Origin of the sequence: Herbidospora daliensis (genome assembly GCF_001570585.1) — a bacterium.
GTDB lineage: Bacteria > Actinomycetota > Actinomycetes > Streptosporangiales > Streptosporangiaceae > Herbidospora > Herbidospora daliensis.
The window spans coordinates 113,975-170,446 of record NZ_BBXF01000007.1; the positions used below are offsets into that span (position 1 = coordinate 113,975).

A 56,472-nucleotide genomic window follows, 5' to 3' on the forward strand; every position below is an offset into this window, starting at 1 on the left:
CCGGGCAAGTCGGCCAAGGCCGTGAAAGCGGTGAAGAAGGCTAAACCGGTCAAACTCAACCGGTACCAGCAGAAGGTCGCCGACCGGCTCCGCAAGGAGACCCGCGTCCACCAGGTCCGCAAGAGCCTGCAGCCCGCCTCGCTGCTGCTCAATGAAACCTTCACCGGCGCGACCATCGCCGACTCCGGTTTCGTGCCGCTCGGCACGGTCTGCCTCACCGGCGCGACCGTCACCCCGCCCCCCGGCGTCTCCGCCACCGGGCCGTGCAACCAGGCGACGCAGCAGACCCCGCCGGTGCCCACACCCGGCGTGATCCCCGGTTACCTGCAGCTGACCGACAACGCCAACTACCGGGTCGGCGGCATCGTCTACAACCGGGCGCTGTCCAACAACAACGGCCTCGTCGTCGAGTTCGACCAGTTCCAGTACGGCGGCAACGGCGCCGACGGCATCGGCTTCTTCCTCGTCGACGGCGAGACCGAGCTGATGGACGACGGCGCCGACGGCGGATCGCTCGGATACGCCCAGCGCAACCTGACCCCCGGCGTCGACGGCGGTTACCTCGGCGTCGGCTTCGACGCCTACGGCAACTTCGCCAACGACGGCGAGAACCGCGGCAATGAGTGCCCGGCGGACCAGAGGTCGCCGATCGCGACCACGATCCAGGTCACCGACACCGTCACCGTGCGCGGTCCCGGCCAGGGCCTGATCGACTACTGCTGGATCGCCACCACGATGGCGCCCGACCCCAGCAAGCCGTCCGGCTTCGTCACCACCCTGCCCGGCAGCCTCCGCGACCCCGGCGCGAGCCCCGGCCCCGCGCTGCGCAGGGTCCGCATCACCCTCAGCTCCACCGAGCTGCTGCACGTCGACATCGACTTCAACGACGGCGCCGGCTACCAGCGGGTGCTGGAGAAGCAGCTCGCCGACGACGCCCCGAAGACGGTCAAGTTCGGCTTCAGCGCCTCCACCGGCGGCCTGATCGACACCCACCTGATCCGCAACCTGGTCGTCGGCTCGGTGACGCCGCTCCAGCTCCTGGACCTGGCGACGACCGTCCAGCAGCAGGACCAGCGGCCGCCGTCGGACCCGCACGTCGTGGGTGACGTCGTCCACTACGACTTCCTGGTGACCAACACCGGACCGAGCCCGCTCACCGGCGTCTCGGTGTCCGACCCGACCGCGACGAACATCGTCTGCCCGACCACCACGCTGGGCCCGGCGGGCACCGCGACGGCGTCGATGACCTGTACGGGTCAGCACACGATCACCACCGCGGACGCGACCGGTCACGACACCTTCACCACGACGGCGACCGCCAACGCGACCTCGATCGGCGGGCCGATCAGCTCGAACCCGTCGTCGGCCACGGTCCCGATCAGGCAGCTCACGCCGATGCTGGACATCGCCGAGACCGTCACGCCCGACCCGGCGAAGGTCGGCCAGAAGGTGACCTACACCATCACGGCCACCAACAACGGCGGCGTCGACCTGAACCCGGCCACGCTGAGCGACGACCTGTCGAAGGTGCTGGACAAGGCGACGTACAACAACGACCTGACCGCGACGGTCGGCACCGCCTCGATCAACGGCACCACGCTGAACTGGTCGGGCAACCTGCCGGTCCACGCGCAGACGAAGATCACCTTCTCGGTGACGACGCACCTCGACTCGGGCGGCCAGACGCTGACCGACGTCATCACCTCGACGACCGCCGGGGCCGACTGCGTCGTGACCCCGACGGATTTCTCGATCCAGCGCCGCGCCCACCGGGCCGCCCCGCTGCCCTGCGGGCAGTCGGTGCCGATCACGCCCGACCCGCAGTCGCTGACGCTGACCACCACGGTCACCAACCCGCGCCCGCCGACCAACCCGTTCAAGGCGGGTGACACCGTGGACTTCAGCTTCACCGTCACCCACGGCGGCATCGGCACGGTCACCGGCGTCAAGATCAACGACCCGGACGTCACCAACGTCGTCTGCCCGAGCACCACGCTCGGCCCTGAGGGCACCCCGTCGGCGACGATGACCTGCACCGGTTCGCACGTCATCCAGCCGAACGAGACGCTGACCGGCACCTTCACCACGAAGGCGACGGCCACCGGCACCTACAACGGCGCCACGGAGACCTCGAACCAGACGACGACCTCGGTTCCGGTCGCCGTCGAGACGCCGCACATGACGATCGCCGAGACCGTCTCGGCCAAGACGATCGACGTCGGCGGCACGGTCACCTACACGATCACGGTGACCAACACCGGCAAGCTGGCCATCGCGCCGGCGAGCATCGCCGACAACCTGGCGAACGTGTTCGACAACGCCACGTACAACAACGACCTCACCGCCACGCACGGCACGGCCGCGATCAACGGCAACACGCTGAACTGGTCGACGTCGAACCTGGCGCCGGGCGAGTCGGAGCAGATCAAGTTCTCGGTGACGGCCGACCAGAGCGCGGGCGGCACCAACCTGACCGACTCGATCACCTCGCCGGTCTCCGGCGCGACCTGCGCCACCGGCCCGAGCACCACGCTTCCGTGCACCAGCACGGTCGCGGTCGCCGCCGCGCCGCAGAAGCTGATCCTGACGGCCGCGGTCTCGAACCCGCGTCTGCCGGACAACCCGTTCAAGGTCGGCGACACGGTCAACTACACCTTCACGGTGACCCACCAGGGCATCGGGTCGGTGACCGGCGTCGCGATCTTCGACCAGAACGTCAGCCCGATCACCTGCCCGCGCACCACGCTCGGCCCGCAGGGCACCGCGACGGCCACGATGACCTGCACCGCCTCGCACGTCATCACCGCCGAGGACGCCAGGGACGGCACCTTCACCACCCTCGCCCAGGCGCAGGGCGTCGACGGCGGCTCGCCGATCGCGTCGAACCAGACCGAGACCTCGGTCCCGACCGTCGTCGTCCGGCCGATCATGAACATCGCCGAGTCGGTCAGCACGACGTCGACGCACCCGGGCGCCGTGGTGACGTACACGATCCACGTGACCAACGCGGGTCTGCTCGACATCCCGGGCGCGCAGCTCGTCGACAACCTGTCGAACGTCTTCAACCACGCCAACTACAACAACGACCTCGCGGTCTCCTCCGGCGTGGCCGGCATCTCCAACGGCAACCTGACCTGGGTCGACTCGCTCGTCCCCGGTGAGACCGAGACCATCACCTTCTCGGTGACGGTCCGCCAGGACGCCGGCGGCGACACCATGCAGGACCACGTCAGCTCGGCCACGCCGGGCGCGACCTGCACCACACCGTGCGGCCCGGTCGTCACGATCAACGCCGACCCGCAGGAGCTGCAGCTCACCACCACGGTGCTGAACCCGCGGACGCCCGACAACCCGTTCCAGGTCGGCGACACCGTCCAGTACCAGTTCACGCTGACCCACCAGGGCCTCGGCAACGTCACCGGGATCGTCATCGACGACCCCGACCTGTCGGACATCGTCTGCCCGAGCACCACGCTCGGCCCGCAGGGCACCCCGTCGGCGACGATGGTGTGCACCGCCTCGCACGTCATCACCGGCGAGGAGTCGAAGACCGGCACGTTCACCACCAACGTCCGGGCCTCCGGCACCGACGAGGAAGGCCCGCTGCTCTCGAACGAGACGCAGGCCACCGTCCCGGTCAGGATCCTGCTGCCCAAGGTGTCGGTCGCGCAGACCGCCACCCCGAACCCGGTCCGCGCCGGCCAGATCGTCACCATCACGGAGACCATCACCAACCTCTCCGGGTACGCGCTCTCGCCGCTGCAGATCCACACCGCCCTGGCCGACGTGCTGAACAACGGCACGCTCGTCCCGGGTTCGGTCACCGCCTCGACCGGCACCGCCTCGATCACCGGCGCCACCCTCAACTGGGAGGGCTCGCTCGCGAACAACGCGAACGTCGTCATCACCTTCCGGATCAGGGCGAACAGCAACGCCGGCGGCCGCAACCTGGTCGACGAGATCACCACCACCGTCGCCGACACGATCTGCCTGCCCGGCTCGAGCGCCGCGCCGTGCACCGTGACCGTCGGCGTCAGCCGCGCCTTCCCGCCGCGCCCGCCGCACCACCACTGCAAGTGGGGCTGGGACTGGAAGAAGAAGCACTGCCACTGGCCCCGGCCGCACAAGCCGGTGAAGCCGCTGCCGATCGAGCCGGTCGGCCACGAGGGCGAAGAGGAGCTCGACGAGGACGACGACGACCTCGACGAGGGCCGCAAGCACCACAAGGGCCGCCACCACCACAAGTGGCACGGCAAGCACCATCACCACAAGTGGCACCACAGGCACCACCACAAGTGGCACCACGGCCATCACCACCACGGCAAGTGGCACCACCGCCACCACCACCGCGGCTGGGCCCAATGGGGCTGGAAGAACCACCACAAGCCCCACAAGTTCGTGAAGTACGCCAAGAAGGTCAAGGTCAAGGCCGCCAAGAAGAGCTGGGCCTGCCGCACCATGACCGCCGAGGCGACGTGCGCCCCGATGGGCGACAGCACCAGCCAGTACGTCCCGGGCATGGGCACCCTCGCGGTCGCCCGCCTCGCCCTCTGACCGAATAGCGAAGGTCGCCCGCGTCCTCGGCCGAGGACGCGGGCGATCCGCCGTCAGTCCGTGAAGGCCGCCGTGTTCTCGGCGACCCATTCGGCGAACGTGCGGGCCGGGTGGCCCGTGACCTCCTGCACCGTCGGCAGGACCGTGCGGCCCTGGATCGGGGGGTCGGTGCGGACCTGGAGCATGAAGGCGACGTCCTCCGCGCCGAAGCCCCACGACGTCCACAGCGCCACCATCTGGTCGGTCGTCAGCTCCTCGAAGCGGATCTCGCGGTCGAGGACCTTCGACAGGACCGCCACCTTCTCGGGGGCGGTCAGCGCCTCCGGGCCGGTGAGCCAGTACTCCCTGCCCTGGTGGCCGTCCTCCGTCAGGGCGCGGGCGGCGACGTCGGCGATGTCCGACTCGTGGATCATCGAGCTCGGCATGGTGGCGAAGCCGTCGCGGACGACGCCTTCCGCCTTGATCGAGTCGGCCCATTCCAGCACGTTCGACATGAATTCGACCGGGGCCAGGCAGGTCGGGCGCAGGCCCGCGGCGCGGAGGGCCTCCTCCAGCGGGTCGGTGGTGAGGGAGCCCTGGAGCAGGGTCACCCGGGTCAGGCCGCGGGCCGCCTCGGCGATGGCGGCCGGGTCGCCGGCGAAGGTGATGAGGTGGGCCGCCGTCACGCCGTCGAACAGGCCCGACGGGTCCGCCAGATCGCCCTTCACGACCTCTATCCCTTCGGGGAGGGCGGCCCTCCCGGGGTCGCGGGTGAGGGCCACGACCTCGTGGCCCTCCGCGAGGAGCCGGTTCACCAGGGGGCGGCCGACGTTGCCGGTGGCGCCCGTCACCAGGATGCGTGTCATGCCGCCGACCCTAGGAACCCTTGCGGTCAGTTCGTGACCTCAGATCGACTCGGCCCGGCCCTTGCGCCAGTAGCCCATGAACGCCACCGCCTTGCGGTCGAGCCCGCGTTCGCCGACCAGGTGCCGCCGCAGCGTCTTGACCACCGCGGCCTCCCCGGCCAGCCACACCGAGCAGGCCGCCGGGGGCGTCTCGGGGATCTCCCACAGGATGTCCTCGTCGACGTCCACGTCCTCGACCTGCGCGGGGGCGGCCGGCGGGATGAGCCGCGCCGCCGCGGCCCTGACCTCGTCGACCAGCAGCGCGCCGTGCGCCAGGCCGTTCCTGGGGAGCCAGGTGACCCGCATTCCGGGGGGCGCGGTCTCCTTCTGTACGTCCGCCGTCTCCGGCACCTCCAGCAGCGCCTCGCCGGTGGCGTTCGGGGGGAGCTGCTCCAGGATGCGGGTGATGGCCGGGACCGCCGTCTCGTCGCCCGCCAGCAGCAGGTTGCCGCCCTCGGCGGGCAGCTTGAACTCCAGCCCGCCGTAAGGGCCGCCGTGCCGGGAGTCGGGCCCCCACAGGGCGCAGCGGTCGTCCTCCTGGACGTCGGCGGCCCACCGCGCGGCCGGGCCGAGGTGGCCGTCGTCGGCGTGCAGCACGACGTCGACGTCGACCTCCGCGACCGAGGGGCGCACGGCGCGGACGGTGTAGGTCCTGATCGGGTTCTTCTGGTCGTTGGGCAGCGCGCAGTAGCGGGCGTACCAGTCGGGGCCGTCGGGGAACAGCAGCGTGCCGTATCCGGGGATCGGGACGACCAGCTTGATGCGCTGGTCGTAGCCGGGGTCGGCGAAGTGTTCCAGGTCGTCGCCGGTGAAGGTGACGCGCAGGAACGCCGGGCTCAGCCGCTCGACACGGCGCACCCGCACCTGGAAGACGTGCCACGGGTCGTGCATGTCAGGACTCCTGTCCCGCTCGTGACCGCCACAGCAGCCAGACGAAATACGGTGTGCCGAGCATGGCGGTGACCAGTCCGGCGGGGATCTGGGCGGGGGCGATGACCGTCCGGCCCAGGGTGTCGGCGAGGCTGACCAGCAGCGCGCCCAGCAGGGCGGCGACCGGCAGCACCCGGGTGTGCCTGCCGCCCACGAGCGCGCGGGCGGCGTGCGGGGCGACGAGCCCGACGAAGCCGACCACGCCGATCGCCGAGACGGCGGTCGCGGTCAGCAGCACCGCGCCCGCCAGGGCGGTGAGGCGGGCCGGTTCGACCGGCACCCCCAGGATGCGCGGGGTGTGCTCGTCGAGCGAGAGCAGGTCGAGCTCCCGGCGCTGCGCGACCACGAGCGGCACCACGATCGCCAGCGCGACCGCCACCGGCAGCAGCTGGAGCGGGACCCGGCCGTACGTCGACCCGGAGAGCCAGGTCAGCGCCATGGCGGTGTTCCACGGGTCGGTCTCCACGATGATCAGCACGGTCAGCGCCGTGCCGGCCGAGGCGACCGCGAAGCCCATCAGCACCAGCCGGTCGGAGCTCAGCCCGCCCTTCCACGCCAGGCCGTAGACCAGCGCGAACGACACCAGCGCGCCCAGCCCGGCGGCCCCGGTGACGGCCCAGAGCCCGGCCGCCGGGGCGAACGAGATGACCGAGATCGCGCCGACCCCCGCGCCCGAGGTGATGCCGAGCACGCTCGGCTCGGCCAGCGGGTTGCGGCAGACGGCCTGGATGATCGTGCCGGCCACCGCGAGCGCGGCCCCGGCGAGCACCGCCGCCAGCACCCGGGGATACCGCTGGTCGAGCACGAACGTGATGCCCATGCTGGTGCGGCCCTGGAACCACAACGCCACGTCGCCGGTCCGCAGGAAGGTGTCGCCGAGGAGCATGCCCAGCACGACGGCCCCGGCGAGCAGGACCGTGCCGCCGACCACGAAGGTGGTGAAGACGGCGCGGGACCGATGGGCGGCGGCCCGGATGCCGGGCGGGCGGCGGGCCGGCCCGCCGTCGCGGTGCCGCCGGGCCAGGTAGACCATGACCGCCGCGCCGACCAGCGCCGTCACGACGCCGGGCGGCACGTCGACCCCCGACTGGCCGCCGAACAGTGCCCGCAGCGACACGTCGGCGGCCAGCACCACCAGCACTCCGGCCAGGCCGGAGAGCGGGACCAGGGCCCGGTGGGCCAGCAGGCCGGGCAACCACCGCCCGGCCAGCCGGACGACCACCGGCGCGCACAACCCGACGAACCCGACCGGACCGGCGATCACCACGGCCGCCGTGGCCAGCAGCACGGCGAGCAGGGTGACCCCGAACCGCAGCCGGCGCACGTTGACGCCGAGCACGGTCGCGCCCTCGTCGCCGAGGCCGAGCACGTCGAGCCGGGGCCCGAGCACGATCCCGGCGGCCAGCGCGACGAGGATGACCGGCCCGACCTGCGTCACGACCGACAGGTCCTTCTGCGTCAGCGCGCCGGAACCCCAGGCGTACAGGCCGGTCGTCTCCTGCTGGAACAGGATCATCATCAGGTTCGTCAGGGCCGTGAAGGCCAGCGCCGCCGCCGACCCGGCCAGGATCAGCCGGGTGGTGCCGCTGCGCCCGCCCGCCGACACGGCCATGACGAGCCCGGCCGCCGCGAGGCCGCCGAGGAAGGCCAGCCCGCCCGACGGCAGGGTCGGCAGGTTGACGCCCAGCGCCGCGGCGGCCACCACGGCGAGGTAGGCGCCGGAGGAGACCGCCAGGGTGTCGGGCGAGGCCAGCGGGTTGCGCGAGATCGACTGCAGCAGCGCCCCGGACGCGCCGAGCGCCAGCCCGACCGCGACCGCGGCCAGCAGGCGCGGCAACCGGGAGGCCAGCAGCACCCGCATGGCCTCGTCGCCGGTGTCGAGCAGGTCGAACAGGCCGACCGACGAGGTGCCCTGGGTGAGGTGCACCGCCGCGACCACGACGATCGCGGCGACGGCGATCAGCACGACCCCCGCGACGCCCAGACGCCGGGGCCCGCGCGTGGGGGCCGCGACTTCCGGTGTCGCCGTCCGTTGATCGGGGCTCAAGCCGTGTAGGCCTTCACGAGCGCGTCGGCGTACTGGCTCACGGAGAGCGGGCCGCCGAACGTCCAGATGCCGTTGGGGAGCTTGGTGACCTGGCCGCTCTTCACGAAGGGCAGGGAGGTCCAGATCGCGTTGTTCTTGAGGTCGTCGGCGAAGACGTCGAGGCCGTCGCTGGCGTTGTAGAAGAAGCGGATCTTCTCGTCCTTGAGCGGGCTCAGGCCCTCGACGTCGGTGGTGCCCAGGCCCCAGTCGGGGTCGACCTCGCCGGTCCAGGCGTTGCGCAGGCCGATGGCCTCGGCGGTCTCGGCGACCAGCGCGCCCTTGCCGAACATGCGGATCGACACGCTGCCGCCCTCCGACCAGCCGTCGGCCATCGCGAACGCGCTGCCGGCGTGCCCGGCGGCCTCGATGGCCGACTTCGCGGTCGCGAACTTGGCGTCCATGTCGGCGAGCAGCTTGTCGGCCTCGGCCTGCTTGCCGACGGCGGTCGCGATCATCTTCAGGTCGGCGCGCATGCGGCCGAGGTTGTCGGTGGCCGAGGAGCCCTTGGGCACCAGCACCGGGACGAACTTCTCCAGCTGCGCGACCAGCGGGCTGTTGGCCGCGGCCTCCATCACGATCAGGTCGGGCTGCAGGGCCACGATCGAGTCGACGCTCGGCTCGCCCCGGGTGCCGACGTCCTTGACCGACGGGTCGAGCGGCGCGGCGGTGACCCAGGTGGCGTATCCCTTGACGTCGGCCGCGCCGACCGGCATCACGCCGAGGCCGACGAGCATCTCGATCTCGCCCCACTCCAGGCCGACCACCCGGGTGGCGGGCTTGGCCAGCTTGACCTCGCGGCCGAGGCCGTCGGTGACGGTGATCGCCTGGGCCTGGGCCTGAGTCTCGGCGGCGGCGGGGGCGGGGGCTGCGGCGGGCTCGGTCGTCCCGCACGCGCCCAATCCCAGGACGGCGGCGATGAGGAGCGCGGTGCGCAGGGGCTTCATTGAACGTCTTCCTTAACTGGTGCTTCTCGAATGACGGCCGACCGGACGGGTCCGGATCGTCGCGCCGTCGTGGGTCACTTCGACCCGGATGCCGTAGGCCTCGGTCAGCAGGGCCTCGGTGAGGACCTCGGCGGGGGAGCCGACGGCCTTGATGCGGCCGCCGTGCAGCAGCACGACCTCGTCGGCGAGGGCGGCGGCCTGGTCGAGGTCGTGCAGCACGACCCCGATGGCGACGTCGTGGTGGTCGGCCAGGTCACGGACCAGGTCGAGCAGTTCGACCTGGTAACGCAGGTCGAGGAAGGTGGTGGGCTCGTCCAGCAGCAGCACGCCGGTCTCCTGCGCCAGGCAGGTGGCCAGCCAGACCCGCTGGAGTTCGCCGCCGGACAGCTCGTCGGCGGGGCGGTCGGCCATCGCGGTCGTCCCGGTCAGGTCCATGGCCCGCGCCACCGCCGCCGCGCCCTCGGCGTCGCCGGCCCGCCAGCGGCCCCGGTGGGGATGGCGGCCGTACGCCACCACGTCCCGCACCAGCACGCCCGAAGGCGTCGGCCGTGACTGGGAGAGCAGGGTGACCTTCCTGGCGAACTCGCGGGGGGCGAGGTCGAAGGCCGAGGTGTCGTCGCCGAGCCGTACAGAACCGGAAACGGGCTCGTGGAGCCGGGCCAGCGCGCGCAGCAGGGTCGACTTGCCGCTGCCGTTGGGGCCGACGAGCGCGGTCACCCGGCCGGGGCGCAGCTCGATCCCGGCGTCGTGGACGACGGGGGCGCCTTGGTAAGCGAGGGACAGGCCGGAGCCGCGCAACGCGAGAGTTTCGGTCACGTGGACTTAGGTTAGGCTAACCTTCGCCAACCTTCAATATCGGGTAAAAAGGACACCCCCGTTAGAACCCCACCCCTGGTGGCAGACTCCGGCCATGGAGCGCCACGAGTCCGACGGATTCCTGATCATCCCGTTCGCCTCCGCCGAGGCGTTCGAAGACTGGCTGGAGAAGAACCACGCCCACGAGCCCGGCCTGTGGCTGAAGTTCGCGAAGAAGGGGCGCGGGATTGCGACGATCACCTTCGAGGAGGCCCTGGAGAGCTCGTCGTGCTACGGCTGGGTCGACTCGAAGATGTACCGCTACGACGACGACTACTACATCCTCCGCTACCAGCCGAGGAAGAAGACCTCCAAGTGGTCGCCGCGCAACAGCGACCTGGCCCAGCGGCTCATCGACGAGGGCCGGATGCGCCCCGCCGGGCAGGCCCAGGTCGACCAGGCCAAGGCCGACGGCCGCTGGTCGGGCACCAAGGTCTGATCGTCAGCGGATCGCGGTGAGCACGCAGTCGCCGCAGATGCCGCCCACCCGGTAGTGCAGGCAGCACGACCGGCGGATCCCCCGCCGGTCGAGCGTGCCGGTCAGCGGGCCCTCGTCCAGGTATTCGCGCTGGAGCGCCTCGGCCCGCGCCGCGTGCCCGGGGCGGGCCCGGGAGAACGCGCCCACCGCGCCCGTCAGCGCCGCGGCCGCGTTGCCGTAGAGGACCTTGGGCGACACCCACGGCAGCGCCGCCACCAGCGGTTCGAGGGCGAACCTCGGCCCCTCGCGCAGCTCGGGCACCCGCACCCCGTCGTCGTCCCAGCGGGCGTCGGCCAGGTCGATCGAGATGCCGTGGGCGGCCCGCAGGGCGACGTACGGAGACCACAATCGCGCCAGCGCCCCCTGGAACAGGATGGACGCCGCCGCCCTGCGGTCGAGGGTGAGCAGCCGTTTGGCCGTGGCGTCGATGACCGCGCCGTCGGCCAGCCGCTCGGCGAGCGGGACCCCGCCGCCGACGCCGAGCGCGAAGAACGCGTTCACCCCGGCCACGTCGGCGACGGCGGCCTCGATGGTCGTCATTCCGCCGATTATCGATCAGATGTAGGCGACCGTGCAGGGAACTCCGTTGAGCGTGATGCCGGTCGGGTTCGTGTAGGTGCCGGTGAACGTCGCCACGAAGCCGATGGCCGCCGAGGTGGTGCCCGGGGCGATCGACGTGGCCCAGATCGGGTTGGCCGCCTGGAGGCTCGGGGGAGTCTGGGTCCACGTGGCCGACCAGCCGGAGCTCATCGTCTCGTTCCCGGCGAAGACGATCTGCAGCAGCCAGGGGGAGAAGGTGGACGTGCCGGTGTTCTCGATGGTGATGGACGAGACGAAGCCGCCGGTCCAGACGGTGGCGTCGTAGGTGACGTCGCAGGAGTACGACATCGCGTGGGCGGGAGCGGAGGTGCCGAGCACGAGTGCGGCGGCGACGGCGAGGGCGGTCAGGATCCTCATGGCCGGATGGTCTGTTGCGGACCGTTCCCGGTCAACGAAACCGCACGTCACCGCAGCTCAGCGCGATGAATCTTTCACGTGCCAGGGCCGGTCGGCCTGGGTCGGCGTGGCCGTGCCGACCACCCGCACGGCGTAGACGTGCTCGCCGACCACGCCGAGGTAGTCGTGGCCGGTCAGGTGGCACCAGGCCGGGAGGTCGATGGGCGCGGCCGGGTCGGTCGCGCGAAGGTGGACGACCGCCCCGGGGTCGAGCGTCTCGACGAGCCGGCGCAGCTCGATCAGGAGCAGCACGCAACGACGGTCGCCGCCGTCGAGCACCACCGGTTCGTTGGCCATGGGACAAGTCTCCCCCAACCAGGTCAAGCGAGGGGGCGGGGGGATCGGGCCGCAGGTCGTCCATGAACGGGACTTTCGGTAGCAAAACGGGGCAAATGCCGTATTGCTAGCGTGGCCCGGGTCCAGTCGATGTCAGGGGGAACGATATGGGCAAGGTCACCGTCGGCCGGGAGAACAGCGACACGATCGACATCCACTTCGAAGACCACGGCTCGGGGCGGCCGGTCGTGCTGATCCACGGTTATCCGCTCAACGGCGCGTCCTGGGAGAAGCAGCTGCGGGTGCTGCTCGACGCCGGTTTCCGGGTCATCACCTACGACCGGCGCGGCTGGGGCAAGTCGAGCCAGCCCACCCAGGGCCACGACTACGACACCTTCGCCCACGACCTCAAGATCCTCCTCGACCACCTCGACCTGCCCGAGGTCGACCTCGTCGGCTTCTCGATGGGCACCGGAGAGGTCACCCGCTACCTGGCCAAATACGGCAACGCCCGGGTCCGCCGCGCGGTCCTGCTGGGCGCGATCCCGCCGTTCCTGCTCAAGACGGCCGACAACCCCGAAGGCGTCGACAGGTCGGTCTTCGACGGCATCAAAGAGGCCGTCGCGCACGACCGCCCCGCCTACTTCCGCAAGTTCCTGGACGACTTCTTCAACGTCGACATGTACGAAGGCACCCGGATCAGCCGGGAGGCCTACCAGAACTGCTTCATCACGGCCTGCCTGGGGAGTCCCTACTCCGCCTACAAGTGCGTCGACACCTGGCTGGAGGACTTCCGCGACGACCTGCCGAAGATCGACGTGCCGGTCCTGCTGGTCCACGGCGACCAGGACCGCATCCTGCCCTACGCCAGCACCGCCGCCCGCCTGCCCGGCCTGATCAAGGACCTGACCTTCGTCACCATCGAGGGCGGCCCCCACAACATCGGCTGGACGCACGCCGAAGAGGTCAACAAGGAGCTCCTCGACTTCCTGGAGCGCTAGCTGCTGGTTTTGGTACGCCTCGGGACGGCTCCGGCGCCGCCCCGAGGCGGGTCTATGCGGGGACTACGCGGCGGCGTGGGGCACCGGCTGGGCGGAGGCCGCCTGAGGGTCGACGACGATGCCCGGCACGCCGATGTCCCTGAGGAGAGCACGCAGAGCCGGTTCGCAGAGCCTGATCCAGGGCTGGTCGCCGCCCAGCACGAGGGCGAGCCGGACCGGAGAGGTGAAGGCCACCGCCGTGCGGGCTCCCTCGGGGGTGCGGAACACCCGGAGAGCGTCGGCGCAGCCGGTCTTCCGGACCGGCACGAATAGCGGCACGTCCATCGTCGTATTCCCTTCCACGTTCACGGAGACGACGTTAGGACGCGGAGAAAGGCCGTGGGGCTTTCCCTACGGCGATCCGACGGGCGCACCGCCGATGCTGACGCTTTTTTGACGCGTAGTCATCGCGTCAACGGGGCGTAGGAATGGCATCAATATGGCCCGTCAGGGCCCCTCTCGCTTGTTGGATATGAGCGAAAGGGGGCGGGAAATGGTTTCTCGGCACACGACGTCATTGGAGTTGCTGATTCCCGGCGCGGCCGTGCTGGCGGTCGGGGCGGTGGTCGCGGTGGCCGTGGCCGTCCCCGACGTGTCGGAACGGGTCGCGGCCATGGCCGGACTGACGGCGGCGATCGGACTGATCGTGCGACGCCCGGCGGCGGCCGCGGCGGCCGGGGTGATCGCGTGGTTCCTGACGACGGGCTTCCTGGTGAACGGCCTCGGCGAGCTGACGTTCACGACGGGCGACTGGTTGCGGCTGGGGTTGCTGACGGGGGCCGGGCTGGTGGGCGCGGCGCTACGGCTCCCGATGCCACTGCGGGCGGGTGGGCGAGTTTCCCCGCGGGCCCCGGCCCGGGTGCCGGAACGGATGCCGGAAGGAATGCCGGCCCGGATGCCGGGGCGAGTGCCTGAACGGATGCCGGAGCAGGCTCGGGAGCCGATGTCGGAGCGGGTGTCAGAACGGGTGCCGGAACGGGTGCCGGAACGGATGGCGGTGGGGGCGCCGGTGCGGGTGCCGGTCTCACCGAATATCGGGCTATAGGCCGATTCGCACACCATAAGACTTTGTTCTGAATTAGCGTCCTCCAGGGCTGACGTCAGAATCCATGCGGGTATTTTCCGGGCCGGACACCTCAATGGTGTTCGGTCCTTTTGGAATGACAACTCGCATGGAAGTGCATATGCATACGCGTGCCAACAAATGGAGTCTGGGGCTGACGGGCGTGCTCGCCGCCGCCCTGGTCACCTTCTCCGGGGCAGCCGCCTCGGCGCAGATCAACCCCATCGACACGCCCATCCAGCCGGCCCCGGCCGCGAAGAACATCCCGGGTGCCGCGGGCGCCGAGAAGTCGGCCAAGAAGCCCGCCGCAGCCGCCGCCAAGAAGGCCGTCGCCCAGTGGGGCGCCCCGGCGACCTCGTCCAAGAAGAAGGACGACCCAGCCCCGGCCGCCCCGATCAAGCCCGCCGCCCCGGCCGCTGCTCCTGCCAAGTCTGCTGCGGCGGCCGCTCAGGCCAAGCCCGCCGCAGCGGTTGCTCAGGCCAAGCCCGCTGCTTCGGCCGCTCCCGTCAAGCCGGCTGCGGCGGTTGCTCAGGCGAAGCCCGTCGCTCCGGCTGCTGCTCCCGCCAAGTCTGCGGCTGCGGTCGCTCAGCCGAAGGCCGCCGTTCCGGCTGCTCCGGCCCCGGCCGCAGCTGCTTCGGCCGAGCTTGCCGTCTCGGCCAAGCCTGCTGCTCCGGTCAAGCCTGCCGCTCAGGCCAAGGCCGCTCCGGTTAAGGCTGCTGCTTCGGCCAAGGTTGGCGCTCGGGCTGAGGTTGCTCCGGCATCCGCTGAGGCTGCGACTGCCGCTGCGGCTATGGACGCCTCTGCCGTTCAGGGCATGCTGGCTGAGCATGCCGCCGCCAAGCAGGCCGAGGCGATGCAGCAGGCCGCTGCCAAGCGCGCCGAGATGATGCGGAAGGCCGCCGCCAAGCGGGCCGAGATGATGCAGAAGCTGGCCGAGAAGCGCGCCGCCGCCGCGCTCAGGGCCGCGCTGGTCGCGAAGGGCGCCGCTCCGATGGCGACCTTCGACACCCCGGCCGAGAGGTCTGCGAAGGCCGCCGCCAAGGCCGCCGCGGCGGCGATGTCGGCCGTTCCGGCGCAGGCCGCGACGCCGCTCGACAAGGCCGCTCCGGTCGCCGCTGCCGAGGCCGCTGCTGCTCCGGCTTCGGTTGCCGTGGAGGGGCAGGTGCGGGCTGAGGCGCTGCTCGCCGGGGCTGCCGGGGCCACGCCCGCGGCGGCCGAGACGGCCAAGGCCGAGGTGCAGCGTGCCGCGACCGCCGGTCACCCGTGTTGCAAGGGGCCGCGTGGTCCGCGTGGCCCGATGGGTCCGGCCGGTCCTCCCGGACCGCCCGGGTTCCCCGGCGTTCCCGGTCCGATGGGGCCGCTGGGCGCGACCGGTCCGGCGGGTCCTGCGGGTGCGCCCGGCCCGGTCGGTCCCGAGGGTCCCGTCGGCCCGGTGGGTCCAGTCGGTCCCAGCGGTCCGGCGGGGCTGAACGGGCTGAACGGTGAGCCGGGTCTGAACGGCGTCTCAGGCTACGAGATCGTCGAGGGGCTGCCCGTCACCTGTGCGCCGTTGTCGGCGTGCAGCGCTCCGGCGGTCTGCCCGCTCGGCAAGCGCGCGGTCGGCGGCGGCTACTCGCTCGCCCCGATCACCCAGCCGGTCACCAGCTCGGTCCCGAACGTGTCGGGTCTGTCGTGGGACGTGAGCCTGTTCAACGGCGGCCTGCTGCCGACGGTGCTGACCCCGAGGGTGGTCTGCGTCACCGCTCTCTAGGACGAGTGAAACGCCGTCCCGCCACGTGGCGGGACGGCGTTTCGCCGTCTAACGGCCGACGTCGCGCCGCATCAGGTCGGCGGTCTCCTCGCGCCGGACGATCAACCGCGCCGTCCCGCCCCGCACGGCGACCACCGGAGGGCGGCACGTCAGGTTGTACGACGACCCCATCGCATGGTGGTAGGCCCCGGTCACCCGCACGACCACCAGGTCGCCGGGCCGGGCGTCCCCGGCGGGCACGTTCTCGGCGATCACGTCGCCGGCCTCGCAGTGCCGCCCCACGATCGTCACCGGCTCCCCGGATCGTCCGGGCACCGAGACCGAGTAGCGCGCCCCGTAGAGGGCCGGGCGGGGGTTGTCGCTCATGCCGCCGTCGACGGCGACGAAGGTCCGGCCGCCCTGCCGCTTGACCGAGATCACCCGGTAGAGGGTGACCCCGGCGGCGGCCACGATGGCCCGGCCGGGTTCGACCGTCAGCCGGGGTTCGGGCAGCCGCAGGTGGCGGCAGCGTTCGGCGATCACCTTCGGCACGGCCGCGCCGAAGTGGCCGAGGTCGAGGCCGTGTTCGTCGTCGAGGTAGGCGACGCCGTGGCCGCCGCCGAGGTCGAGTTCGGGCAGCGTGGTCGCGAACCGTTCCCTGACCATGTCCAGCTGGTCGACCATGATCTTGGCCGCGGTCTCGTACGGCGCGACCGAGGTGATCTGCGAGCCGATGTGGCAGTGCAGCCCGGCCAGCCGCAGTTCGGGCTGGCTCAGCACCCGCGCGACGGCGTCGGGCAGCTCGGCCAGCGGGATGCCGAACTTCTGCCCCTCGGAGCCGGTGCGAATGGCCGCGTGCCCGCCGGCCTCGATGCCGGGCGTGACCCGCAGGTAGACGTCCTGGCGCGAATCGACGGGCACCAGCGCGGCCAGCCGGTGGATCTCGGCCACGTTGTCGATGACGACGCGCCCGACCCCGACGGCCTCGCGCAGCTCGGCGGGGGTCTTGGCGTTGCCGTGGAAGATGATCCGGGACGCCGGGAAGCCGACCGACCGGGCGAGCGTGAGCTCTCCGCCGGAGCAGACGTCCAGGGAGAGCCCTTCTTCGGCCACCCACGACGCCATGGCCTGGGTGAGGAACGCCTTCCCGGCGTAGGCCACCGTCGCCGACGGCAGGGCGGCGAGGTAGTCGCGGCAGCGGGCCCGGACGGCGTCCTCGTCCACGACGTACGCGGGGGTCCCGAATCGACGGGCGATATCAGCCAAATCCATGAACCGACACTAAGCACCCAAAAAGCAATAAATGGGGATCTATATGTCGTCCTCGCGCCATTGCTACGCCGTATTGACGGGGTCGTAACTCCCCACGCTCCACACGTGCCCTTCGGGGTCGCGGATCGTGTATCCCCGCCCGCCGTAGTCCTCCGACCGCAGCTCCCGGATCACCTCCACCCCGGCCGCCTTCGCGATCTCGTACAGGGCGTCGATCTCCAGGTCGTCGACCACGACGTAGGTGCTCGCGGGTCCGGTCACCACGTCGAGCCCCTTGCCGACGGAGCCCAGCATGACCATGCCGGCGCCCCGGCTGAGCTCGGCGTGCACGACCACGCCGTCGTCGGAGCGGTAGACCTCCGGAGAGGTGAAACCCAGCACGGCGGTCAGCCACGCCAGGGCCTTGTCGGCGTCGTGATAGCGGATCGTCGGAATCACTGTCATGGCGTACCTTTGCCCGCAAAGTCGTATGGACCTACCCCGGCCGGGCAAGGGGCGTGCGTATGGCGCTCTTCGACCGCCTCCACGACGCCCTGCGCGCCCACGTCGACGGCGAGGTCCGGTTCGACCGGGGCACCAGGGCGGCCTACTCGACCGACGCCTCGAACTACCGCGAGGTGCCGATCGGGGTGGTCGTACCGAGAACGATCGAGGACGCCGCCCTGACGGTCGAGATCTGCGCCGACCACGACGTGCCCGTGTTGTCGCGCGGCGGCGGCACCAGCCTGGCCGGCCAGTGCTGCAACACGGCCGTGGTCGTCGACTGGTCGACGTACTGCACCCGGTTTCGGCGCGAGGACGACGGCTCCGTCGTCACCGAACCGGGCACGGTGCTCGACGATCTCACCGGCGACGGCCTGATGTTCGGCCCGAAACCGGCCACCCACAACCACTGCACCATCGGCGGCATGATCGGCAACGACGCCTGCGGCGCGACCGCGCAGGCGTACGGGAAGACCTCCGACAACGTGCTCGACCTGGAGGTGCTCACCTACGAGGGGGCCCGCTTCTGGGCCTCCGCCGCGCCCGAGCCCCTGCGCACGGCCGTCGACGCCATCGCCGCCGACCACGCCGAGGCCATCAGGGCCCGGTTCCCGAAGATCCCGCGCCGGGTCTCCGGCTACGGCCTCGACGCCCTGCTGCCGGAGAACGGCCGCGACCTGGCCAGGGCGCTGGTCGGCTCGGAGTCGACCCTGGTCACCGTGCTCCGGGCCCGGCTCAGGATGGTGCCCCGGCCGAGGGCGGGAGCAGCGGCGATCATCGGGTTCCGCGACGTCTTCGAGGCCGCCGACGCCGCCCCGTCGATCGCGCCCTACGACCCGATCGCCCTGGAGGGCATGGACGACCGCCTGATCGGCTACGAACGCGCCCGCCGCCTCAACCTGGCGGCCATCGACCGGCTCCCGAAGGGCGGCGGCTGGCTGGTCGTCCAGTTCGGGGCCGACACCCCGGAGGAGGCCGCCGCGCTGGCCCGCGCCATGGCGGCCGACCTGGGGGTGCGGCCGGTGATCACGAACGACGTCGCCTCGGTGGCCGCCATCCGCGAGGCGGCCGTCGGGGCCACAGCGGGCGACGCCTGGCCGGGCTGGGAGGACTCGGCCGTGCCGCCCGAACGCCTCGGCGAGTACCTGCGCGACCTGCGCCGACTCCAGGAGGACCACGGTTACGGCGCGTCGTCCCTCTACGGCCACTTCGGCCACGGGTGTGTGCACACCCGGATCCCGTTCCGCCGCGACGACTACCGCGCCTTCGTCGAGGAGGCCGCCGACCTGGTCGTCTCCTACGGCGGCTCGTTCTCCGGCGAGCACGGCGACGGCCTGGCCAGGGGCGAGTTGTGGCCGAGGATGTTCGGCGACGAGGTCATGGCGGCGTTCATCCGCTTCAAGCGGCTGTTCGACCCACGGAACCGGATGAACCCGGGCCGCCTGATCGACCCCGACCGGCTCGACGACCACCTGAAGTCCCGTCCGCGCGAGGTGGCGACGGTCTTCAGCTTCCGCGACGGCTTCGCCGCCGAGACGTCGGCGTGCGCCGGGGTCGGGGAGTGCCGCCGCGACACCGGCGGCGTGATGTGCCCGAGCTTCCGCGTCACCCGCGACGAGACCCACTCGACCCGGGGCAGGGCCCGGTTGTTGTCGGAGATGCTCCGGGGCGACGTGATCACCGGCGGCTGGCGGTCGGAGGAGGTCAGGGACGCCCTCGACCTGTGCCTGGCGTGCAAGGGCTGCCGCTCCGACTGCCCCGTCCACGTCGACATGGCCACCTACAAGGCCGAGTTCCTGCACCACCACTACCAGGGCCGGATCCGCCCCTTCTCCCACTACGCCCTCGGCTGGCTCCCGCTCTGGGCGCGCTTCCCGCTGCTGCTGCGCGTCCCGAGGGTGCCCGGCCTGACGACCGAACGCCCCCTGCCGCGCCCGGCCCGGGTCCGCTTCAGCGACACCTTCCGGGCCCCGAAACGCGGCCCGGAGGTGCTGCTGCTCCCCGACACCTTCACCGACAACTTCACCCCCGGCGTCGCGGTCGCCGCGACCCGGGTGCTCTCAAGAGCCGGTTTCTCGGTACGCATCCCGCGCGCCCCCATCTGCTGCGGCCTCACCTGGATCTCCACCGGCCAGCTCGGCGTGGCCAGGCTCGTGCTGCGCAGAACCGCCCGCGTCCTGCGCGACGACCTCGACGCCGGCCTCCCGTTCGTCGGCCTCGAACCCTCCTGTACGGCCGTCCTCCGGTCGGACGCCCCCGAACTGCTCCCCGGCGACCCCGACGTCAGGAGGCTGGCCGACCGGACCAGGACCCTGGCCGAACTGCTCGACGACCACGACGTCGACCCGCCGCACCTCCCCGGCCGGGTGGTCACCCAGCCCCACTGCCACCAGCACGCGATCATGGGCGCCGACGCCGACCTCCGGGTCCTGCGCCGGACCGGCGCCGACGTCACCCAGCTCGACGCGGGCTGCTGCGGCCTGGCCGGGAACTTCGGCTTCGAGCCGGGCCACCACGCCCTGTCGACGGCCGTCGCCGAGCAGGCCCTGTTCCCCGCCCTCCGGGCGGCCGGGGGAGCCCGGGTGCTGGCCGACGGCTTCAGCTGCCGTACCCAGATCGAGCACGGCATGGGGATCCACGCCCTCCACCTGGCGGAGTTCCTGGCGTCTCAACCTTCCGGCCCCGGGCGGAGTCCATAGGGCGATGCACGACGCGGAGGGGTTCCGGAAGTTCGTGGCCGTACGCGGCCGCGCGCTCTCGCGTGCCGCCTATCTGCTCACCGGCGACCACGCCAAGGCCGAGGACCTCATGCAGGAGACCCTGGCCAAGGCGGCAGCCAAGTGGCGGCGGATCTCGGCCGCGGACGACCCCGAGGCCTACCTGAAGACGATGATGATCAACCAGTTACGGACCTGGCACCGCCCCCGCAGCCTGGTCTTCTTCCCGACCTCGCAGCCCCCCGACTCCGGCGCGCCCCCGCCCGACACCGAGCTGAAGATCGTGCTCCGGCACGCCCTGACCACCCTCACGGCCAAACAGCGCATCGTCCTCTACCTGCGCTTCTACGAAGACCTGCCCGAGGCGCAGATCGCCGCCCGGCTCGGCTGCTCGGTCGGCACGGTCAAGCGGCACACGCACGACGCCCTGAAGCGGCTGCGGAAGGCAGGCATCCATGAACCCGCGTGAGGCCTACCTCGACCTGGCCGACGACGCCCGCGACTACGGCGACCCCGACCGCGCCATCGACACCGCCGGCCGCCGCCGCGCCGCCCGCTGGAGCGCGGTGGCCGTCGCGGTCACGGTGATCGCCCTGTTCACGTGGCTGCGTCCGCAGCCGGAGGCGGCGCCCGTCCTCGGCGAGCCGCCGCAGGCCGGCGTGCGGGCCCATTCCCTCTTCTCCGGCTGCCGCACCGGCTGCCCGACGGTGCTGCGGCTGACCGACGGCCGCGACATCGACATCCGGGTCGGCTCGGACACGGTCAACCCGCCCGGAAACTACACCATCTCCCCGGACGGCCGCTGGCTCGGCATCCCCGAGGACGACGGCGGCTACCGCCTGAACGACCTGCTCAGCGGCCCCAACCTGGAGATCCCCGCCGAACTGGGCGGCGTCTACGCCCCCTGGGTGTGGGCGGCCGATTCGAGCCGGATCATCCTCGCCCACCACCGGGACGGCGACGTCTCCCACTACCTCGACGTCGACCTGCGCACCCTGGAGACGAGCCGCCCGGACGTCGCGGCCGACACCGAGATCGTCGGTCTGACCGGCGGCGGCGACCTGATCCTCCAGCCGCCCCAGAAGGTCGCCCGTGAGCTCACCCTGACCGTCGCCGGGCGGCCGGTCGTCTTCCGCGCGCAGAAGGGCCCGTTCGCCGACGAGGACCACGGGTTGTGGATCCAGTCGCGGGGCGACCAGCTCTACCTGCACGAATACGGCGAGAAGCACGTCATCCAGATGGTCGCCCCGAACGGCCGGGCCGACGCCTACCTGTCACTCCCGGAGGGCCGCTACGCGGTGGGCCCGGCCGCGGACGGCTACGTCGTGGTCGAGCCCGGGAACCGGGTGCAGCGCCTCTACGAGATCGGCCGGCAGGAGCGGCTGATCGGCGAATACCCGCCGGAGGCCGCCGTCGTCATCCCGGGCCTGGCCCGGCACTAGGCCAACCGCGCCACCGCTTCGGGGGTGAGCGCGGCCAGGTCGGTCAGCACCAGCGACGCCCCGGCCAGCGCGTCGGCGTCGGGCGGGTAGGCCGCCTGCGGCACCGCGACCACGATGAGCCCGGCCGAGGCGGCCGACCGCAGGCCGTTGCTGGAGTCCTCCACCGCCACGCACCGCTCGGGGGTGACCCCGAGCCGCTCGACGACGGCCAGATAGACGTCGGGGGCGGGCTTGCCGCGCTTCATGGTCTCGGTGGAGATCGCCACCCGGACGTCCACGTCGAGGGCGGCCAGCACGGTGTCGATCAGCACGGCGGGGGAGGAACTGGCCACCCCGATCGGCCACTGGTCGGCGATGGCGCGCATGGTCGCCGCGGCGTGCGGCAGCAGCGGCAGGTGGTCGCGGTAGCGCTCGGCCATACGCTCGATCACCGTCGCGGCGGTCTCGTCGGGGGAGAGCCAGACGCCGAGCTCGCCGGTCAGGTAGTCGGCCCACTCGGGGGTGCTCATGCCCATCAGGCGCTTCTGGGTGTCCGGCATCCAGGTGCCGCCGAACTCGGCGACGACGGCCCGGCGGACCTCTTCCCAGACGGGCTCGGAGTCGACGACGACCCCGTCGAGGTCGAAAACGATGGCTTCGATCATGCGTACAGCCTGACACGAGAAAACGGGGCCGCCCGAAGGGACGGCCCCGTTCCATCACGCTGGTTACGGCAGGGCGTCGATCACGGCGTCGCGCCAGTCGTAGTTCATCCAGTCGTAGTTCGCCCACATGCCGCCGGTGACGTCGGCGATCTCGGTGTCGGCGAGTTCCTGGGCGGTGCTCTCGAAGTTGTTCATCACAACCCCCTCCGTTCGTTCCGTGAACCTTGCGCAATCAAGGTCCCAGCACTCACTTGGCGATCACTTGTGCGTGAGTCAGAGCCCGCTCCAAGTCGGACACGACTACGGCAGCGCCTCGATCACCGCGTCGCGCCAGTCGTAGTTCGCCCAGTCGTAGTTCCACGGCAGACCGCCGGTGACCTCGGCGAGCTCGGTCTCGGTGAGTTCGTTCGCGGTGTTGGTGAAGTCGTCCATGACAACCCCCTTCGTTCGGTGAACCTTGCGACTCAAGAGTCGCAAGGGACGTTTGGTGGGATCTTGGTGCTTCTTGGTGTGTTTTCTTGGTGGGCCACCAGCCGCGCGTAGTGGCCGTCGAGCGCCACCAGCTCGTCGTGGGTGCCCTGCTCGACGACGCGGCCGTCGTCGACGACGGCGATCAGGTCGGCGTCGCGGACGGTGCTGAGCCGGTGGGCGATCACGATGCGGGTCTGGGTCAGGGCGGCCAGGTTGCGTTCGATGGCGGCCTCGGTGACGGTGTCGAGGTGGCTGGTGGCCTCGTCGAACAGCAGCACCTTGGGCCGCCCGAGCACCGCCCTGGCCAGCGCCAGCCGCTGTTTCTGCCCGCCCGACAGGCCCATGCCCTCCGACAGGTTGGTCTCGTAGCCCATGGGCATCGCCATGATCTCGTCGTGGACGCAGGCCGTCTTCGCCGCCCGCACGATCTCCTGCGGCGTGGCCCCCGGCCGGCCCAGCGCGATGTTCTCCCTGATGGTGCCGGTGAACAGGTGGGCCTCCTGGGTGACCACCCCGAAGTGCCGCCGCAGGGAGGAGCGGTGCAGGGCCTCCATCCGCACGCCGTCGTAGCTGACGGCGCCGAACGTGGGTTCGTAGAGGCCGACCATGACGCGGGCGAGGGTGCTCTTGCCCGAGCCGCTGCCGCCCACCAGGGCGATCTTCTGGCCCCGGCCGATGGTCAGCGAGACCTTCCACAGGATCCAGGGGCCGTTGGGGGCGTGCCGGAACGACACGTCGCGCAGCTCGATCTGCCCGCGCAGGTGGCCGACCTGCACCTCTCCGTAGGGCTCGGGGGTGAACTCCAGGATGTCGGCCAGCCGTTCGAGATGGGTGCCCGCCTCCTGGAGGATGCGCACCGTCCCGACCAGCGACAGGATCGGCGTCAGCGCCGCGCCCGCCAGGGCGACCAGGGTCAGCGTCTGGCCGAGGGGACGGCCGTTCAGCACCTCCCAGCCGCCGGTCCACAGCAGCGCCGCCGGGGCGGCCAGCCGCATGCTGTCGAGCACCGAGGTGACCAGGTTCTCCATCCGGCCCTGCCGCGCGTCGGCGTTGAGCTGGTCGAGGAACAGCTGCGACCAGCGGCTCAGCGCGGCGTCCTCGATGGCCCCGGCCTTGAGGATCTCCACCCCCTTGATGGCCTCCATGAGCTGCCCCTGCGTCTGGACCTGCGCCGACAGCGCCGCCAGGTTCAGGTCGGCGCGCCGCCGCCGGGTGAGCAGCAGCAGCACGGCCTGGACGGACGCCAGCGCGAGCAGGCACAGCCCCAGCGGCGCCGACGACAGGAACACGATCGTCACGTAGCCGACGGCGAGCGGCCCGTCGAGGAGTGCCGTGGTGATCGGCCCGGAGATGAGCTGCCGCAACCGGCCCACGCTGGCGCTGCGCTGGGCCAGGTCGCCGGAGCCCCGGGTGGCGAAGTAGCGGTAGGGGAGCCGGAACAGGTGGTTCACCACCTCCGACGTCAGCAGCCGGTCGGCCCGCAACCGCAGCTTGAGCACGGTCGCCGCGCGCAGATAGGTCAGCCCGAGGTGGACGACGCCGCCCGCCGCCAGCGCCAGCCCCAGCGAGACCAGCAGCGCCGAGTCCTTCGTCGGCAGCACCCCGTCGACGAGGATGCCCGAGAAGGTCTGCACCGCCAGCCCGATGACCTGGAGCAGCAGCGACGCCAGCAGGATGCGCGCGATGAGGCCCTTCTGCAGCGCGGTCCGGGCGAGCGGTCCGACCCACGTCCGGCGGGCCCGTTTCCTGCGCTGGAACGTCTCGCCCGGCGCGAAGGTGAGCAGCACCCCCGAGTAGCCCTCGGCGAACTCCTCCCGGGTCAGCCTCCGGCGGCCGGCCGCCGGGTCGACGACGTCCACGTGGCGGGCGGTCTCCCGTTCGACCACCACGAAGTGGTTGCGCCGCCAGTGGGCGACTGCCGGGAGAGGGGCGTCGGCGACGGTCTCGGCCTTGTACGCGGTCGCGGTCAGCCCGTAGCCGCGCGCCGCCTTGACGATCGCCAGCGCCGAGAGGCCGTCGCGGCCGACCCCGCACTGCTCGGACACCTCGCGGACCCCGGTGTGGCGGCCGTGGTGGCTCAGCACCATGGCCAGGCAGGCGGCCCCGCATTCGGCCAGGCCCGACTGGAGCCGGACCGGTACTCTCACGTTCACTTTCGGGAGCGTGGCAGCGCCGACTTGGACCTGACTTGCCCATGATTTGAGGACCCGGCGAAAACCGCCGGGTCCTCAGGAATCGGGTCGATCAGGCGAAGGCGTCGATCGTGGCCTCGCAGAAGGCCTTCAGGTCATCCGGCATACGGCTGGTGACCAGCGTCGACGGTCCTTCGGTGCAGACCACGACCTCCTTGTCCTGCCAGGTCGCCCCGGCGTTGCGGAGATCGGTCTGGAGGCTCGGCCACGAGGTCATCATGCGGCCCCGTACGACGTCGGCCTCGATCAGCGTCCACGGCGCGTGACAGATCGCCGCGACCGGTTTGCCCTGGTCGAAGAACTCGCGCACGAACCTGACCGCCTTCGGATTCATCCGCAGGAAGTCGGGGTTGGCGACCCCGCCGGGCAGCACCAGCCCGTCGAAGTCGGCCGCGTGGGCCTGTCCGACGGTGGCGTCGATCGGGAACTTGTCTCCTCGGTCGAGGTGGTCGAACGCCTGGATCTCCCCTTCCTTCGTGGAGATCAGTTTCGGCGTCCCACCGGCGTCCTTGATCGCCTTCCAGGGTTCGGTGAGCTCCACCTGCTCGACGCCCGCCGGTGCGGCGAGGAAGGCTATGGTCTTGCCTTCGAGCATGTCAGTCTCCCCTCTGAGCGGTGCGGACCCTTCCCCTGCCCAGTCTTTACGCGGCCAACCGGAACGACTGGGCGGCCGTGCCGTTGCAGGCGTACTGGACCAGCTGGACCGAGTTGGCGGTCGAGGCGGCCGGGACGTCCAGGCACTTGCCGCTGTTGCGGTTGACGAAGTGGTAGTAGCCGTCGCCCTCGGCGACCGGGAGCCACTGCTGGTTGTTGCCGCCGCCGTAGGTCCAGGTCTGGATGGGGGCGTTGTCGGCGGTGGAGACGTTGGTCACGTCGAGGGCCTGGGCGGAGTTGCCCTGGCCGGAGATCCGGTAGTAGCCGCCGCTGGTCGGGGTGAACTGGTAACGCTGGGCGGCGGTGCCGTTGCAGGTGTACTGCTGGATCGCGGTGCCGCTGACCGTGCCGGCCGCGCGGGCGTCGACGCACTTGGCGCTGTTCTCGTTCACGACCGTGTACCAGGTCGAGGGGGAGATGGTGTCGGTGGGCGGCGGGGTGGTGCCGCCCTCACCGGCCAGCCAGCGGATGCCCTGGATGAGCCACTGGTTCTGCTGCGCGCTGGCGAAGGTCGAGGAGGTGCGGGTGTTGGTGGAGTAGTTCATGCCGTTGTGGCCGAAGTTCGTGTACAGCATCTTGTAGTTGGTGTTCGTCCACATGATCGGGTAGAACCCGCTGCGCCACTGCTGGTTGGGGTCGGTGCCGACCGGGAAGCTGGAGGTGTCGATCGAGGCCAGGATGTTGATGGCGGGGTTCTGCCGCAGGTCGCGGCTCCACGAGTACCACTCGCTGACCGACGACTGGATCGTGGCGGGCAGCCCGGCGGTCGACGGGTGGTTGCGGTTCTCGATCTTCAGGGTCTCGGCCGTCGGGAACCAGGTGTTGGTGGCGAACGCGCCCGACCCGAGGAAGGTGTTGTAGTACCAGCTCCACGAGTTGGGGTCGGTGGTGAACGCGCTGACGTGGAAGCCCAGCCAGGCCCCGCCGTTGTTCATGTAGTTCTGGAACGCCTGGCGCTGGCTCGCGGGCGGGGCGTCGTCGAGGAACATGACGACCTTGTACTGCGAGATCGTCGAGGAGCTGAGCCGCGACCAGTCGGTCGTCGCCTCCCAGGTGAACCCGTTCTGGGCCGCGGCTCCGGGGAACCACTCCTTGGCGTCCTTGGTGAAGTCGATGTGGGCGGCGTCCCAGGTGCCGTTGTAGAAGGCGAGCACCTTGAACGGCGCGGCCTGCGCGGGCGGGGCGAGGACGGCGATCAGGACGAGGCCGAATAAGGCGGCGAACAGACGTTTCACGGGATACCTGCCCTTGAACGGTGGTTTTTCTTAAGAAAGTTTCCTAACAAATGACCGCGCCTGTCAATGATCTGGAAAATTGCACGTCATGCATCGATGCATAATGTGCAACTTGGCCGGGTAGACCCGACGGCATGACATCCGCAGCACAGACCCCGACGGAACTCCGCCGCCTGCTGCCCGCCGATCTCGTGGAGCGCGCCGGCTGCCCGTTCGACCCGCCCGCCGGGCTCACCGGGCGGCGCGGGCAGGGCCCGGTCCAGCCGCTCCGGCTCGCCAACGGCGCCGACGCGTGGCTGGTCACCGGCCTCGACGAGGCCCGCGCCGTGCTGGCCGACACCCGCTTCAGTTCCGACCGCGTCCGCCACCCCGACGCCACCACCGACGCCGAGCCGCGCCAGGTCGAGACCCGCGACGACGGCATGTTCGTGTTCATGGACCCGCCCGAGCACACCCGCCTGCGCAAGCTGCTGACCGGCCAGTTCACCGTCCGGCGCATGCGCGCCCTGGAAGACCGCATCCGGGAGATCGCGGTCGAGCACATCGAGGCCATGAAGGCCGCCGGCGCCGAGGCCGACCTGGTGCCCGCCTACGCGCTGCCGATCCCGTCGCTGGTGATCTGCGAGCTGCTCGGCGTCGACTACGCCGACCGCGACCGGTTCCAGCGCAACACCGCCGTCGCCCTCGACTCCACCAGCCCGCCCGACGAACGGGCGCGGGCGGGGCTGGGGCTCTACACGTTCATGGGAGAGCTGGTCGCGGCCAAGCGGGCCGCGCCGGGCGACGACCTGATCTCCGGCCTGCTCGACCTGCCCGACAACCAGCTCGTCGACATCGCGCTGGTGCTGCTCGGCGCGGGCCACGAGACCACCGCCAACATGCTCGCGCTGGGCACGTTCGCGCTGCTGGAGAACCCCGGCGAGCTGGCCCGGCTGCGTGCCGACCCGGCACTGCTCGACACCGCGATCGAGGAGCTGCTGCGCTTCCTGTCGATCGTCCAGATGGGGGTCAGCCGCGTCGCGACCGAAGACCTGACGATAGGCGACGTGACCGTCCCCGCCGGCGCCACCGTGATCATCGCCACGCCCGAGGTCAACCGCGACCCCGCCCACTGGGACCATCCCGACCGCCTCGACCTGAGCCGCCCCCGCGTCTCCCACCTGGCCTTCGGCCACGGCGTCCACCAGTGCCTCGGCCAGCAGCTGGCCCGGGTGGAGATGAAGGTGGGCCTGGGCGAGCTGATCACCCGGCTGCCCGAGCTGCGGCTGGCCGTGCCGGCCGATCAGGTGCCGCTGCGTGAGGAGATGCTCGTCTTCGGCGTGCACTCGCTGCCGGTGACCTGGTCATGACCGTGGTCGGCCGGCGGGAACGCAAGAAGCTGGCGACCAGGGCCGCCCTGCGCGACGCGGCCCTGCGGCTGGCCCTGCGCCACGGCGTCGAACACGTGACCGTGGAGCAGATCGCCGCCGAGACCGACATCGCGGTGCGCACCTTCTTCAACTACTTCTCCAGCAAGGAGGAGGCGATGGTCGCGGCCGTGGCCGCCGAGGCCGACGCGCTGATCGCCGAGTTCCGCGCCCGGCCGCCCGGCGAACCGGTGCTGGCGGCGCTGCGCGAGGCGGTCGCCTGCGTGATGGCCGTCAGCGACACCGAGGCGCTGCGGCTGATCGTGCGGGCCCCCTCGCTGCTGCCGCAGCGCCTGGCCGTCTACGCCACCCGCGAGAAGGCGCTGGCCGAGGCCATCGCCGACCGGCTCGGGCGCTCGCCTGACGACCTCTATCCGGCGGTCTGCGCGGCCACGGCGCTGACCGCCATGCGGGTGGTGCTGGAGAGATGGCTCGACCAGCCGGCCGACCACGCCGCCCTGCGCGAACAGACCGAAGAGGTCATCGGCCTGCTGGCCGCCGGCCTGGAGAGGAGACTGCCGTGATCGTCACCGTCGACAGGGAGCGCTGCTGCTCGTCGGGCCAGTGCGCGCTGATCGCCCCCGAGGTCTTCGACCAGGACGAGCACGACGGCACCGTGCTGCTCCTGCGGCCAGAACCGGGGCCCGAGCTGCACGCCGCCGTCGAGGACGCCGCCGACCACTGCCCCTGCTCGGCGATCAGCCTGAGCTGACAGACCGCTCGGCGACGAGCTGGAAGACCCGCTTGAACTCCGCGTACGCCTCCTCGCCGACCGCGCGGGCGTGTTCGGCCTCCATCTCGACGAGGACGGCGTCCGACTTCTCCATGTGGTCGAGGCCCAGCTCGGTGGGCACGACGAGCTTGGCCCGGCGGTCGGCGGGGTCGGGGCGGCGTTCGACGTACCCGAGCGCGACCAGTTCGTCGACCAGGGTGCCGATCACCTGTTTGTGCTGGCCCGACTGGGCGGCCAGGTCGGAGGCCCGGCTGCCCTCGGCGTCGAGGTAGGCCAGCACGGCTCCGTGGCGCGGCCTGACCTGGGCGTGGCCCATCGCCGACAGGCGCGTGAACAGGTCCTTCTGCAGGCTGAACAGCGTGCGTCCGGACAGGATGCCGAGGTCCGGCCGCTCCCGCTTGCGCTCACTCCGTCGCACTGCCGGCCTCCAAATTAGTCACCATTTTTGACTGTCACTATTTCTTACTATATCGTCGGGGACGTCTTCGATCGCATGGAAGAGGGGAACATCGCGATGACCATTCTGATCACCGGCGCCACCGGCACCGTCTCCGGTGAGGTGCTGCGCTCGCTCCAGGGCAGCGACGACCTGCGGGTACTCGTGCGCGACCAGGCCAAGGCGCCGGCGGGGGCCGAGGCCGTGGTCGGCGACCTGCACCACCCCGAGACGCTCGAACCGGCGTTCAAGGGCGTCGACACGGTGTGGCTGCTCACCGCCATGGGGGCCGACGCCACCCACGCCAGCAGCAACGCGTTGTGGGCGGCCCGGCAGGCGGGGGTGCGCCACGTCGTCCGCATGTCGGCCATCGGCGCGGGGCACGACGCCCCGACCCGCAACGGCCGGCTGCACGCCCTGTCCGACCTCGAACTCGCGGCCTCCGGCCTCGGCTGGACGATCGTCCGCCCGGCGTACTTCATGCAGAACATTCTCGGCTCGGTCAACGGCGGCACCTTCTACGGGGCGCCGGGCGAGGGCCGGATCGGCATGATCGACGTGCGCGACATCGCCGACTTCGCCGCCGCCGTGCTCCGCGACCCCACGCCGCACCACGGGCAGACCTACACCCTGACCGGGCCCGAGTCGGTCAGGCTGCGCGACGTGACCGGCACCCTCGAAGAGGTGTCCGGCGGCCCGCTCGACTTCCAGCCGGTCCGCCCCGACGACGCCTACCCCGTGCTGCTGAACGCCGGCATGCGGGAGTGGGACGCGGCCGTCACGACCGAATACCTGAAGGCGTACGACGCGGGCTGGGGCGACTACACCACGCCCACCTTCAGCGCCGTGACCGGGCGGCCGGGCCGGACCTTCGCCGAGTTCGCCCGCGACTACGCCGACCGCCTCGGCGGCTGAGGGCCGCGCGGCGCGACCAGCCCCGACTCGTAGGCGACGATGACCAGCTGGGCGCGGTCGCGGGCGTGCAGTTTGCTCATGGCCCGGTTGACATGGGTCTTGGCGGTCAGCGGGCTGATCGCCATCCGCTCGGCGAGCTGGTCGTTCGTCAGGCCCCTCGCCACCAGGGCGACGGCCTCGCGCTCCCGGTTGGTCAGCTCCGCCAGCGCGGCGGCCGAATGGGGCGGCTGGGTGACGTAGACGTCGATCAGCCTGCGGGTGATCGACGGGGCCAGCAGCGCGTCACCCCGGGCGGCGACGCGCACGGCGTGCAGGAAGTCCTCCGGCACGACGTCCTTGACGAGGAACCCGGCCGCGCCGGCCCGCAACGCGTCGAAGACGTGCTCGTCGAAGCCGTAGTTGGTGAGGATCACGACGTGCACCCCGGCCAGGGCCGGGTCGGCGGCGATGCGCCGGGTCGCCTCGATGCCGTCGACGACCGGCATCTGGACGTCCACCAGGGCGACGTCCGGCACCAGCTCCCTGACCAGCGCGACCCCGGCCAGCCCGTCACCGGCCTCGCCGACGACCTCGATGTCGTCCTCGAGGTCGAGCAGGGCGCGGAACCCGCCGCGCAGCAGCGGCTGGTCGTCGACCAGCACGACCCGGATCACGGCGTCTCGTCCACGGGCAGTTCGGCCTCGACGGTGAAGCCGCCCCCGCCGCGCGGTTCGGCCCGCAGCCGCCCGCCGAGCGCGGTGACCCGCTCGCGCATGCCGAGCAGCCCGACCCCCGGAACCGGCGCGACGCCGGGCGTCGCCCGGCCGTCGTCGTCGACCTGGACGACCAGCGCGCCCGGCCGGTAGCCGATGCGCACCGACGCCGTCGCCGCGGCGGCGTGCCGGGCGACGTTGGTCAGCGACTCCTGGACGATCCGGTAGGCGGTCCGGCCGACCGCCGCCGGCACGTCGGCCCTCGGGCCCTCGATCGTCAGCCGTGCGTCGAGGCCCGTCGTGCGCGCGCGTTCCACCAGGTCCGGTACGTCGTCGAGCCCGCGCGGCGGGGTCTTCGCGTCGTCGCGCAGCGCCTCCAGCGTGGCGCGCAGCTCCCGGGCCGCCTCACGACCGGCGTCGCGGATCGCCAGCAGCGACTCGGGCACCTCCTCGCCGCGTTTGCGGGCGACGTGCACGGCCACCTCGGCCTGCAACTTGATCACCGAGATCTGGTGGGTGAGCGAGTCGTGCAGCTCCCGCGCGATGTGCAGCCGCTCCTGGTCGGCCCGCCGCCGCGCGGTCTCCTCCCGGGTCCGCTCGGCCTCGTCGGCCCGCCGCTCGGCCTGCCGCAGCGCCTCGCCCGCCGCCCCCGCCGCGACCAGCCAGGCCAGCTCCAGAGCGCCTCTGGCCTGGGCGAACGCCTCACCTGTGTCGTGGAGCCCGGAGGCCAGCGCGGCCAGGGGGAGCGCGGCCAGCATCAGCACACTGGCGACCACGGTGACGATCCGGTGCCCGGCCCTGACGGCGGCGTACACGGCGAACAGGAAGGCGACCGCGGGCACGTCGAACCCGGCCGCCTGGTAGGCGACCGCGCACACCCCCGTCACGACCAGCACGGCCACTGGCGCCCGGCGGCGCGCGGCCAGCGCGAGCCCGCCCGCCACCAGCGGCACGTAGCCGACGGCGGCCGACCCCGGCTCCGACAGTCCGGTGACGAGCAGCGCCGTCGCGACGCAGACGGCGATCGCCCCGTCGACGACCGCGGCCCGCCGTGAGTTCATGCGCGCACCCTAACCCGGGGGCCGCCGCCCGCGACTCCTGCCGGCGGAGGATCGGCCGGCTACCGCGGACGCGGTATGCCCTGACCTGCGGCCGGCGGACGACAGCGGCCGGGAGCCGGAGACATCATCTGCCTCATGTCGATTCGATGGGCTCTCGCCCTGACCGCCGCGCCCGTCTACGGCTGGACCAGCCCCCGCGCGTGGGCCTTCGCCGCCGCGCTCGTCGCCCTGGCCGGGGCCGTCTACGGCGGGCTGGCGCTGTTCCGCTTCGTCCGGCGGCGGGCGGTCATCGCCCTGACGGCGGGCGCCCTCGGGCTCGCCGGGGGAGGGTGGGTCGTGGCCGTCGCCGAGGGCGGCCCCGGCAGCGGGTCGGGTCTCGTCGGGGGCCTGGTGGCGCTGGTGCTCGGGCTCGTGGCGCTGGCGCTGGGCGGGATGGCGCTGAAGCGGTCCTGAGTGACAACTTCTCCGCTCATGGGCGCGTCATACCTTTATGGGCATATCGCAGCGTGTCACCGCCACCGCCGTCGCCTTGATCGTCGCCGCCGAACCGGCGGCCGCCCACGCCATGACGGCGGCCGGTGACTGGAAGACCATCCGCACCGACCGCCGCGACTCCTACGACGCGGTGACGGTGACCCCCGGCGGAGCCGTCTGGGTCGCCGGCGCCCGAGACGGCAAGCCGCTGCTGCTCAAAGGCCGCTCCACGTTCAAGCAGGTGACCGGCCCCGGCTTCCGGGTGAAGAGGCTGGCCTCCGCCTCCGACACCCGGGTCTGGGCGTTCGGCACGTCGAAGTACGCCCGCTGGGACGGCAAACGCTGGCAGGTCAAACCGTGGAAGCACGGCCGGGTCGACCGGGCCTACTCCATCGGCGCGAACCTGTGGGTCGTCGAGAACGTCGGCTACCACCCCAAGCCGGTCCGGTCGACGCTGCGCCGCCTGACCGGGTCGACCTGGCGCAAGGTCCCGACGCCGATCGTGGTCAAGGGACTCGACGGCAAGTGGGCGGCGGGCTCGGCCAAGGGCAAGGCGGCGCTGGCCCGCTGGACCGGCACGGCCTGGCGCGCGGTCCCGCTGCCCGCGCTTCCCTCGTCGCATCTGGGCCAGCGGTCGGAGCTGACCGACGTCGCGGTCGACGGCGAGACCGGCAGGGTGATGGCCGTGGGCTGGGCCGCCTGGCCGTGCGGCGCCGCCACCTGCGGCGAGACCCTGCTGCTGACCGGCTACCTCGGCGACTTCGCCTACCAGGCCCGCGCCGACCTGGGCGTGCGGCCGCGCGCCCAGGCCGAACCCGACGGCAGGGGAGGGGCCTGGATCGCCTACTCGGGCAACCGCTACCTGCACATCAAGCCCGAGAGCGTCGAGACGGGTGCCTTCCCGTCGAACCAGCCCGTCCGCGACCTCGCGAACCTGCTGGGCAGCCATTCGGTCTGGGCGGTCGGCGGGACGGCGATCCAGGCGACCGGCCGCTGATCCGTCGTTTCCGTACAAGACGGCCGTGGCGGCGGCTCCTAGCATGGGCGTGGCTCCAGCACCCCGTACTGAGGAGAACAGCACATGCGTGAGTTGGTCTACACCGGGTTCGTCTCCCTCGACGGCGTCGTCGACTCGCCGGGCGGACCCAGCGAGGGCCACCGCAGCGGCGGCTGGGTGGTCAAGGACGTCGAGTTCCTGCCCGAGGCGTTCTCGCTCAAGGGCGACGAACTCGCCGACACGACGGCGCTGCTGTTCGGCCGCCACAGCTACGAGGCGTTCGCCCCGGTCTGGCGCGACTCCGACGACCACGCCGCCTACAAGGACCTGCCCAAGTACGTCGTCTCCTCGACGCTCTCGGAAGACGACCTCGTCGACGGGTGGGGCGAGACGACGATCCTGCGCTCCGCCGACGACGTCGCCGCGCTCAAGAAGACCGAAGGCGGCGGCATCTTCATCCACGGCAGCGCCGACCTCGCCCGCCGCCTCGCCGACGCCGGCCTGATCGACCGCTACAACCTGCTCGTCTTCCCCGTCCTGCTCGGCGCCGGGAAGGGCCTGTTCAGCAGGGCCGACAAGGACAAGCAGGTGCTGCGCCTGCGGGAGTCGCAGGCCTACCCGAACGGCGTCCTCAAGGTGATCTACGACGTCGCCGGCTGATCGAGCTTCAGCGCGATCGCGCCACCCGCGCCCTCGCGCAGCTGCCCCGCCGTCCGCCCGACGTAGCGCCGCAGCGCGCGGGCCAGGTGCGGCTCGTCGAAGTAGTCGAACTCGGCCACGACGTCGGCGACCGGTGTGCCGGCCGCCAGCAGCATCGAGGCCGTGCGCACCCGCTCGATCTGCCGCACCGCCCCCTGCGTGAACCCGGTCGCCGCCCGGAACCGGCGCTCGACCGTGCGCCCCGACACGTCGGGCAGGGCGCCGCGGCGGACCTCGGCGACGAGCGGGTCACGGACCACGGCCCCCGCCCGCACCAGCCGCTCGACCAGCGCCTCGGCGTCGTCGGGCCCGGGGGTCTCCCAGCGCAGCCCGTCGAGCCGGAACGTCCGGTGCGTCGTGTCGGGCAGTTCGAGCCCCCCGCCGACCAGTTCCGCGGTGGGCACGGCCCTGAGCGAGGTGCCCACCGCGAACTCGATGCCGACGAAGGCCGCGCCCTCGGGAACCGGCGCGGTGCCGGTCGTGCTCTCGGGGCCGGTGACGCTCGCGTACGCGACGCCCTCGCGCTCGTGGAACACCAGCCCCCAGCACGCCGTCGCCACCGAGGTCATCTCGGTGACACGCTCGCTCGTGCACGTCCAGACGGAGTCGACCCAGGCAGAGTCGGACGCGCGCGTCTCGAACCGCAGTGTCACGCGAGAAGAATAGGCACATATGTCGACGGGTGCCTGGCCTTCAAGGTCATGACCGGGGCGAGCGAACCCTCGTCGGTGTACGCCCGCATCGAGTCGCCGGTGACCGACACGGTGACCGTGCCGGGGTTCAACGCGGTCAGCGTGCGCGTCCGGGGGTCGAGGATCGCGACCCTGCCCGCCGCGCGGGCCGCGTCGACGGCCTTCTCGCCGCTGCCGATCGCCAGCGTGGGCGAACCACCGACATCGGATACCGCAGCGGCACCACCCGCGAGCCGGTCGCCACGCCCTGCGGCTGCACGACGCTCCCGGAGAGGACGGCCGTCTCGCCCACCGCGACCGACGCGGGCGCCCCCAGCGTGATCGACTGCGCGAACGCCCGCACCTGGGCCTCGATCCACCGCTCATCGGCGTTCTGCCGCGCGTCCACCGCCGCCCCGGTCGGGGGTGCCGACGCCGACGTTGCGCATCCCGTTGAAGTCGATGCGCAGCCCGTCGGGGTCGGCCGAAATCTTGGTGGACGTGGTGCTGATGTCCCGCCAGCGGGTCAGCACGTTGTCGTCGAAGTCGTAGACCGTCTGCGTCCGCACGCCGATCGTGATCGGCAGCCGCACCGACCGCCCGGCGACCGAGACGGTCAGGATGGTGCCTTGGGGGTGATCTTCAGTCGTTGATCGACACGATCCAGACCGATCCGCCGGACGCGCATCGCTCGCCCGGGACTTCCACCCGCAACGTGGTCTTCGACTACACCGAAGGCCAGCCATGCGCCGCAGTCCCGCAGGGACCACCAACCATCGGTGTCAATGCAGAGCTTCCAAGGGCTGCGAGCGATCGCGAACACGGCCCCGGATCTGGTCTCCTGCGCTGGTCTCGGCGCTGGTCGAGTAGGCCGGCGCGAGACGGTGCTCTCGGGCGAGGTGGTCGGAGGCGGTGATCTCCGTATCCAACCCGATATTTGGAGCCCCGGCATTCATCGCAAATGGTGAAAGTTGGAGTTATAAAGCGTCCAACATCCTAGCAATTCAATAACATCGACCAATCGCGCACCGGCAAGTGGGTGACTCATTCCAGTATGTGAATCCTCGCCGATTCACTCCAGGGAGAGCCCGTGTCACTTTCCTCGATCGACCGCTGGGCCGCGCCGACCCGTTGGGACGGAATGCTGATCGGCGGCGCCGGCATTTGTGTGCTCGGTCCTCAACTCCCGGTGTTCTTCGTCAACTGGCTGTCGCCGATGGCGTTCCTGACCGGCGCCCGAGGCTGGACCGCGTTCTTCGGCCTCGTCGCCGTGCTCCTGGCCATCGCACCCCTCGCTCGCCCGCACCTGGCGCACCCGTTCGCGATCCTGCAGGTATGCGTCGCCGGTCTCACCGCACTCGTCGTCCTCGTCGGCATGGGGACCCTGTTCCTGCCGTTCGCGCTGATGGCGACGACATCCGCGGACGTCGCAGTGTTGGCCCTGGCGGCGAATCTGGGAATGATCGCCGCCATGGCCGGATGCGGCGCACAGATATGGGCGTGCGTGATGCGCCTTCGAGGCCGCGCGTAAGACCATCTTTCAGGCTTGACGCGGAGCCCCAGTAATTCACAAGATCGCTCCCGGACTTCGGCGCATAACGGCGAATCCCCATACAGACCGTTGTGAGTGGTCACCTATGGGCCGAATAGCCCATATACCCCGAATATACTCACCGCATTGACACTTCTCGTATCAGCGAAACCACGACTGATTCGAGGCGACATGCGAAAGATCCTGTGCCATCTCGGCGTTGCGACGCTCGTGGCGGGAGGCGCGGCCGTCGCGCTGCCCACGGCGGCTCACGCGGCGTCCTGCGGTCAGCGCACCGACGTCTACAGCAACATCGGAACGTACTACCCGTTCGACTACGCGGGCCGGCACGTCGGCCTCAAGAACGGAACCCAGCGGAACTACACCTTCGCCACGGCGACCAACGTCCGCAGAGGAGACGTCCTGGTCCTGCAGAGAGGCAGCAAGACCTTCACCGTAAGGTGGGTGACGACGGCACAGGTGTCCGGTTCCTCGTACATCACCTGCTCTGGAAGCTTCAGCGGGAGCGGGGCCAACTACATACAGACCCCGTCGATCGAGAACTGGCACGTGCCGATCCGCGCCTGCATCTACCCCGTCGAGGGCGGCTACCACTGCCACGACCGCTGGTACGTCGACATCACCTGATGACGGGATCAGACTGCCCATGGAGGCGCAGGCAAACGATGCCTGAGCACTGTGGGCCAGGCGCGATCAGACGGGCCCTGGTCGTCAACGACCGGGGCAGGCAGGCCGCCCGGGGCGGTGCGGGCGGCCCTGTTCCAGGTCAGATCGCCGTGACCTCGAGCTTGACCTCGTACGAGTACCACGTCGAGTTCGTCCCGCTGATGAACTGCGTGGGCAGCACCAGCGACTGCCCCACCGCCAGCCCCGCGCAGTTGCCGCCGTTGGCGGTGGCCGACCCCAGCGACGTCCCCGACCCAGGCGACGGCAGCGTCACCTCACGCAGCGAGAACGACACCGACCCGCCCACCGACGTGATCACCGAACTCGGGTTCTCGAACGACGCCGGGTACTTGGTGTCCCCCGTGACCATCTTCACGTGGTTGTAGTTGACCGTCGGGTAGAGATTCCCGCCCACCGAGAACCGGAGCTCGTCCCTGCCGTCCGACTCGTCCACGTTGTTGGCGTAGATGGAGTAGAGCTCCACGCGGCAGGGAACCGCGGCGTAGGCCGGGGCCGCGACCGCGACCGGCGCCGCCACAGCGGCACTGAGGGCGAGAACGCCGAGAAGTCTTCGCATGATCGGTCCTCCTTGGGACTGCACGCCCACGACCGTCGCGAGCGCCGCCCCAGGCTGCGAGGACCACCGTGAGCACACCGTTAAACCCCAGCTTCTGCGTACTTTTAACGCGTGGACCCCTGGCTCGGCCAGACGTACGCTCGCCCTGTCATGGGGGACCAACTCACACTTCTGTTGCTCGGCCCTCCGTACCTGGCGATCGGGGAGACGCCTGTCGCCGTCCGGTCGGCCAAGAGCCGGGCACTGCTCTGTCACCTGGCCGCCGCGCCGGGCCCACGGTCGAGAGCCGAACTCGCGGGGTTGTTATGGGGTGAACGCCCCGACGCGCACGCCCGAGGCAGCCTGCGCCTGGCGCTGTCGGAGCTGCGCAAGGAGGTCGGCGGCTGGCTCGACATCACCCGAGACCACGTGGGTTTCCGCGCCGACCAGTGCTGCCACGTCGACCACGCGAAGCTGACCGGCGTCACCACCATCGGCGAAGCCCTGAAGTTATGGCGCGGCGAGTTCATGGACGGCGTCGCCTTCGTCGACGCCCCCGCCTTCGCCGAGTGGCTCGCCGCCGAACGCCTGCGGGTCCGTGCCCTTTTCCGAGACCTTCTTGTACGTCAGGCGGGCCCCGCCCACGAGATCGTCAAACTGGCCAGACTCCTGAGCGAACTGGACCCGTACGACGAGGAAGTACACCGCCTCCTCATCTCCTCACTGGCGGAGACAGGCAACCGCGCCCCCGCCCTGCTCGCCTACGCGAACCTGCGCGACCGCCTGGCCACCGACCTGGGCGTCGAACCGGCCGCGGAAACCCGAGCCATCCGCCAGGCCCTGGGCCCGCAACGAAAGCCCGCCGCCCTTCCGGTCCCCAGCACCCCACTCGTGGGCAGAAAAGCCGAGGTAGACCAGGTAGCAGCCCTACTAGGAAGGGAACGCATAGTCACCCTGCTGGGCCCGGGCGGCGTGGGCAAGACCCGCCTGGCCCTGGCCGCCGCAGCACGAGTGCCCGGCGCCGCGTTCGTCACGTTCGCCGGCGTAGGCCCCGAAGCCGCGGTCACCACGGTGGCCCGACGGCTGGGCATGGACCTGTCGTCTCCCCGCCCGGCGAAAGAGCTGCTGTTCGAAACCCTGGCCGACCGCTGCCTGCTCCTGGTGCTCGACAACCTGGAACACCTGCCGGACTTCGACGCCGTGATCGCCGAACTCATAGCCGCCTGCCCCGGAGTGCGCGTCCTGGCCACCAGCAGACGCCGCCTGACCCTCCCGAGCTTCGCCGTAGTAGTGGACGGCCTATCACCCCCAGCGGCCGAGGAACTGTTCGCCGTCAGAGCCCGCACCGTCCGCCCCGCTTTCGACCCTGGACGCGAATCCGCCCTGGTAGCCGACATCTGCGCCGCCACCCGAGGCTTACCACTGGCGATCGAACTGGCCGCCAGCCTCCTGCGCGCCCTGTCGTGCGCCGACCTCGCCGACCACCTGAACACCGGCCTGCTGGGCGCGGACGCCCTCACCCCCCGGCCCAGACACGCCACGATGCGCCGAGTCTTCGAGACCTCGTGGACGCTGCTCACCGACGAAGCCCGCCGCGTACTGCCGATCCTGTCGGCGTTCGGCGGCGGCTTCACCCTGGAAGCCGCTCTGGACGTCGCCGAGACCACCCCCGAAGTGCTGGTCCACCTGGTCGACCACAGCATGATCACCTTCCAGCCCCCGGCCCGCTACCTCATCCACCCCCTGATCCAGGCTTTCGCCACCCAGCACCTGACCACAGAGCAACCGACCCGATTACGCCACGCCCACCACTTCAAAGCCCTGCTGAAGAAGCACGCCCACGGCCTCCACGACGCGACCGACGAGCAGACCCCCACGCTGCTGGCCGCAGAACTGGACAACATCCGCCTGGCCTGGACCCACGCCCCCAACCCAGGCTTCCTCGACCTCTACTGGACGCTCTGCCTGAGACTCGGCCTGTACGAGGAGTCCGCGGCGATAGTGGAAACCAACCTGGAAGCCGATCGTCCAACCCCGGAGCAACGAGCCCGCCGGCTGCGCATGGCCGCAGTCAGCTACTACCAGCTGGCCAAAGAACGCCGCGCCCTGCACCTGGCCGAAGAGGCACTGGAAGCACTGGGCCGCCCATTGCCATCCGGGTGGCGCCGCACGGTCGTACACCTGTGCTCACCCGCAAGCCCGACCCCGCGCGAGGCAGAGGCAGCCCAAGCCCTGTCCCTGATCGCCATGTTCGCCTACTACCGCCAAGACCTCCCCACGATGTTGTCGGCAACGCTGCTGCAGCTCAACGCCGTGAACCGGTCGGCCGCCCCGGAACTGCGCGCCGAGGCCTACGCGAACGTCGCCACCGCAGTGAGAACCGCCGGCCAGTCCCGCCTGGCGAGACGCTACGCGAGGCGAGCCGACGAAGCGCTGGCCTCCCTCCCCAGAACACACGTCAGCGAAGCGGCGAACCGAGCGCGGGTGGCGAGAGGCATCGACCAGCTGTCATGCGGGGCCTTGGAAGCGGCCTGGCGCTCCTTCACGGAAGCCCGGTCACGAACCCTGGAACCGAGACTGGCGGAAGTCTGCACAGGCCTCCTGGCAGAGACCTCGATGTGGCGAGGCGAATTCGCCCGAGCCGCCGAGTTGTTCGTGGTGACGGGCGAACTGTCCGCGCGAAGGGTGGGCGGCGACGACATCGGCCGCTACTGGTGCCTAACGGGCCAGGCGGAAGCGCTGCTGCGCCAGGAGGGAGTGCCGTCGGCGCGGATCCGAGAGGTCCTGACGGCCGCCCAGGCCGCCACAAACCGTCGGCGGGCGCTTGAGCAGGCGTTCGGGCTACGGAACGGCCCGATCGTCGAGGTGATCCAGCGGATGCGACTATTCACGGGGTTCGCCCGGACGGACCTGCTCGATGGCCGGCCCGAGCGCGCTGCGGAGGCTGTGCCGGAGATCGTGGCGCTGGCCGGAAAGCTGCCGTCGGCGCAGCCGGGCATGCTGGAGTGCTGGTCGGGGCTGGCCGAGCTGCTGTGGGAGCTGCGCCGGCCTGACCCGGCGGTGGTGCGGACGGTGCTTCGGGGGATACGCGGCTATGCGGCGCGTTACCCGGGCGCGGCGGCGCGGTTGGGGTGGGGCCAAGTGCTTCTACGGGGGACCGCGGGGATGCCCGTGCGGAAGACGGCCTGGAAGGCCATGCAGGAGGCGGATCGGCTGGGCGTCGCTTATGACATCCGCCGAGCTGCGGAGGCGGCTGACGTGTCAGCGTCTACGTAATGGCGAGTGTCAGTGGGTGTTTGAGAAGTGGTGATTCCAGCCGGTAAGGGCCGGAGTGTCGCGTGGTCTGATGCCCCGAGAACGGCGCTACCCATCCGACTTGACCGACGCGCAGTGGGCGCTGATCAAGCCGCTGTTACCCGCCCCGAACACGGCCGGCCGGCCGGAGAAGCACGCTCGTCGTGATGTCGTGGACGCGGTCTTGTACGTAGTGCGTACCGGCTGCTCTGGCGGCAACCACCCTGGCAGACCGTCTAGCGGTACTTCCTCCGCTGGGAGGAAGCCAAGCTGACTAGGGGCAGCGTTGGAGCCGACCACGATCACCCGATGCCGTTCCGGCATGGGCGCGGCGCCGAGCCGGTCGAGGTGGTCGTCCAGGCGGCCTAGATCGGTATCGAGAACCCACGCTCCAGCCGGCTCCCCGTCGACCACGTCGAGGCGGGTGTACTGCTACCGGTTCCCCCACACCCAGAACAAGGCCGGGCGGTCAGCCGATACCTGACCGCAGGGAGGCACCGACGGCCTTCATCCGCGCATCTCGGACGACTCCCTGTGCGAGCTGCCCACTGCGAACGGATCATCGTTGCAGAGGAGGGCGTCCGAGGTGACAATGCGTGGAGGTGCCGGGTGGTCATCCCGGCGAAGTGTTGGAGGCGCTGCTTGTGAACACCGCACCGCGGTGCGCCTCGCTGTGCGCGCCAGACGCTGACGACTTCGCTTCGCCCACCGGCTGACCTGCTTCGTTCACGGTGGGCGCTTCCCCTCATGGGAGACCACCGTCGTGCCCGAAGACTTCAGGACGGTCGATCGCCGTCCTCTGACAATGGTTCTTGCCGCCAACCTCCTTTCGATCACTGGGAATTGCCTCACGTACATGGGCGTGCCGTGGTTCGTGCTGCAGAGCACGGGCAGCGCCGCCAAGGCCGGGATCGTCGCGTTCTGCACACTGCTGCCCGCGGTGCTCGCCGCGCTCGTCACCGGTCCGATCATCGACCGGATCGGGCGACTGAGGATGAGTGTCGCCTCGGATCTCGTCTGTGGAGTCGCAGTTGCGGCGATCCCGCTGCTGCACTCCGCCGGCGTCCTGCGTTTCTGGATGCTGTGCGTGCTCATGGCGGTGACAGGACTGTTCCGTTCGCCGGGTGAAACCGCCCGTGGCGTGCTGTTGCCCACTCTCGCCGAACGCGCCGGAATGCCCCTGATCAGAGCTAGCGGTTTGTACGACGGTGCGGCCCGCTGTGCGGCGCTGACGGGATCGGCTCTCGGAGGCGTGCTGATCGCCGTACTCGGAGCCGAGAACGTCCTGTGGGTGGATGCCGCGACCTTCGCCGTGTCCGCGCCGCTGTTCGCGTTCGGGGTGCGCGGCCTGCCCGAGGCACAAGCCCAGCGGCGGGTCGAGCCGACCTCGTTGCGTGCCTACCGTCGTGAACTCGCGGAAGGCTATCGCTTCCTGGCAGCGACTCCGCTGCTGCTGGCTCTATGCCTGATGACGCTGGTCACCAGGGGCCTCGACCAAGCATGGAGCGCCGTGCTCCTCCCCGTGGATACCGGTGTGGAGCTTGGCGGTTCCATCGATCTCGGTCTGTTGAACGCAGCCTTCGGGGTGTGCGCACTCGCGGGGGCGCTGGTCTTCGGGGCGGTAGGCAGCCGCTTTCGGCGGTGGCCAGTGTTCACCTGCGCCTTTCTCATTGGGGGAGCGCCGCGCTTCGTGGTCGCCGCCTTCACCGACACCTTCGCGCCGCTGGCCGTGATCATGGCGCTTGAGGGTCTCGCCTTCGGTGTACTCAACCCAATCATGGCCACAGTGACGTATGAGACGGTGCCGGAGGAACTGCGCAGCCGCGTGTTGAGTGCGACGACGGCCTCGGTCCAACTGGTCACTCCGATGGGCGGACTGGCTGCGGGCTTCCTCGTGGATTCGGCTGGCCTGCCCTGCACGCTGCTGACGGTTGGCGGTGTGTATCTGCTCGCCACGCTGTGCCCGTTGATCTTCCCGGTCTGGAGGAAGATGGACAGTACTGGTTCTTCCCACGACAGGGCGGAGGGCTCGCCGCCCCATGTCTCGGGATCGAAGCACGTGTAGAGGCGCGGGAGGCTTGTGCCTGGGCGGTCTTTCACCTGCGGACCGCCGCCCCGGAACTGCCCAGCCGCAGCGATGATTGACGAGACAGAATGGGCGGCATTTTAGTCATGATGCCGCCCGTTCCGTCGGCGCGTCAGCAGCACTGTCGTCGGTACTCCTGCGGCACCGGCGGTGTTGCTGTATTTCACCGACATTCCAGACGCCCACCCACCCCCGTCGTTGCTGGAACTCACCCACGAGCGTTCTTAACGTCATCGACGGGTCGCTGGACTACGGGTCAGAGTGAGCCATGGCGAGGTTGGGCACTACCGCCGATCGCCTCGACTGTCGAGGTCGTATAGCAGTAACGGTTTGCCTGCGTGACCACGAAGGGTGGCGCCGGTGGCTGCTGGGTGATCAGTCAGTTCCTGAGACCTTGATCCTTTGGGTGGACATTGGGCAGAAACCACCCGCAAACGATCACCGTCAGTCGCACACAGCCGAACAATAAAAGACGCCCGCAACCCCGCTGAGCAGCAGGTTACGGGCCATCTCAAGGGTGCCCCCCGGTAGGAATCGAACCTATGACACCAGGTTTAGGAAGGAGGGTAGCTTCGATGGGGATTGGCCTTCCTGACCTGCTAAAATGTAAGAGCCCCACGTCTAAGATGCGCCTCGCGGGTAGGCATTGGGATCGCAAGCTGTGGACCAGTCAGGTTGCCCTTGTCTTGTCGGCAAAGTTCTATGGTTCGCACCTCAGCCAAGTTGGTTATTCGTACGCGAGCTCTCCCACGCTAACGACTGGCAAGCCCGCAATTCCCGCAGTATGAGGAATGGCCAACTCGCCAATCGAGTTGGTCGATGCAGCCTTTTATTCCGGATGGATCTGGCGTCAAATTCCGCCCGATGCTCCAGGTGCCTTTGTGTCGAATGCCCTGCTAGATCATTTCGCATGTACTTCATGGCTACCTCCTCCTAGTCGCCGAAACCGGGAAACGTGCGCTCCTGGGCAGCGGCTACTAGTCACATCAGTCTCAGTGGTCGACGAACCATTCGGGTGGCGGTTGCAGCGAGAAGCCGGGAGAGCCGAGCACGAATCCGGAATATCCGGTCTCGCGGTCTTGGTAGCCTCCGTCGTCGTATGTCGTATCCAAGGATGTCACGACGATCGTCGCGTCATCGACCAGTGTGCGGAATCCTCTCTCTATCTCCAGCCCAACATCAAACCGAGCGGTGTAGTTGAAATACTCCGCCACCAACAGATCTCCCGTTCGGACCAAGCCTTGGAGCCATGCGAGCGTGTCCCGCATGAGTGCTTGGAAATGTTCGACGGTGGCGGGTCTGCGGGGAAATGGTGGGCAAAGGTGGAATAGCCGCTTACCGTTCTCCGGGAGATCGGGGCGGAAGTTTCGGAAATTGCCGACGTAGATTTCTCCAACAACGGGCTCGGGAGCAGCAGCCAGGTCCTCCCGCACGATCTCTAAGGCCCGCTCCCGCGAACCGTACGTCATCGCCAGCATGTCCAAGACTGCCAATGTTACGTCTGTGCTTGCGAATGCTTTGGCGATCGCGACGTCCGCACGTTTCGGATTGAGTTCGGCGCCCGCGTACATAAGACGCAGCATGCGCGCTGCCAGCGCGCCGGACCCCAGCCCGGCGAACGGTTCGATGAGGACACTGATGCCGTGCCGCTCCACCAGCGGACGCAGATTGGTGACCAGCTCGTCGATGTCACGCGTATCCGGTGCCTGCCCCCAGCGGTCGATTGGCGTGTTCGGATCGGCGATGAGGCGGCGGGTCCGGTAATAGTCCAGACAAAGATGCTTCACGACAGCCCTCGGTGTCAGCGAATGAACAGGTGCAGCAGTGGAAGCGTCACCAGTGCGACCGGCACCCCAACTACGCACATCGAATATGCGAGCTCCTTGTCAAGCCCGTGCCGCCCCGCGAGCAGAGCAGCGCCGATCATGGACGGCATTCCGGTTTGCAGCAGAGCGGCAGGCATGGACGAGTCGAGATCAGTCAACGGCACCACCGCAGTCAGTAGCAAGGCTGGGCCAACCACGGTGCGGACGCCAATGCCTATCGCCAGTTCGCGGAAGCGCTTCAAGCCGCTCAGCGTCACGCGGGTGCCAAGCGCGATCATCGAGAGTGGCAGCAGCGAGGCGCTGATCGCGAGGCCGAGTGACCCTACAGGGCCGTTTAGCAGATCGACGCCAGTCAAGCTCAGCAGCGTTCCGCCGACGAGCCCCCAGAGCGCTGGCATCCGGGTCAACTGCAATACGGTCGTGCGGTCGACCACGACCTGCGAGTTCGCCACCCAGTTCGCGTAGGTGGCAAACATCAGCGTTGTACCTAGCTGATCGAAGACGATCGCGTCGGGGAGCCCATCGGCACCCATGATCGCCGTCACCGCTGAAAAACCGAAGTAGGCGGTGTTGCCGAGCGGGGCGACCAAGAGCAGCGTCCTTTGGGTCGCACCGTCGATGCGAAACCAACGGCATGCCAGGAAGATCAGCACGGCGTCGAGCGCTGTGATAGCGAAACAGAGCCCGATGATCCAAAGCGAGTGCAGGCCCCATACGACCCGGGAAACCTGGAAGACAATGGTCAGCGGCAGCAACCAGTCAAGCACGGCACGATCCAGAAGCTGGCTGGCCGCTTCGGATGCGCCTTGCCTGCGTCCGAGCATGACGCCCACAGCGAAGAAGGTAACAATCTCTGTCATCGGCGTATGCGATCGTCGGCCCGTTAGTTGGCGGGTCTAGGTGTTAGCAACGGAATAGCGAATGTTCCGTTGCGTCGCTGCTCTTCCATGCGCCAGCCGCTGTTCAGCGCGCCGATCAGCACGGTGAGATCCTCCTCCGTTGAGCTGACGCCGAGCTCTTGGAGTAGCGACTCCAGCGAGCCCACCTGACGTGACCGGACCGCTGGCGAGAGGTTCGGCCAACGCACCGTAACGATGCTCTCAAACAGGATCGTCTCCACGAACATAGAGACGTCGCGAGCCTCTGATAAGGCGACAACCCGGTCCAGCCAGTATCGGATCAGGACGCGCTTGATCTCTCGGGGGTTCGCGCCGATGAGTCCAGCGTACTGGGAGAGGTATCTCCGCTCGATACGCATCCGGCGTTCGATCTCGACGGCGCGGGCAACGAGTTCCAGGTTGCGCGGATCGTCGGTGCTGGACAGCACGGGCATTAAGAGCCCGCTTCTGGCGGCCATGGATCGTGCGGCCGTGTTGCCCGACTTGGCGATGGTCGTCACATCGACCGCTACCGGGACGGTGCCAGAGACCCGGAACACGGAGGAGGTCGTGTTCTGTGTCGGCGGGTCGACCAAGGCGGGCGTGTAGTTCTCCCCAGTCGCGCTTGCCACTAGAGCTCCGCGTGCCCGGTGGGACAGGGGCGGCAGATCGAAAGACAGCAGGGCGATTTTCTCCATGAAGGAGGCACCGAGCTGCTTCGTGCGCGAGTGCCAATTGCCCTCTTGCGGGCCGTAACATGTCTCGATTGCGTTATAGAGCCAGTTGCGTTCGGCGAGCAGGATGAACGCGATGACCGAGCGGTTCCGGATCCGCCAGCCATGCGGGCGAGAGAGCAGTTTGTTGCAGGCCCGCAGCACCTCCAGCACCCGCGCAGGGTCGCAGCGGTCGAGTTCGTCGATGACCACCATCACTCGGCGGGGCAACCGCCGGAGCACCGCTCGCTCATACTTGCTGATCCGGTTCATCTCCGGTTCCAGGTCGGGGAGATGAACGCTGCGAAAGGCCGGCCGGGCCCGTCCGGTGAAATACGAGGCGAGCGCGAGCAGGGCACCAGCCACGGCGATGAAGTCGGAAAGGTTGTCCGCGTCCAATAAGATCGCGCCCTTGGTTGCGCCTGCGGGCTTGATCACCAGCACCTCGAGGAAGATCCGGAGGCCGAAGTACAGCGCGCCAAAGAAGATCAGACTCGATGCGAGTGCCCGCCATAGGCCGGGACGCGTGACCCAGAACCGGCGCAACGCGTCGCGTCGGCGCAGGAACCACGGTCGAGCGTCGGAGGAACTCCGCTCGAGCACGTTGAGCAGGTCGACGAGCGGCATCGACTGCCCGCGCTGCCACGCGTTGAAGGTTCCGGAGACCCACTGATCAATGTGGTCGTCCGCAGTCAATTGGTCCACCAGCATCTGTGCTGTCGAGGTCTTGCCAGCGCCCCACTCACCGCCGATGTGTACCAGGAAGCCGCGTTCCTCGACCTCGGAGCTCTCCAGCTGCCGTTCGAGCTCGGTGGCGGTCCGGCTGCACAGGAACACCAGCTCGTCGACAAGGCTGCTGCGGCCGATGGTGTCGGTCGACACGGGTGCGTCGACTAGGCCGATCGGTGGGTCCCACAGGCTGATGCTCTCCCGGCCTGCGGACGTGCTGCTGGTCAACAGGTCGAAGACCCAGACCCCACCGGAACCGCACGAGACGCGGTTGCCCGCGACCGAGAGTCCGGCTGTGGAGACCTGAACCGAGTGCTGGTGGACCAGACGACCGCTCTCCGGATCACGGCAGTCGATATTGCCGTCAGCGCCAGAGCTGAGCACATAGGAGTCGGTCAACGCGAGCGACTGTACGGGGCCTTCGTGGTGCCCGATCTTATCGAGCTCGGTCGACCCGTCGCGAAGAATCGCCAGCAGTCCGGAAGAGAAGCCCACCACGACTCCGACCTTTGGGATCTCCAGCAGCGAAGTGATCTCGTCGTGGTCTTGGAATGCGGTGATGACGCGAGTCTCCAGGTCTCCGTTAGGCGTTCGGGTGACCTCGAAGCCCTCGCCCGATGCTGTGCCGAGCACTAGGGATCCGTCTGCCCGCCAGGCGACCGCCGAGACCAGCCGATCACGAAGGCGAATGACGACATTGGTGTCCGAGGTCAAATCGGCGATGCCAACCTCGCCGCGGTCGGTGCCGTACGCCACACGTCCCGCCTTGCGGTCGAGATCAGCCGACCAGATATTGCCAGTGACGCCGAGAGAGCGTTCGGTGATGGGCTGCAGGTCGAGGCCGACGACATACAGCACACCCTTTTGCGCTACCGCGACCGCGACTTCGTCGTTCCACCAGGAGACATTCCGAATCCAGCCACCAGCCAACTGAGAATGGGCGAGCCGCTCGTTGGTCCGGGTGCTCCATAGCGCGACCGTGCCGTCGCCTGCAGCGGAGAGCAGACGCTCACCGTCTGGGTGCCAGGATGTTGTCCACACGCCGCGCGTTAGACCGCCCAGGACAGCCTTCGACGACAGATCCGAAGCCGACAAGCGGGACACCGTGCCGTCCGAACTGCCGGTAACGAGGCAGTGTAACTCTGCCGTGTAGTCGATGGTCCAAACGATGTCGCGGTGGGTCGCGCGCTCCGTGACCAGCTGGAAGCCTTCTTCGTTGCATAAGTACACCGCGACCCGGCCGTCGTCGAGACCGATCGCCAGCTGGTCGGTGCCAGTCCAGACGGCACATCGCGCTGGCGTTGAGCCGAGGATAACGGTGGCGATGGCCTCACCTGTGGTGGAGATGAGGCACTGTGTTGCGGAGGTGTCCTCGACCATGCAGAACGTCAGATATTCATTCTCAGGGCCGCCGAGCGCGAAACACGAGGTGAACTGGGCGCCACTTGGACCGGCGGGCACCACCGCAACTGAGCTACCGTCGCCGATATCGACTTGCCAAACCGCACCAGTGTCGTCGATTAAGTAAAGTTTCCCGGCTCGATCGTCGACTGCGGCCGCCATCGGTCGGCCTTGGCTTATGGCTCGCTGCCATTCGACGTCACCCGATTCGCCGTTCCAGTAGCAGACAGACCCGTCTGTCAGGACGGAGACGCCGGTAGTGCTCGAAACACGCCGGACGATGATCGCTTGCGTGTCATGTCGTAGCACGGTGCGCTGAGCTCCGGTCACCAAGTCCCAGAGACGCGTTGTTCCGTCGGCGCTGCAAGATGCCGCCAGGGCAGGAGACAAGACCGTGACATCCGCGACGGTCATGCGATGGCCATTGAGGCGGGTCATGACGCCGAAGTCCGACAGCCGCCGCCGCACCAACTGGCCATGTGCGGAGTTGATGATATACGAGTCGTCGTCGGTCGCGATGCCAGCGCAGATCGCCGCACCTGGGTGGATCAGGTGAGTCCAGCCGCCGTCGTGCCGTATGGCGAAATGCCGGTTAGTCATCGGTAAGCAAATCGACCGCTCGCCGGGCCAGTGCTGGTGCAAGGGTCATGCCCTCGCCTTCCTGCCCGTTAACCGAGACGACCCCACGGTAGTTACCCTGCCCGCGGACGATGAGCTGCTTGCGGTGCAACTCGAAGGGCCGGAAGCAGATGTCGATTGATCGGAGAGTGCGCCCCATCAGCCCGGGTATGTGGCGCTCGGCCTCCGCGCGGATCCGCTGCACGACGTAATCGAGATTGTCGTGCGACTGGCCGACCACCTCGCGCGAGCTGCCAATCCGCCAAAGGGCGTTGCGCTGTTCGAATGAGAACGCCACACCCAAGTCGATGTCGCTCGACTCCTTTCGGGCGAGGTAGGAGCTGTCATGCATGACGTAGTCCATGTTGCCCAGCGAGTCGTAGGTCAGGATGATTCCGCGCCGGGGGTTGATCGAGCGGTCCACCGGCCAGTCAACCTCGTTGTGATACGCGCCGGTGGCGAGGAGCACTGACCGGGCAGACATTGTCCGGTCGGAGTCCTCGCCGTGAGCCGTCAGCACGTATCTCCCGCCCTTAAACTCTATCGCCTCGATCTTGACAGAAGGCATCCAGTGGAGGAGGGCGCCGTGCTTGGTGTGCAGATAATCGAGCATCAACTGCGCGAAGCGGCGAGGTTCGATGCGCCCCTCCGCCGAGCAGCGGAATGCGCCAGGGATGTCGCCGGACATGTAAGGCGCAAGCTTCCGCAGCCGTGTACCAGAAATGTCCTCCACCTCCACGCCGGCCGCTGTCAGCTGATTCGCAACTCCCTCGCACACAGCCCGATCGGTCTCATTCCAATAAGTGACTATCCCGCCACACCAATTGATCACCTGGGCGAAGGGGGCGTCACTCACCGTTCCGATCGACTTGTAGAGCTCGATCGCCTCGAGCGCCATGCGGATCGACTCGTCGGTGGCTTTGTCCTGCAGTCCAATGGAGCCTCCGCTGGTTAAGGTTGTCCCTGCCCCACATGTCACCCGGCTCTCGATCAGAAGGGTGCGAAGACGCTTCACCCGGACCGAGTGCCAGGCAGCGAGCATGCCGGTGACGCCAGCACCAACGATGGCGACGTCGAATATGTCGTACGAAGGCTCCACCGCAAAATGCTCCTCTACTCGGTGGCTAGGACTCCCTTAATCTGACGGACCGGTCAAGTCCCGGACTTGGCCATTTCCCCGAGGTGCACCAGAGCAGTGAGCGTCTCATTGATTGGTGTCGGGATGCCGTACTTCGCACCGAGTTCGACGATGGTGCCGTTCAGCGCGTCGACCTCGGTGAGTCGGCCCTGTTCCAGGTCGACGAAGGTCGACGCCCGATGGTTGGGAAGGCTCTCCCAGTTTGCGAAGGCCCGGTCGAGCTGGCCGTCCGGCAGGTCGACGCCAGCGGCGCGACCTACCGCGACGATCTCGTCGATGAGTTTGTTCAGGGTGTGGTGCCACACAGCCGACTCGCGGAGCACGCGGAACGTGGCGCTAGTAAGGCCGCTGACAGCGTTCTGGCTGCACGCGATGACCATTTTGTCCCAGATGACGCGCTTGATATTCATCGAGAGTTCGAAAACGAGCGGCGAGCCCTGCAGCCTGCCAACGAACGACTTGATGCGGTCAGCGTGCTCGGCGTCCACGCCGTCAAGGCCGAGAACGGTGCGCATGTTGCTGCCAGCCTCGACGCTGTGGGGACCCGTCCGCTTAGCACCCAGGTATGAGACGCCGCCCACCACCCGATGGACGCCGAGACGCTCGCCGTACTCAGTCAAGGGCCGCACACCGGTCTGGAGTGTGACCACCGTCGCGTTCGGGGACAGCCACTCGGCCAGCACGTCGGCCAGAGCTTTCGTGTCCGGGTATTTCACTAGGCAGACGGCAATGTCCGCCCGGGCGAGCAGGCCAGGGTCAGCCGACGCGGTGATGGCGGCGTGCTGAGTGGAACCATCGTGGGTGAGCGTGATGCCGCCCGCCGATTCGATTGCATTTGCCTGCGACACGCCCCTCACCAGCAACTCTGGATTGACGAATGTCGACATAAGGGCTCCATACGCGAGGCCCAGTGACCCTCCACCGCAGAGGACTACGTTCATAGCGATACCTCTCCCGAGTGCTAAATAGCGCCACTACAAATCTCAGTCTATAGCCTCAGTGCATTGGCCAGCAGTTGTTGAGTGACGCGACGACGCATCTCGACCTGGCGCCAGATCAGCGACCTTTCACCATCCAGCAAGTCATCCGTCACCTCCAACCCTCGGTCGGCCGGAAGGCAATGCAGGTAACCTGCCTTCGGGGTCGCTCGATGGAAGAGTTCCTCACTTGCCATCCAGTGGTGATACACGCCTGCAATCTCCTGATGGCCGCGTCCTTTTTGTTCCCAAGACATCCACGACTTCATATACAAGATGTCAGCATTGTCAAGCGCCTGTCCGAGGTCGCTTGTTTCGGTCAGGCTTCCGCCGGCCTTGCCCGCCCAGTCTCGGGCCGCCCGGGTTAGGCTGGCCGGGAGCGAGAATTCCGATGGAGCGGCGATCACAAGGTGCGCACCGGCGGCGGAGGCGGCCATCACGAAGCTCGCTGGCACCGCGATGGGCTTCGGCTCGGGCGAATGCGCCCAAGCCATGACGACTTTCCGGCCGCGTGCGGTGCCGCAGTGTTCCACGACCGTGGCGACATCGGCCATCGCCTGAATGGGATGCCCCGAATCAGTTTCCAGGTTGATAACCGGAACGGTCACCGAGCGCAGCATTCTCTCAAATACTGCGTCACCCGCCCCTACTGAAACTGACGAACTGGGGCCGTACGCTCGGACGGCGAGGCAGTCGGCGTTTAGGTTGATAACCCGAACGATATCCTCCATCGCTTCCTGTTTGTACGGTTCGCCCGGACCGCTGATGATCGGCGAATAGATGCGGTTCGGCTCCAGATCGATATGCGACGCGCCTAGCACCGCGCATGCTTTGGCAACCCCTAGGCGTGTCCGCAGCGACCGGTTGAGGAAAAGCGTTGCCACCAGGGACCCAGGCGATTGAGGAAGTGTATCGTTGCCCGCGACGATGTCCTCGACCATCTTTATGGTTCGTTCGGGGCCGAAATCGCGAATCGAAACGACGCTGCCATTCCTCGGCCGATCAGTGGGATTAGACAGTAGTTCCATGAACGCTCCGTTCACCAGACCTCGTCAGCTGCCTAATAAACGATCTATTACTGCTGCGACCTCCACGAGGCCGCCTCCGTCGACGATCAGTCTCTGTGTTTTCGTGTGGTGCGGCACCACCCCGAGCCCGCGGCCGGTAACCAGCAGAACCGTCAGCTCGTTCCGGTCGACGAGGCCGCATTCGAGCGCCGCCATCAGGCCGGCCTGGCAAGCGGCCGAGGCTTCCTCGGCGAGGATCCCGGCGCTGGCCAACGAACGCCTGCCCGATGCGATCGCCGCCTCCGGTACGGCAAGAAAAGCGCCCCCACTCGCTTTCACGTCGGCCAATGCCTGCTCACCGAGGGACGGCACTTCGACGGCGATGCCCGCTGCGCTGGTTCCCTTCGCGTTCAGCTCGGCGGCACCCGGTCGGCGTCCCTCCCACGCGCACACCAGCGGTTGGCAGGCCGCCGCCTGAACGCCGATCAACCTGGGGGAACGCTCCACGACGCCACAGGCGATTAGTTCCCGGAACCCCTTGGCTATGCCGGCGAGCGTGGTGCCATCCCCTACTGGGATTACGACGACGTCGGGCGCCCGGCGGCCGAGCTGCTCCCAGATTTCGAATGCGACGGTCTTCTTAGCCTCTACAGTGAGCGGATTGATGCCCGTGTTCCGGTCGACGAGGCCAAACTCGCGGCTCGCGGCGAGCGACAACTCCACCGCAGCGTCATAGCCTCGCGCGACTTCGAACACTGCCGCCCCGGTCCCTGCCATCAGGGCGACCTTACGGAGGTCGCAGCCGAAAGGGACGAAGATGATGGCGAGCATCCCCGCAGCGGCGGCGCCGATGCAGGTGGACAGCGCGGCATTGCCGGTGGAGGCGGTCGTGATCGCCTTTGCTCCGTGCCGCAGGCCGTTCTCGATCACGAGGGCAGTCGCACGGTCCTTGTTGGACGAGCTGGGGCCGATCGTTTCATCTTTGAGGTGCAACCGGGGCATCGCCATCCCCCGCCGCAGCGGTCCGACCGCGAGCAAGGGAGTGCCGCCGACCGGGAGAGGGTAAGCGATCCGTCCCGGTTCCAGCGGCAGCAGCCGGGCGTAACGCCACATGGACATTTTGGTGGGCAACTCTGAGGGAAAAAGCTCACTGCCGTAGTCGTACGTGATCGGCTCGCCCGGAGACCTATTCATGCGCGCCTGACAGGAAGTCGGCAACGATCGTTCCCCGACCAGTCGATGCGGCGCGCTTCATGACCAGCTGGGCAACTGCTATGTCCAGTACCCCGAGCCCGAAAGGGGAAAAGATCAGCGGGCGATTCGGTCGGAACGAGATGCGGTTCGGGTCAGCGAGCAGTTCACCGAGCGAACGGTCGATGAATCGGCGGCCTCCGGTCTGCTCTTCGGCTAGTTGTAGCGACGTCCGCTCACGGCACACGTGATCGCTGTCGTCCACGATGTTGTTCGAAGAGGTGATGACGGACGGAGACAGGTCACGCAGCGAGATATGAAGAACGATGGAGTCAGAGGGGGTTGCCAGCGATTCGAGGTACGGTTTTGCGGCGGTGGTGGCGATCGACAGCAGGGAGGATTCCCGCTGAACAGCGGTGAGCGAGTCGCTGACGGCCACGTCCAGATCAGGAAACCGCTCGGCCGCAGTGCGGACGAACTGTGCGGCCTTGTCCGGCCGGAGGTCGAAGACGCGCACCTGCTTCACCGCCACCGGGGTATGCCGGAGGTAATGCAATACCTCAGCGTTGACGCGTCCGCAGCCAATCAAGCCGACGGTTTCCTGCCGCCGATCGGTCCGCAGCGTCGCTGCAGCTATTGCCGCGCTCGCCGCCGTACGCTGCGCGCTGATCGTGGACCCCTCTAGGACCGCAACTGGCACCCCGGTGGTGTACGAATTCAGAACGATGAGACCCGATGCGCGCGCTAGTCCCCGCTCGACGTTCTTGGGGAACGACGCGATCCACTTCATCCCGGCGACGGATTCGTCCGACTGTAGAAATGCCGGTAGCGCGATCATCCGGTTGTCGCCCCACACGTCAGGTCGCAGGAAGACTGAATGTGGGACGCTAGTCCGTTCCCGGAAGTGTGCTATGTACGTCGCCCGCACCGTACGTAATACTTCTTCCTCGTCGCCGTTGAGCAGTTCTTCGACGTCGTGACCTCCGATGATCAGCACGTTCCGGCCCTTTCGAGAGAGCTCCAGGAGATTTCCTCCTCGCGCAGACCTCCGAAGTGCTGGGCAACCCACGACCCGTCATAAATCGTGTCGACGTATCGCTCCCCCCTATCGGGCAGAATGATCACGCAGGTGGCTCCATGCCGGATGCGGTGTGCGTACTTCGCGACGCCTGCGGCCACTGCGCCTGAGGAGCCACCGGCCAAATAAGCCTCCCGGCCCAGCAGCATTCGGCAACCGATAAGGCTTTCCCGGTCCGTTACGTGCACCACCGCGTCGGCAAGGTCTGGACGATACAGCTCGGGGACGATGGTCGCGCCGTGACCGGGGATCAGTCGACGACAAGCGGGGTTACCGAAAATAGCGCTCCCCGCCGCGTCCACTGCGACCAACTCGGTGGTCAGTCCAGATTCGCTCAGATACTCGAAAAATCCTCTGAGTGTCCCGCACGTGCTGGTCGCACAGAAAACATAATCGACAGTGCCTAAAACATTGATGATCTCGCGTATGGTGTTCACGTGTGCTGCGGCGTTGAGCGTGTTCGAATATTGATCAGGCCAGTATCCATCGGATAACTCGTCGAGGAGTTCCTGGACCCGGCGCAGACGCGACGGAAGATATTCCTCCGTTTCCGAGTCGAGGTTGGTGACGATGTCCACTTGGGCGCCGTAGGTTCGCAGAACGGAAAGGATTGGGCGGGGCGTTTTTGGATCCACGACACAAATGAGATCCACCCCGTAATATTTACACACCTGTGCTAATCCGACGCCCATATTCCCCGAGGTGGATTCGACTATGGTGGTCCGGCCTGGGACGATTCGACCGGCGCGGATCTCCTGACTCACGATGGCCTTCGCCGGCCGATCTTTGATACTGCCGCCTGGATTAAGTGCTTCTAATTTAGCGAAGACTCGGAAATTGCTTGGGTGGTATAGTCGATTGAACTCGACCAGTGGAGTGCCGCCAACGGCGGCTAGAATGCCAGACGGTGCCTCCAGCGGTTCGATTGGGGTTAAATGGGACTCGCTGCGTCGTTCCGTCTCGACAAGCTTTATATCTGCGCCATTCCTGCTACCCATGATCACCGCTTTCGGCAACAAATGTACGCTTAAATGTAGAGATCATTCTCCATTTTGAAGACGGTCGGGTCTCTCAAGGTCGAGCACTCAAGTGCGTTCTCAGTTTCGCACCATAGTTCGTATTTCCACCGGGCACAATAGATCGCCGGAGGTGGCGCGTCGTCGTAGATCGACACCACCTGTAGTCGATCTTTCGGGCGGCTCGCCAAGGTTGGGGTGTGCGAGAATCGCCGCTGCTCATGGCGTCATCCTGAACCTAAACCGAGTGTTGAATGGGTTCAGGTTTCCTGGGGCGCGTGATCATGTTCGATTGGCGAAGATGTGATATCCGGATTGTGGTAGTTTCGGCTAGAAATGTGTTTTGTGAGAGATGAGTCCGATTGTAGCTTCTGGGCTATTCGCTTCGAGTGTCGCCGCGGCCCTGTTGCCCAGGCGGTTGCCGGGCTTCCTTAAATCTTGCTGTGGTCGTCCCAATATCCCAGATAGTCCTCTTGGGCGGGCCACGGTGTGGGAGTGCTGCTCCGGATCTACGCCACTTGTGTCACCGGACAGGACGTCGCGGCTCGTCTGTTCATCGCTGCAGCCCTATCCGTAGATTAGATCCGTGGGTAGGTAAGGATATCTGCAAATGATCAAACTTGGCCGATCACCACTGGACACAAGAAAGAGTCCTTCGCCGGCACAATCGCTGGTGGAGGGGCCCGATAAGAATTTTGCTGAGTTCCCCGCCTGGTA

Annotated in this window: 53 protein-coding genes and 1 pseudogene (2 of these 54 only partly in view); 21 read left to right on the forward strand and 33 right to left on the reverse strand. The window is 68.8% G+C overall.

What is annotated here, in order from left to right:
- Positions 1–4,554, forward strand: partial view of a CLIPPER-2 domain-containing protein gene (locus AW274_RS31315; RefSeq protein ID WP_157520821.1) — the 3' portion only. The gene continues 123 nt to the left of window position 1, outside the view; the window shows 4,554 of its 4,677 coding nt (coding positions 124–4,677); its start codon lies beyond the left edge, outside the window; its stop codon occupies positions 4,552–4,554.
- A 53-nt stretch (positions 4,555–4,607) separates the two neighbouring features.
- On the opposite strand, the gene AW274_RS31320 is transcribed toward AW274_RS31315, so the two are convergent.
- From AW274_RS31320 to AW274_RS31340, 5 genes are read right to left on the reverse strand one after another with little or no spacing between them, the layout of a single operon-like run.
- The gene (locus AW274_RS31320; protein ID WP_062439839.1) at positions 4,608–5,399 is read right to left on the reverse strand and encodes an SDR family oxidoreductase; all 792 of its coding nucleotides are present in this window, start codon (positions 5,397–5,399) and stop codon (positions 4,608–4,610) included.
- Positions 5,400–5,438: 39 nt separating this feature from the next.
- The gene (locus tag AW274_RS31325; protein ID WP_062439843.1) at positions 5,439–6,329 is read right to left on the reverse strand and encodes a siderophore-interacting protein; all 891 of its coding nucleotides are present in this window, start codon (positions 6,327–6,329) and stop codon (positions 5,439–5,441) included.
- 1 nt (position 6,330) lies between these two features.
- Positions 6,331–8,415, reverse strand: coding sequence for an iron ABC transporter permease (locus AW274_RS31330; protein ID WP_062439845.1), 2,085 nt, complete (start codon positions 8,413–8,415; stop codon positions 6,331–6,333).
- Positions 8,412–9,398, reverse strand: coding sequence for an ABC transporter substrate-binding protein (locus AW274_RS31335; RefSeq protein WP_062439849.1), 987 nt, complete (start codon positions 9,396–9,398; stop codon positions 8,412–8,414). The genes AW274_RS31330 and AW274_RS31335 overlap by 4 nt, the downstream gene beginning before the upstream one ends.
- A 12-nt stretch (positions 9,399–9,410) precedes the next feature.
- Complete coding sequence (locus AW274_RS31340) at positions 9,411–10,214, reverse strand: ABC transporter ATP-binding protein (RefSeq protein WP_157520822.1); 804 nt, start codon at positions 10,212–10,214, stop codon at positions 9,411–9,413.
- 94 nt (positions 10,215–10,308) lie between these two features.
- Between AW274_RS31340 and AW274_RS31345 the strand changes: the two genes are divergently transcribed.
- Positions 10,309–10,692: a YdeI/OmpD-associated family protein gene (locus AW274_RS31345; protein ID WP_062439851.1), complete on the forward strand. Its 384-nt coding sequence runs from the start codon at positions 10,309–10,311 to the stop codon at positions 10,690–10,692.
- A gap of 3 nt (positions 10,693–10,695) precedes the next feature.
- On the opposite strand, the gene AW274_RS31350 is transcribed toward AW274_RS31345, so the two are convergent.
- From AW274_RS31350 to AW274_RS31360, 3 genes are read right to left on the reverse strand one after another with little or no spacing between them, the layout of a single operon-like run.
- Complete coding sequence (locus AW274_RS31350; protein WP_062439855.1) at positions 10,696–11,271, reverse strand: (2Fe-2S)-binding protein; 576 nt, start codon at positions 11,269–11,271, stop codon at positions 10,696–10,698.
- 15 nt (positions 11,272–11,286) lie between these two features.
- Positions 11,287–11,688: a cellulose binding domain-containing protein gene (locus AW274_RS31355; protein ID WP_062439858.1), complete on the reverse strand. Its 402-nt coding sequence runs from the start codon at positions 11,686–11,688 to the stop codon at positions 11,287–11,289.
- A gap of 57 nt (positions 11,689–11,745) precedes the next feature.
- The gene (locus AW274_RS31360; RefSeq protein ID WP_062439861.1) at positions 11,746–12,024 is read right to left on the reverse strand and encodes a sulfurtransferase TusA family protein; all 279 of its coding nucleotides are present in this window, start codon (positions 12,022–12,024) and stop codon (positions 11,746–11,748) included.
- Positions 12,025–12,170: 146 nt separating this feature from the next.
- Here AW274_RS31360 and AW274_RS31365 point away from each other — a divergent pair, with 146 nt between their 5' ends.
- Positions 12,171–13,004 carry an alpha/beta fold hydrolase gene (locus tag AW274_RS31365; RefSeq protein WP_062439863.1) on the forward strand — a complete coding sequence of 278 codons (834 nt, stop codon included), beginning with the start codon at positions 12,171–12,173 and terminating at the stop codon, positions 13,002–13,004.
- Between the two features lie 63 nt (positions 13,005–13,067).
- Here AW274_RS31365 and AW274_RS31370 read toward each other — a convergent pair whose 3' ends face one another.
- Positions 13,068–13,352 (reverse strand): SAV_915 family protein, encoded by a 285-nt coding sequence (locus tag AW274_RS31370; RefSeq protein ID WP_157520823.1) that lies wholly within the window; start codon positions 13,350–13,352, stop codon positions 13,068–13,070.
- Positions 13,353–13,536: 184 nt separating this feature from the next.
- Here AW274_RS31370 and AW274_RS31375 point away from each other — a divergent pair, with 184 nt between their 5' ends.
- Positions 13,537–14,088 carry a hypothetical protein gene (locus tag AW274_RS31375; RefSeq protein WP_157520824.1) on the forward strand — a complete coding sequence of 184 codons (552 nt, stop codon included), beginning with the start codon at positions 13,537–13,539 and terminating at the stop codon, positions 14,086–14,088.
- A 127-nt stretch (positions 14,089–14,215) separates the two neighbouring features.
- Positions 14,216–15,856 carry a hypothetical protein gene (locus tag AW274_RS42770; RefSeq protein ID WP_269750635.1) on the forward strand — a complete coding sequence of 547 codons (1,641 nt, stop codon included), beginning with the start codon at positions 14,216–14,218 and terminating at the stop codon, positions 15,854–15,856.
- A gap of 48 nt (positions 15,857–15,904) precedes the next feature.
- Here the strand turns inward: AW274_RS42770 and lysA are convergent, their stop codons facing one another.
- On the reverse strand, positions 15,905–17,107 hold the full coding sequence (gene lysA / locus AW274_RS31390) for a diaminopimelate decarboxylase (RefSeq protein ID WP_062439877.1): 1,203 nt from the start codon (positions 17,105–17,107) through the stop codon (positions 15,905–15,907).
- Between the two features lie 63 nt (positions 17,108–17,170).
- Positions 17,171–17,551: a VOC family protein gene (locus AW274_RS31395; protein ID WP_062439881.1), complete on the reverse strand. Its 381-nt coding sequence runs from the start codon at positions 17,549–17,551 to the stop codon at positions 17,171–17,173.
- A 59-nt stretch (positions 17,552–17,610) separates the two neighbouring features.
- Between AW274_RS31395 and AW274_RS31400 the strand changes: the two genes are divergently transcribed.
- The 3 genes from AW274_RS31400 to AW274_RS31410 are packed head-to-tail and all read left to right on the forward strand — an operon-like array spanning position 17,611 to position 21,749.
- Positions 17,611–20,289, forward strand: a complete 2,679-nt coding sequence (locus tag AW274_RS31400; protein WP_062439884.1) for an FAD-binding and (Fe-S)-binding domain-containing protein — start codon at positions 17,611–17,613, stop codon at positions 20,287–20,289.
- A gap of 4 nt (positions 20,290–20,293) precedes the next feature.
- Positions 20,294–20,776, forward strand: coding sequence for a SigE family RNA polymerase sigma factor (locus tag AW274_RS31405; protein ID WP_062439887.1), 483 nt, complete (start codon positions 20,294–20,296; stop codon positions 20,774–20,776).
- The gene (locus AW274_RS31410; RefSeq protein ID WP_062439890.1) at positions 20,763–21,749 is read left to right on the forward strand and encodes a hypothetical protein; all 987 of its coding nucleotides are present in this window, start codon (positions 20,763–20,765) and stop codon (positions 21,747–21,749) included. The genes AW274_RS31405 and AW274_RS31410 overlap by 14 nt, the downstream gene beginning before the upstream one ends.
- Here AW274_RS31410 and AW274_RS31415 read toward each other — a convergent pair.
- From AW274_RS31415 to AW274_RS31430, 6 genes are all read right to left on the reverse strand, one after another.
- Complete coding sequence (locus AW274_RS31415; protein ID WP_062439893.1) at positions 21,746–22,393, reverse strand: HAD family hydrolase; 648 nt, start codon at positions 22,391–22,393, stop codon at positions 21,746–21,748. The genes AW274_RS31410 and AW274_RS31415 overlap by 4 nt on opposite strands.
- A gap of 63 nt (positions 22,394–22,456) precedes the next feature.
- Positions 22,457–22,588: a hypothetical protein gene (locus AW274_RS42775; RefSeq protein WP_269750636.1), complete on the reverse strand. Its 132-nt coding sequence runs from the start codon at positions 22,586–22,588 to the stop codon at positions 22,457–22,459.
- A 105-nt stretch (positions 22,589–22,693) separates the two neighbouring features.
- On the reverse strand, positions 22,694–22,825 hold the full coding sequence (locus AW274_RS40685) for a bacteriocin (RefSeq protein WP_157520825.1): 132 nt from the start codon (positions 22,823–22,825) through the stop codon (positions 22,694–22,696).
- Between the two features lie 32 nt (positions 22,826–22,857).
- Entirely contained in the window at positions 22,858–25,017 is a 2,160-nt protein-coding gene (locus AW274_RS31420; protein WP_062439898.1) for a peptidase domain-containing ABC transporter, read from the reverse strand.
- Between the two features lie 91 nt (positions 25,018–25,108).
- Positions 25,109–25,651, reverse strand: coding sequence for a type 1 glutamine amidotransferase domain-containing protein (locus AW274_RS31425; protein ID WP_062439902.1), 543 nt, complete (start codon positions 25,649–25,651; stop codon positions 25,109–25,111).
- Between the two features lie 46 nt (positions 25,652–25,697).
- Complete coding sequence (locus AW274_RS31430; RefSeq protein WP_062439905.1) at positions 25,698–26,945, reverse strand: RICIN domain-containing protein; 1,248 nt, start codon at positions 26,943–26,945, stop codon at positions 25,698–25,700.
- 134 nt (positions 26,946–27,079) lie between these two features.
- Here AW274_RS31430 and AW274_RS31435 point away from each other — a divergent pair, with 134 nt between their 5' ends.
- From AW274_RS31435 to AW274_RS31445, 3 genes are read left to right on the forward strand one after another with little or no spacing between them, the layout of a single operon-like run.
- The gene (locus AW274_RS31435) at positions 27,080–28,294 is read left to right on the forward strand and encodes a cytochrome P450 (RefSeq protein WP_062439908.1); all 1,215 of its coding nucleotides are present in this window, start codon (positions 27,080–27,082) and stop codon (positions 28,292–28,294) included.
- Positions 28,291–28,875, forward strand: coding sequence for a TetR/AcrR family transcriptional regulator (locus AW274_RS31440; protein ID WP_062439913.1), 585 nt, complete (start codon positions 28,291–28,293; stop codon positions 28,873–28,875). Before AW274_RS31435 ends, AW274_RS31440 begins: the two co-directional genes overlap by 4 nt.
- Positions 28,872–29,063: a ferredoxin gene (locus AW274_RS31445; protein ID WP_062439917.1), complete on the forward strand. Its 192-nt coding sequence runs from the start codon at positions 28,872–28,874 to the stop codon at positions 29,061–29,063. The genes AW274_RS31440 and AW274_RS31445 overlap by 4 nt, the downstream gene beginning before the upstream one ends.
- Here the strand turns inward: AW274_RS31445 and AW274_RS31450 are convergent.
- Positions 29,050–29,502 (reverse strand): MarR family winged helix-turn-helix transcriptional regulator, encoded by a 453-nt coding sequence (locus AW274_RS31450; protein ID WP_062439920.1) that lies wholly within the window; start codon positions 29,500–29,502, stop codon positions 29,050–29,052. The genes AW274_RS31445 and AW274_RS31450 overlap by 14 nt on opposite strands.
- A gap of 96 nt (positions 29,503–29,598) precedes the next feature.
- Between AW274_RS31450 and AW274_RS31455 the strand changes: the two genes are divergently transcribed.
- Positions 29,599–30,435: an SDR family oxidoreductase gene (locus AW274_RS31455; RefSeq protein ID WP_062440656.1), complete on the forward strand. Its 837-nt coding sequence runs from the start codon at positions 29,599–29,601 to the stop codon at positions 30,433–30,435.
- Here AW274_RS31455 and AW274_RS31460 read toward each other — a convergent pair.
- Together AW274_RS31460 and AW274_RS31465 are read right to left on the reverse strand one after the other, a co-directional pair.
- Entirely contained in the window at positions 30,411–31,088 is a 678-nt protein-coding gene (locus AW274_RS31460) for a response regulator (RefSeq protein ID WP_062439923.1), read from the reverse strand. The genes AW274_RS31455 and AW274_RS31460 overlap by 25 nt on opposite strands.
- On the reverse strand, positions 31,085–32,188 hold the full coding sequence (locus AW274_RS31465) for a sensor histidine kinase (protein ID WP_062439926.1): 1,104 nt from the start codon (positions 32,186–32,188) through the stop codon (positions 31,085–31,087). The genes AW274_RS31460 and AW274_RS31465 overlap by 4 nt, the downstream gene beginning before the upstream one ends.
- A 135-nt stretch (positions 32,189–32,323) precedes the next feature.
- Here AW274_RS31465 and AW274_RS31470 point away from each other — a divergent pair, with 135 nt between their 5' ends.
- From AW274_RS31470 to AW274_RS31480, 3 genes are all read left to right on the forward strand, one after another.
- Positions 32,324–32,641, forward strand: a complete 318-nt coding sequence (locus AW274_RS31470) for a DUF6223 family protein (protein WP_062439930.1) — start codon at positions 32,324–32,326, stop codon at positions 32,639–32,641.
- A 37-nt stretch (positions 32,642–32,678) separates the two neighbouring features.
- Positions 32,679–33,659, forward strand: coding sequence for a hypothetical protein (locus AW274_RS31475; protein WP_062439936.1), 981 nt, complete (start codon positions 32,679–32,681; stop codon positions 33,657–33,659).
- A gap of 84 nt (positions 33,660–33,743) precedes the next feature.
- Entirely contained in the window at positions 33,744–34,319 is a 576-nt protein-coding gene (locus AW274_RS31480) for a dihydrofolate reductase family protein (protein WP_062439939.1), read from the forward strand.
- On the opposite strand, the gene AW274_RS31485 is transcribed toward AW274_RS31480, so the two are convergent.
- The 3 genes from AW274_RS31485 to AW274_RS31490 form a co-directional block, all read right to left on the reverse strand.
- The gene (locus AW274_RS31485) at positions 34,301–35,011 is read right to left on the reverse strand and encodes a helix-turn-helix domain-containing protein (protein WP_062439942.1); all 711 of its coding nucleotides are present in this window, start codon (positions 35,009–35,011) and stop codon (positions 34,301–34,303) included. The genes AW274_RS31480 and AW274_RS31485 overlap by 19 nt on opposite strands.
- The gene (locus AW274_RS42780; protein ID WP_269750637.1) at positions 35,008–35,142 is read right to left on the reverse strand and encodes a hypothetical protein; all 135 of its coding nucleotides are present in this window, start codon (positions 35,140–35,142) and stop codon (positions 35,008–35,010) included. The genes AW274_RS31485 and AW274_RS42780 overlap by 4 nt, the downstream gene beginning before the upstream one ends.
- A gap of 270 nt (positions 35,143–35,412) precedes the next feature.
- Positions 35,413–35,622 (reverse strand): hypothetical protein, encoded by a 210-nt coding sequence (locus AW274_RS31490; protein ID WP_062439945.1) that lies wholly within the window; start codon positions 35,620–35,622, stop codon positions 35,413–35,415.
- A gap of 497 nt (positions 35,623–36,119) precedes the next feature.
- Here AW274_RS31490 and AW274_RS31495 point away from each other — a divergent pair, with 497 nt between their 5' ends.
- Complete coding sequence (locus AW274_RS31495) at positions 36,120–36,560, forward strand: hypothetical protein (RefSeq protein WP_157520826.1); 441 nt, start codon at positions 36,120–36,122, stop codon at positions 36,558–36,560.
- Between the two features lie 192 nt (positions 36,561–36,752).
- The gene (locus AW274_RS31500) at positions 36,753–37,208 is read left to right on the forward strand and encodes a hypothetical protein (protein WP_062439951.1); all 456 of its coding nucleotides are present in this window, start codon (positions 36,753–36,755) and stop codon (positions 37,206–37,208) included.
- 139 nt (positions 37,209–37,347) lie between these two features.
- Here AW274_RS31500 and AW274_RS31505 read toward each other — a convergent pair whose 3' ends face one another.
- Complete coding sequence (locus tag AW274_RS31505; RefSeq protein ID WP_157520827.1) at positions 37,348–37,824, reverse strand: hypothetical protein; 477 nt, start codon at positions 37,822–37,824, stop codon at positions 37,348–37,350.
- Positions 37,825–37,974: 150 nt separating this feature from the next.
- Here AW274_RS31505 and AW274_RS31510 point away from each other — a divergent pair, with 150 nt between their 5' ends.
- From AW274_RS31510 to AW274_RS31515, 3 genes and pseudogenes are all read left to right on the forward strand, one after another.
- Positions 37,975–41,079: an AfsR/SARP family transcriptional regulator gene (locus tag AW274_RS31510; RefSeq protein ID WP_062439955.1), complete on the forward strand. Its 3,105-nt coding sequence runs from the start codon at positions 37,975–37,977 to the stop codon at positions 41,077–41,079.
- Positions 41,080–41,149: 70 nt separating this feature from the next.
- Positions 41,150–41,334, forward strand: a pseudogene (locus tag AW274_RS39650) (transposase); the annotation flags it as partial.
- 526 nt (positions 41,335–41,860) lie between these two features.
- Positions 41,861–43,162 (forward strand): MFS transporter, encoded by a 1,302-nt coding sequence (locus AW274_RS31515; RefSeq protein ID WP_198169504.1) that lies wholly within the window; start codon positions 41,861–41,863, stop codon positions 43,160–43,162.
- Positions 43,163–44,175: 1,013 nt separating this feature from the next.
- Here the strand turns inward: AW274_RS31515 and AW274_RS31520 are convergent.
- From AW274_RS31520 to sbnA, 9 genes are read right to left on the reverse strand one after another with little or no spacing between them, the layout of a single operon-like run.
- The gene (locus AW274_RS31520; RefSeq protein WP_062439961.1) at positions 44,176–44,970 is read right to left on the reverse strand and encodes a hypothetical protein; all 795 of its coding nucleotides are present in this window, start codon (positions 44,968–44,970) and stop codon (positions 44,176–44,178) included.
- A 14-nt stretch (positions 44,971–44,984) separates the two neighbouring features.
- Positions 44,985–45,869 (reverse strand): AEC family transporter, encoded by an 885-nt coding sequence (locus AW274_RS31525; RefSeq protein WP_062439965.1) that lies wholly within the window; start codon positions 45,867–45,869, stop codon positions 44,985–44,987.
- A gap of 23 nt (positions 45,870–45,892) precedes the next feature.
- Positions 45,893–49,330 carry a P-loop NTPase fold protein gene (locus AW274_RS31530; RefSeq protein ID WP_083975123.1) on the reverse strand — a complete coding sequence of 1,146 codons (3,438 nt, stop codon included), beginning with the start codon at positions 49,328–49,330 and terminating at the stop codon, positions 45,893–45,895.
- Positions 49,323–50,447: an NAD(P)/FAD-dependent oxidoreductase gene (locus AW274_RS31535; protein ID WP_062439971.1), complete on the reverse strand. Its 1,125-nt coding sequence runs from the start codon at positions 50,445–50,447 to the stop codon at positions 49,323–49,325. Before AW274_RS31535 ends, AW274_RS31530 begins: the two co-directional genes overlap by 8 nt.
- 53 nt (positions 50,448–50,500) lie before the next feature.
- A complete protein-coding gene (locus AW274_RS31540; protein ID WP_083975126.1) occupies positions 50,501–51,427 on the reverse strand; it encodes a ketopantoate reductase family protein in 927 nt (308 codons plus the stop codon).
- A 47-nt stretch (positions 51,428–51,474) separates the two neighbouring features.
- Entirely contained in the window at positions 51,475–52,506 is a 1,032-nt protein-coding gene (locus AW274_RS39655; RefSeq protein WP_157520828.1) for an ornithine carbamoyltransferase, read from the reverse strand.
- Positions 52,507–52,515: 9 nt separating this feature from the next.
- Positions 52,516–53,664: a threonine synthase gene (locus tag AW274_RS31550; RefSeq protein WP_062439979.1), complete on the reverse strand. Its 1,149-nt coding sequence runs from the start codon at positions 53,662–53,664 to the stop codon at positions 52,516–52,518.
- Entirely contained in the window at positions 53,657–54,658 is a 1,002-nt protein-coding gene (gene sbnB, locus AW274_RS31555; protein ID WP_062439983.1) for a 2,3-diaminopropionate biosynthesis protein SbnB, read from the reverse strand. The genes AW274_RS31550 and sbnB overlap by 8 nt, the downstream gene beginning before the upstream one ends.
- Positions 54,652–55,755 (reverse strand): 2,3-diaminopropionate biosynthesis protein SbnA, encoded by a 1,104-nt coding sequence (gene sbnA / locus AW274_RS39660; RefSeq protein WP_232320543.1) that lies wholly within the window; start codon positions 55,753–55,755, stop codon positions 54,652–54,654. The genes sbnB and sbnA overlap by 7 nt, the downstream gene beginning before the upstream one ends.
- A 610-nt stretch (positions 55,756–56,365) precedes the next feature.
- On the opposite strand from sbnA, the gene AW274_RS40690 reads away from it, so the two are divergent.
- A protein-coding gene (locus AW274_RS40690; protein WP_157520829.1) for a hypothetical protein crosses the window boundary here: on the forward strand, positions 56,366–56,472 show its 5' end (the start). The gene runs 112 nt beyond the window's last position; the window shows 107 of its 219 coding nt (coding positions 1–107); the start codon lies at positions 56,366–56,368; its stop codon lies beyond the right edge, outside the window.

What these genes read in the sequence shown, in the direction of transcription:
- AW274_RS31320 (WP_062439839.1), bottom strand. Translation starts at nt 5,399, where the DNA reads ATGACACGCATCCTGGTGACGGGCGCCACCGGCAACGTCGGCCGCCCC.
- AW274_RS31325 (WP_062439843.1), bottom strand. Translation starts at nt 6,329, where the DNA reads ATGCACGACCCGTGGCACGTCTTCCAGGTGCGGGTGCGCCGTGTCGAG.
- AW274_RS31335 (WP_062439849.1), bottom strand. Translation starts at nt 9,398, where the DNA reads ATGAAGCCCCTGCGCACCGCGCTCCTCATCGCCGCCGTCCTGGGATTG.
- AW274_RS31345 (WP_062439851.1), top strand. Translation starts at nt 10,309, where the DNA reads ATGGAGCGCCACGAGTCCGACGGATTCCTGATCATCCCGTTCGCCTCC.
- AW274_RS31350 (WP_062439855.1), bottom strand. Translation starts at nt 11,271, where the DNA reads ATGACGACCATCGAGGCCGCCGTCGCCGACGTGGCCGGGGTGAACGCG.
- AW274_RS31355 (WP_062439858.1), bottom strand. Translation starts at nt 11,688, where the DNA reads ATGAGGATCCTGACCGCCCTCGCCGTCGCCGCCGCACTCGTGCTCGGC.
- AW274_RS31360 (WP_062439861.1), bottom strand. Translation starts at nt 12,024, where the DNA reads ATGGCCAACGAACCGGTGGTGCTCGACGGCGGCGACCGTCGTTGCGTG.
- AW274_RS31365 (WP_062439863.1), top strand. Translation starts at nt 12,171, where the DNA reads ATGGGCAAGGTCACCGTCGGCCGGGAGAACAGCGACACGATCGACATC.
- AW274_RS31375 (WP_157520824.1), top strand. Translation starts at nt 13,537, where the DNA reads ATGGTTTCTCGGCACACGACGTCATTGGAGTTGCTGATTCCCGGCGCG.
- AW274_RS42770 (WP_269750635.1), top strand. Translation starts at nt 14,216, where the DNA reads ATGGAAGTGCATATGCATACGCGTGCCAACAAATGGAGTCTGGGGCTG.
- lysA (WP_062439877.1), bottom strand. Translation starts at nt 17,107, where the DNA reads ATGGATTTGGCTGATATCGCCCGTCGATTCGGGACCCCCGCGTACGTC.
- AW274_RS31395 (WP_062439881.1), bottom strand. Translation starts at nt 17,551, where the DNA reads ATGACAGTGATTCCGACGATCCGCTATCACGACGCCGACAAGGCCCTG.
- AW274_RS31400 (WP_062439884.1), top strand. Translation starts at nt 17,611, where the DNA reads ATGGCGCTCTTCGACCGCCTCCACGACGCCCTGCGCGCCCACGTCGAC.
- AW274_RS31405 (WP_062439887.1), top strand. Translation starts at nt 20,294, where the DNA reads ATGCACGACGCGGAGGGGTTCCGGAAGTTCGTGGCCGTACGCGGCCGC.
- AW274_RS31410 (WP_062439890.1), top strand. Translation starts at nt 20,763, where the DNA reads ATGAACCCGCGTGAGGCCTACCTCGACCTGGCCGACGACGCCCGCGAC.
- AW274_RS31415 (WP_062439893.1), bottom strand. Translation starts at nt 22,393, where the DNA reads ATGATCGAAGCCATCGTTTTCGACCTCGACGGGGTCGTCGTCGACTCC.
- AW274_RS42775 (WP_269750636.1), bottom strand. Translation starts at nt 22,588, where the DNA reads ATGAACAACTTCGAGAGCACCGCCCAGGAACTCGCCGACACCGAGATC.
- AW274_RS40685 (WP_157520825.1), bottom strand. Translation starts at nt 22,825, where the DNA reads ATGGACGACTTCACCAACACCGCGAACGAACTCACCGAGACCGAGCTC.
- AW274_RS31425 (WP_062439902.1), bottom strand. Translation starts at nt 25,651, where the DNA reads ATGCTCGAAGGCAAGACCATAGCCTTCCTCGCCGCACCGGCGGGCGTC.
- AW274_RS31435 (WP_062439908.1), top strand. Translation starts at nt 27,080, where the DNA reads ATGACATCCGCAGCACAGACCCCGACGGAACTCCGCCGCCTGCTGCCC.
- AW274_RS31440 (WP_062439913.1), top strand. Translation starts at nt 28,291, where the DNA reads ATGACCGTGGTCGGCCGGCGGGAACGCAAGAAGCTGGCGACCAGGGCC.
- AW274_RS31455 (WP_062440656.1), top strand. Translation starts at nt 29,599, where the DNA reads ATGACCATTCTGATCACCGGCGCCACCGGCACCGTCTCCGGTGAGGTG.
- AW274_RS31465 (WP_062439926.1), bottom strand. Translation starts at nt 32,188, where the DNA reads ATGAACTCACGGCGGGCCGCGGTCGTCGACGGGGCGATCGCCGTCTGC.
- AW274_RS31470 (WP_062439930.1), top strand. Translation starts at nt 32,324, where the DNA reads ATGTCGATTCGATGGGCTCTCGCCCTGACCGCCGCGCCCGTCTACGGC.
- AW274_RS31475 (WP_062439936.1), top strand. Translation starts at nt 32,679, where the DNA reads ATGGGCATATCGCAGCGTGTCACCGCCACCGCCGTCGCCTTGATCGTC.
- AW274_RS31480 (WP_062439939.1), top strand. Translation starts at nt 33,744, where the DNA reads ATGCGTGAGTTGGTCTACACCGGGTTCGTCTCCCTCGACGGCGTCGTC.
- AW274_RS31500 (WP_062439951.1), top strand. Translation starts at nt 36,753, where the DNA reads ATGCGAAAGATCCTGTGCCATCTCGGCGTTGCGACGCTCGTGGCGGGA.
- AW274_RS31505 (WP_157520827.1), bottom strand. Translation starts at nt 37,824, where the DNA reads ATGCGAAGACTTCTCGGCGTTCTCGCCCTCAGTGCCGCTGTGGCGGCG.
- AW274_RS31510 (WP_062439955.1), top strand. Translation starts at nt 37,975, where the DNA reads ATGGGGGACCAACTCACACTTCTGTTGCTCGGCCCTCCGTACCTGGCG.
- AW274_RS31525 (WP_062439965.1), bottom strand. Translation starts at nt 45,869, where the DNA reads ATGACAGAGATTGTTACCTTCTTCGCTGTGGGCGTCATGCTCGGACGC.
- AW274_RS31530 (WP_083975123.1), bottom strand. Translation starts at nt 49,330, where the DNA reads ATGACTAACCGGCATTTCGCCATACGGCACGACGGCGGCTGGACTCAC.
- AW274_RS31540 (WP_083975126.1), bottom strand. Translation starts at nt 51,427, where the DNA reads ATGAACGTAGTCCTCTGCGGTGGAGGGTCACTGGGCCTCGCGTATGGA.
- AW274_RS31550 (WP_062439979.1), bottom strand. Translation starts at nt 53,664, where the DNA reads ATGAATAGGTCTCCGGGCGAGCCGATCACGTACGACTACGGCAGTGAG.